The sequence below is a fragment of the Streptomyces sp. NPDC048671 genome, assembly GCF_055587045.1.
On the sequence record NZ_JBVJHB010000010.1, the window covers coordinates 1 to 55,805 of the forward strand.

Genomic DNA, 55,805 nt, shown 5'->3' on the forward strand with positions numbered 1-55,805 from the left:
CAGGGGGGACCCTGTGGGAGAGTAGGACGCCGCCGAACTCCTTTTATAGTTAAGCCCCGTGCCCTTGTGGCACGGGGCTTTTCTGCGTTCCGGACCAGAAAGACGGGCTGTGGCGCGCGGGGTGCCGCCGGAATCTGTTTGCACGGTGCGGGGCGGCGGGTCAGGATCGGTGTATGGACTACGTGATACGCCCGGTACGTGCCGAGGAATGGCAGCTGGTGAAGGAACTCCGCCTGGCCGCGTTGCAGGATCCAGCGGCGCCGGTGGCGTTCCTGGAGACGTACGAGCAGGGCCTGGAGCGGTCCGACGACTTCTGGCGGGAGCGGACTGCCGATGCGTCCGAGGCGGGGGACGGCGGGGTGCGGCAGTTCGTCGCCGAGGCGCCGGACGGAAGCTGGGCCGGCTCGGTGACCGTGCTGATCGAGCGGCCCGACGGGGAGGTCCGTTTCGGCACGGCGGCCGACGTCCACCAGGCCCATGTGGTGGGGGTGTTCGTACGCCCCGAGGTGCGGGGCGGGGGCGTGGCCGAGGAACTGTTCCGGGCCGGCATGGACTGGGCCTGGTCGCTGGGCGAGCCGCGGATCGAGCGCGTACGGCTGTATGTGCACGAGAACAACCCGCGGGCCTCGGCGTTCTACCGCCGGATCGGGTTCGTGCCGACCGGGGAGACAGTGCCGGCCCAGGGGGAGCCCACGGCCCGTGAAGTCGAGTACGCGGTGGCCCGGCCGTAGCGGTCCCGGTGAGGCGCAGGGGATCAGGAGATCAGAGGGCGATCAGGGGATCCGGGGGCGGGCGATCAGAGGGTGCTCGGCGTGCGGAGCTGCTGGGTCCAGCGGGCGCGGCCCTGTTCGGGGGAGCGGAGCAGGGCGACGGTGGGCAGGCCCTGATTCCTGCCGGTCGCCAGCAGCTCGGGCAGCCGGGGCAGGGGTGCCACGGCTGCGACGTCGTCGAGGACGAGCGTCATTGGTGGGTCGAGCCGACCGTCGGATGACCGTGCGGCCATGCGGCGGCCGTGCTCGACCACGTCTGAGGCGAGCGCCGTGAGCAGGGGCATGGCTCCGGGGCCCGACCGGGGGTTCTCGATGGGCTCGCCCACCACATAAAGGGTGCCCCCCTCGTCCGCAAAGGAATCCAGCGCGAGCGCGTCGGCCCGGTTGGGGGTGCAGGCGTCGCGGATGTGGACGGAGGAGAGCGCGCCGAAGGCCCGAACGGTGAGCTCCTGGGCCATCTCGCGGCGTTCGGGGTGGGCGGTGAGCGCGGACTCCAGCAGCCCGGCGAGTCCGGACGCGGCCTTGGGGTGGGTACGGAGCAGCCGCACCGGTTCGTGGGCGGTGCCGCCCTGTGCCCAGCGGTGGACCTGGCGGAAGGGGCGGCCGTCGATGGCGGCGGCGTGCAGCCAGCACTGGAGGAGCGTCTCGGCGGTGTCGGCCGTCGCCGCGTCGATGCGGGCCTGCGGCCGGACGGGGGCGAGGAGGGCCGCGGCGCGGGTGGCCGCTCGGTCGGGCAGCTCACAGCCGGCGGTGGGGGCCCAGTGGAGCCGGGCCGGGGTGTCGCAGAGGTGGCCCGGATCGTAGATGAGGACCGGGCCCAGCTTGGCGCGGGCGTCCTTGGTCTCGGCCCAGACGCTGGGGTCGGAGGTGACGACGAGCACGGGTCCGTCGGCCTCGCTGATGGCCTGGACGACGGTGGGCCGACGGGTGGCGGCGGGCCCGTAGACGACGAGGGGGGCGCGGGGAGAGGGCACGGTGAGCGGCGGTGCGGTCGCGAGGAGCTCGGTGGCCGCCGCGGCGGCTGTGGTGGCTGTGGTGGCGTCTGAGGTGGCAGGTGGGGGTGTGGCCTGTGGGGTTGGCTGTGGTTTGGCGAAGGGCTCGGCGAGGGGCTCGGTGAGGGGTTCCGTGGGCTGGTGGGCCGGGGCCTCGTGCGCGTACTCCTGTCGCTTCCTCAGGTCGGGCCGCCGCTGGGGGTGTTCCGGCTGGTGGTGCTCCAGCTGTTCCAGCCGTTGGGTGCGCTGCCGGGACCGTACGCCGCGCCAGCGCGCGACCACGCCCATGACGAAGATGGCCAGCACCACCAGCACCATCAGTTCGCCGATGAACAGGCCCCAGAACAGGCCGTACCCGGAGAACTCCCCCGCGGGTGTGGTCGGCCAGGCGGCCGGCAGGTCGTGCGGGGCCTCCACCAGCCGGCGCATGGCCAGCGGGGTCTCCGCGAGGGTGACGCCGTGCGGCCAGGCGCCGTGCGCGAGGAGTCCGGACAGACCGGTGGCCGTCCAGGCCAGCAGGGTCAGCCCGAGCAGGAACGCCAGCAGGCCGATCAGCAGCCCGTCGGGGATGCCGCCGCTGCCGTTCCCGTTGTCACCGGGCCGTGCCTCGCCGCGCCGTGCCATGTCATGCCACCGTTGACTCGGACGACTCGTTGAGCCGCTGCTGGTTCTCGATCCGGGCCGCGCGCTGTTCCGCCTCCAGTTCGGCGGCGCGTACGTCCTCCGGGAGCAGGTCGACGGGGGAGGACTCGGTCATCGCGCGGTCGGTGAAGACGAGGGGGCGTTCGGCCTCGGTGATCAGGTGTTTGACGACCTGGACGTTGCCGTTGACGTCCCAGACGGCGATGCCCGGGGTGAGCGTGGGGATGATCTCGACCGCCCATCGGGGCAGCCCGAGCACCCGGCCGGTCGCTCTGGCCTCGTCGGCTTTCTGGGCGTAGATCGTGCGGGTCGACGCCATCTTGAGGATGGCCGCCGCTTCCCGTGCCGCGGCTCCGTCGACCACATCGCTGAGGTGGTGGACGACGGCGACGAAGGACAGCCCGAGCCGTCGGCCGAACTTCAGCAGACGTTGGAAGAGCTGGGCCACGAACGGGGAGTTGATGATGTGCCAGGCCTCCTCCACCAGGAAGATGCGTTTCTTCCGGTCGGGCCTGATCCAGGTGTGCTCCAGCCAGACACCGACGATCGCCATCAGGATCGGCATGGCGATCGAGTTGCGGTCGATGTGCGAGAGGTCGAAGACGATCAGCGGGGCGTCGAGGTCGATGTCGGCGGACGTCGGCCCGTCGAACATGCCGCGCAGGTCGCCGTCGACGAGCCGGTCCAGGACGAGGGCGACGTCCAGGCCCCAGGCCCGTACGTCGTCTATGTCGACGTTCATCGCCTCGGCCGACTCGGGTTTCGGGTGGCGGAGCTGCTCGACGATGTCCATCAGGACGGGCTGGCGTTCGTCCTTTGTCTCGTTCACGAAGGCGTGCGCGACCTTGAGCGCGAAGCCGGACCGTTCGTCGAGGCCGTGGCCCATGGCGACTTCGATGATCGTGCGGAGCAGGGCGAGCTGTCCGGTGGTGGTGATCGCGGGGTCGAGCGGGTTGAGCCGGATGCCGCCGTTGAGCGCGGAGGTGGGGTCGAGGCGGATGGGGGTGAGGCCCAGCTCCTGGGCGATGAGGTTCCATTCGCCGACGCCGTCCTCGCCCTGGGCGTCCAGGACGACGACCTGGCGGTCGCGGAAGCGCAGCTGGCGGAGCACGTACGTCTTCTCCAGCGCGGACTTGCCGTTCCCGGACTCGCCGAGCACCAGCCAGTGCGGGGCGGGGAGCTGCTGTCCGTACAGCTGGAAGGGGTCGTAGATGTAGCCCTTGCCGGAGTACACCTCGCGGCCGATGATCACGCCGGAGTCACCGAGGCCGGGGGCGGCGGTGGGCAGGTAGACCGCCTGGGCCTGTCCGGTCGAGGTGCGGACGGGCAGCCGGGTCGTCTCCACCTTCCCGAAGAGGAAGGCGGTAAAGGCGTCCGACATCGCGGACAGCGGATCTCGCATGGCGTGACCGACCTCCCTCTCGTCTCTCTCGGTTCTCTCGGTCGTGTGCGGCTAGCGGCGGATGCCGGTGGCGAACGGCAGGGTGTTGACGAACGCGCGGTGGTGCTCGCGGTCGCACCACTCCAGCTTCAGGTACGACTTGCCGGCCGAGGCCCGGATCGTCCGCTTGTCTCGGGCGAGGGACTCGGGCGAACGCGACGACACGGTGATGTACCCCACCAGGTTCACCCCGGCCGCGCCGCTCGCGAGATCTTCACCCCGCTGGTCGAGCCTGCCGTGGGCGGCGATGTCGCGGGGGTCGACGGTGCGGTTCATCTTGGCCTGGCGGCTGGCCTCGGCCTCGTCGTTGGTCTTCTCGGTGAGCATCCGCTCGATGGCGATCTCGGTGGGTTCGAGGTCCATGCAGACCGCGACCGTACGGATCACATCGGGGGTGTGGACGAGGAGTGGGGCCAGGAAGTTGACGCCGACGGGTGTCATCGGCCACTCCTTCACCCAGGCCGTGGAGTGGCACCAGGGCGCGCGGGTGGACGACTCACGGGTCTTGGCCTGGAGGAACGTCGGCTCGACCGCGTCCAGTTCGGCCGGCCAGGCGTTGCGCTTCGTCATGGCCTGGATGTGGTCGATGGGGTGGTCGGGGTCGTACATCGAGTGGACGAGGGAGGCCAGGCGGCTCTGGCCGAGCGGCTGGCGTACCCGGATGTCGGCCTCGGCGAGGCGGGCGCAGATGTCGGTGAGCTCGCGGGCCATGACGACCGCGAGTCCGGCGTCCCGGTCGAGCTTGCGGCCGCCGTGCGGGCGGGCGGCGCGGGCCATGACGTTGGCCTCGGCGGCGAGCTCACGGTCGAACTCCATGCAGGCGACGAGGTAGGCGCGGTGCTGCTCGCTGGAGGTGGAGACCATGGACTGGAGCTGGTCGTAGGACTCCTGGAGCCAGCCCGGGGAGGCCTTGTCGCCGCGCTGGGCGACGTCCTTGGCGTGTGCGTCGGGGTCGGCGGGGAGGGTGCGGGCCAGCATCTGGATGCGGGTCACGAAGCCGTCGCCGTTGGCGACGTGCTTGAGCAGCGTGCCGAACCGGTCGACGAGTGCTTCCTGGTCCTCGCTGTCGCGCAGCCCGACGCCGGGCCCCTCGATCTCGATCGCGGCGGTGACGGTGCGGCGGTCGGCGTGCAGGAGTACGGCGATCTCGTCCGGCCCGAAGGGTGCGGCCAGCCAGTTGATCCGGCCGATGCCGGGGGGCGGCCCGATCTCGACCTCACGCCCGTCGGCGCTCACGCCCGCTTCCATGGCGGCGGACTTGTACGTGGTGCCGCGGCGCAGGGAGCGCTTGTAGCTGCGGTTGATCTCGAACCACTTGTAGAAGGTCCGGTGCTTGTACGGGACGTAGACGATCGCCAGGGCGAGCAGCGGGAAGCCGGTGAGCAGCACGATCCGCATGGACAGGACCGGGACGAGCAGCCCGCTCATCATGCCGAGGAACGCGCCGCCGATGATCAGGGCGATCTCGCCGGTCTCGCGGTTCTTGCCGACCATCGCATTGGGCCTGGCCCGGCCGATGAGATACGTACGGCGGGGCGCGATCGGTTGGGACTGCGTGCTCAACGCCCGCCACCTCCTGTGCTGCTGTTACCTGAACCGCCTGATCCGCGGCGTGGGCCGCGGCTGCTGTGCGGGGTGCCGGAGGTGGGACCCGATCCGCTGCGGGGCGGAGGTGCGGCGGAGGGGACAGATCCGCCGCCGACCCCGCTCCCGGAGTTGCGGGAGCTGTGGGCGGCGACTCCGCCGCTGACCGGATTGGCGGGGCGTCCGCCGCCGCTGTTGTTGCCTCCGCCGCCGCCCTGGCCGCCGCCGCGGCTGCTGTGGGTCTTGATGCCCTGGGAGACGAGAGCCGCGGGCGAGCTGATCATCGCGGCGGCCTGGGAGCCGTCGGTGGCCTGCTTGCGGTTGGTACGGGCGCCCTGGATCTCGTCGCCGAAGCCGGGGACGAAGCGGTAGATCATGCCGGAGGCGAAGATCGCGAGCAGGATGATGGCCAGCCCGGAGACGACGGCGGAGAACGCGTTGGGCCCGTCGTCCGATGACAGTGCGCCGGCGAGGCCGAGCACGATGACGATGACCGGTTTCACCATGATCACCGCGATCATGATGCCTGCCCAGCGGCGCACGTGTCCCCACATGTTCTTGTCGACGAGCCCCGCGTACACGGCGGTTCCGAGCAGGGCGCCGACGTAGAGCAGGGCGGCCCGGATCACGAGCTCCAGCCAGAGGATGCCCGCGGCGAGGATCGACACCAGCGAGACGACGATCAGCATGATCGGCCCGCCGCCGATGTCGGAGTCCTTCTTGAGAGCCTCGGCGAACGACCCGAAGAAGACGTCCGTCTGCCCGCCGGAGGACGAGGCGATGACCTCGGTGACGGCGTCGGTCGCGGAGACGATCGTGTACAGGATCAGCGGTGTGAACGCGGAGGCGAGGACCGTCAGCCACAGGAAGCCGATGGCCTCGGAGATGGCGGTGGTGAGCGGCACACCGCGGATGGCGCGCTTGGCGACGGCGAGCAGCCACAGGATGAGCGTGAGCACGGTGGAGGCGGCGAAGACGATCGCGTACTGCTGGAGGAACCGGGTGTTCGTGAAGTCGACGTTCGCGGTGCTTTTGACGGCGTCGCTGAGCTTGCCGACGATCCAGGCGGCGGCGTCGGCACAGCCGCGGCCGAGGGAGGTGAGGGGGTCCAGGGCGGGGTCGGTGCTTTTGGGGGCGTTGGACTTACTGGTGCCTGCGCCGCCTTCGCAGTAGTCCTTGGCGGGGCCGCGGATCAGATCACACGCGTTGCTGCCCTTGCTGGGCGTTGGGCTCGGCGAGGGCTCGGCGAATGCGCGGCTGGCCAGCAGCACCAGAGAGACCTGCACAGTGCCCACAAGGGCTGTCAACGAGAGGGCGCGCCTCTGTCGTTTACCGGGCATACGTGAACCCTCCGAACTGTTCCACGGCATCGGCCATCTCTCCGGCGGGGGAGGCAGCCTGGTCACGGCCGACCGGAGCGGGGCCGTCCTTCTGCGTGAAGTCGGTGACCTTCCAGTCCCCGTCGATCCATGTGAGATCGAAGGTGTTGGTGAACCAGCTCTCGGAAACAGGGTTCTTTGAACCTTCGCCGGCCAGACCGAACAACGCTGAATACCAGACAGAGACGCTGGCGGCGTCGCCGTTGAACTTCACTACCTTGGTTCCGACAGGATTGGAACGTGAGATGAAGGTCTGACCAGCAGGGGCGGTGCCGTCGGCGTTCAGGCCGATGTTCGCCAGGAAGGCTTCGCCGGAGTACACCTTGTCGAGGGCATCCTGGCGGGCGATAGCGACTGCCGGCGCGTATACCGCGGTTGCGATCGCACGTCGACGGTCTTTGTCGAACATCTCCGCAGACCCGAGCGCCACGGAATAGTTCGCCGCCGCACTCTGCGCCCCCTGCTCGTCATGCGCGAACCCCGAGGGAATCGAGCCGTTCTTCCCCGCCACCGGCTTCGTCCCCGTGGCCGCGGTGGGCGCCGAGCCGGCCTTCTTGCCCTCGCTTCCCGGTGTGCCGTCGCCGCCGTCACCACCGCCGCCGCCTCCGCCCATGTTCGCGAAGGTGATAGCGGCCAGCAGCAGGACCACCACGCCGAGGACCGTGAGGAGGGAGCGGGACTTACGGGCCGGACGGCGGGGGCCGTAGCCGTCGCCGCCTTGGCCGTCGGGGAGGCGGGTACGGGTCTGGCGCGTACCGCCGAGGGTGCTGTAGCCGTCGTTCGAACGGCCGGAGTCGTTGCCGTAGCCGTCATCGTCGCCGGGACTCATGCCGCGTACGCCCCCTCAACCGTTGCCTGAACCGCCTCGTGGTACGACGGTAGCCGTGCTGGTTCCCGCGCGGGCGCGGTGTGGTGACTCGACATCAGGGAGACGCAACCTCTGCCGGTGGGCACGACGGACGGATGGTGGGGACGGGGCGGGATCGCCCCCGGACGCGGGCTGACGGCTGGTTAGACGGCCATCCCGTAGACGATGGTGAACAAGGTTCCCAGCGATCCGATGATGAACACACCGGTCAGACCGGCAACGATCAGCCCCTTGCCCTGCTCAGCGCTGAACGTGTCGCGCAGAGCCGTCGCGCCGATCCGCTGTTTCGCCGCTCCCCAGATCGCGATGCCGAGGCAGAGCAGGATGGCGATCGCCATCACCACCTCGATCATTACGCGGGCCTCGTTGCCCAAGGTCCCGAACGGCCCCCAGTTCGGGGCGATTCCGCCGATGATGGTGGTGATGTCGCCTTTTTCAGCTGCCAGGATCATGTAAGTCACCGCCCCTGCTGGGTAGTTCGATGCCCGTGCCGCTCGGCACGAGTCACCCTCTATCTTCGCTGATGAAACTGCCTTCGTACGACGACTTGGCGGCTCTCTTTACCCGGATCTCGCACATTTGACCGGTCTGACCGCCCTGACCTGCGGATCGAATCGGTGTGTGAGTGAATTACGTATCGTTACTCTATGTATCACGGAGGGTGACGCCGGGCAATGATTGCCATCACGCCACCCTGGCCGAGACCTGCATCGAGGCCCGAACCGCACCCATCGGGGCAGGCGGGGCGAGGTGGTGGGCGCATCGTTCAGAGGAGCGAGCGGCGGGGGTTCGGTGGGCGGGGTGGTGTCGTCCAGGTCGGCGGTGGCCGGAAATCGCACCAGGAGCCGTCGAAGGGAAACGTTCCGGCCTCGGCGAGCCGTGCCACCGTGTCGCCCTCGGTCCGGATGGCGGCGGCTTCTTCGGCCGTCCAGTACGCGGGGTGGCCGGTCTTCTCGGCGAAGGACTGCTCGTCCTTCCACTGCCAGGTGCGGTCCGGCGCCACGTTGAGGTCGAGTTCGTGGTCGGCGATGTCGATGTCGTCACCGTGGTGGACCCGGCGTTCCAGATTGACGTACCAGCCGCGGAACTTCTGTCTGCGCCCGAAGAGCCACAGGACGGAGTGGGCCGCGGCGGTTGGCTGGTAGAAGAGGGCGTTGCCCATCGGCCACCGGTCGGGGACCACGGGGTAGCCCTCGGCGGGGCGGTCGTGCGGGGGGATGTCCCGCAGGTGTGTGGCGCCGCGCGGGAGGACGGTCCGCCACATCGGTGTGCCGGTCTCCATCCACACCAGCTGACCCGCGGTCGTACGTTCGACGAGGCGCACGGGTACGGAGGCGCTCAGGTGGCCGCCTATGAAGAAGTTCCAGCGCAGGATCTGCCCCGGCTTGTCGCTCGCGTCCTCGCCCGTGCCCGCGTTCATGCAGATGATCATGCCCGCGGCGGGGCGTCGGGACACGTGGCCGGGGGTATCTGTCGACAACCGGCCACGACCCGTACCCGGCCGTCGCTCACCGCCGCCGCCCTTCTGGCTCGGCCGGCCCGGCGACCGGCGCCGTCACCCGTACCGGACGGCTGTTCCGTACGCCTGGTAGAGCACTGTGGTCTCGACCGTCGGGTCAGCCATGAAGTGCGTTTTCGTGCACGTGTCCGAGACCGTGGTGACGCGCACCGCCATCACCGTGTCCGCCCGGTGGCTCGCGGCTGTTGTCTGGAGTTCGGACATCGCCTGGCCGAAGGAGCGGGCCTGGGCGCCCCAGATCAGCCAGCTGTGGGACACCTCGCGTCCGGGCAGGGGCGTCTCGGTGGTGGTCATGTGAACCGCACGGTTCTGATTCGCCATCGGGTCAGTGTGGCGGCCGCCGCGGGGCAGCGGAAGCAGCCCATCGCCTACTTCCGGCCACCTTCGGCGGCACCGCGTCGCTCTTTGATGTGGTCAGGCCTCTGATGCCGGGGTGGCCTCGGCCGCTCCGCGCGGCGATCCGGCGCGGAGCCTTGCGTGTTGAGCGATTCCGTCTGATGGTGATGGTTCTTGTTGTCTTCCGTTCGGAGTCGCTTCATGAGCGCATACCGTCCGAGCCGTCGTTCCGTCCTTTCGACCGGTGCTGCCCTCGCGGGCTGGGCCGTCTTCTCAGCGCAGAGACAGGCCTTCGCCGCGGACGGTCCCGGCCCCGAGTGGGACGCGGAGCCGAGAGTGTTCCAGGTCGGCAGAGAGGCGGCGCGGTCCCGGCTCGTGCCGTACGCGAGCGGCTCCGAGGCGCTGCGCGGAGACGTGGAGAAGTCGCCCTACTTCCGTTCCCTGAACGGGACCTGGCGCTTCAAGTGGTCCAGGAACCCCGACGCCCGGCCGGCCGGCTTCGAGGCACCCGGCTACGACGACGCCGGCTGGGACCGGATCCCCGTACCGTCGAACTGGGAGATCGAGGGCTACCCGGAACCGATCTATCTCAACATCCGCTACCCGTGGATCGGCTACGAGACCCCCGAGCCGCCCGCGGTCCCGCACGACTTCAACCCGGTCGGCTCCTACCGCCGCACCTTCACCGTGCCGCGCGACTGGTCGGGCCGGCGCACCCTGATCTCCTTCCAGGGCGTGAAGTCGGCGTTCTTCCTCTGGGTCAACGGCGAGCGGGTCGGCTACAGCGAGGACAGCTACACCCCCGCCGAGTTCGACATCACCGACCATGTACGGCCGGGCGACAACACCCTGGCCGTCGAGGTCTACCGCTGGTCCGACGGCAGTTGGCTGGAGGACCAGGACATGATCGACCTGTCCGGGATCTTCCGGGACGTCTATCTGTACGCGGTCGCGCCGGTCCATGTGCAGGACCTGTTCGTGCGGACCGCGCTGGACGACGCGTACCGCGACGCGGTCCTCACGGTCACCGCGACCGTACGCAACCGGGGCGACGCCGACGCGGGCGGCCACCGGATCGAAGCGGTGCTGTACGACGGCCGGGGGCGGCGGGTCGGCCGTCCCCTCACCGGAGACGTCGACCCGAAGGGATCGGGGCAGGGCGAGGGGGACGCGGAGGTGACGCTGAAGGCGGAGGTCGCCGCACCCGCGCTGTGGTCGGCCGAGGACCCGAACCTCTACACCGTGGTCGTCACGCTCACCGACGGCTCGGGGCGGACGGTCGACGTCCAGCGGACCCGCACCGGCTTCCGCGAGGTCGAGTACGGGCCCGGGAAGTTCACCGTGAACGGCAAGCCCGTCATGTTCCGCGGCACCAACCGTCACGAGTCCGACCCCGACCACGGCCAGGCGATCCGCGAGCCCCGGATGCTCCAGGACATCCGGCTGATGAAGCAGCACAACATCAACGCCGTGCGCACCTCGCACTACCCCAACAGTCCGCGCTGGCTGGAACTGTGCGACGAGTACGGGCTGTACGTCGTCGACGAGACGAACCTGGAGACGCACGGGGTGCGCGACACCGTGCCCGCCTCCCTGCCGGAGTGGACCGACGCCTGCGTCGACCGGATCCGTTCCATGGTCGAGCGCGACAAGAACCACCCGAGCGTCGTGGTCTGGTCGCTGGGCAACGAGGCCGGCGGGGGCTCCAACTTCCGGGCGATGGCCGACTGGGTGCACGCCCGGGACGCCTCCCGGCCCGTGCACTACGAGGGCATGAACGAGGTCGCCGACCTGCACAGCGAGATGTACACCAAGCCCGCGGACGTGGAGGCGTACGGAAAGTCGGGCAAGGAGACGCCCTTCATGCTCTGCGAGTACGCGCACGCCATGGGCAACAGCAGCGGCAACCTCAAGGAGTACTGGGACATCTTCGACCGCTACCCGAATCTGCACGGTGCGTTCGTGTGGGACTGGGTGGACCAGGCGATCCGGCTCCCGGTGCCGGGCGACGCGAAGCACACCTATCTGTCGTACGGCGGGGACTGGCACGACGGATACCCCACCGACGCCAACTTCTGCTGCAACGGCCTGGTCGCGGCCGACCGTACGCCGCACCCCGGTCTGCTGGAGCTCAAGAAGGTCTACCAGCCGGTCGCCGTCGACGCCGCGGACCTCGCGGCCGGGACGGTCACGGTGCGGAACAAGCACCTGTTCAGCGGCCTGGACGCGTACGAGCTGCGCTGGGAGGTGACCTGCGACGGCCACAGCGTGCAGCACGGCAGGCTCGCGGCACCGAAGGTGGCCCCGGGCGACGAGGGGACCGTGCGCATCCCCTGCCGGAAGCCGCGGAAGCCCGAGCCGGGTGCCGAGTACTGGCTGAACGTCTCCTTCGTACTGAAGGCAGCGGCCAGTTGGGCGGATGCCGGGCACACCGTGGCCGCCGAACAGCTCGGCCTCGACTGGCACACCCCGGCCCCCGCCGGCCCGGCCCCCGGCACGCTGCCCGCCCTCGACCTCGACGAGACCGACGCGCGGGTGCGGATCAGCGGGCGCGACATGGACGTGGTCCTGGACAAGTCCACCGGAACGCTGGCGTCGTACCGGGTGAAGGGACGGCTGCTGCTGGCCGGCGGCCCGGTGCCGAACTTCTGGCGCGGGCCCACCGACAACGACATCGGCCGCGGCGCCCAGAACTCCCTGCGGACCTGGCGGGACGCCGGCACCGACCGCGAGGTCACCTCCGTCACGACCGGCCGGCCCTCCCCCGGAGTGGTCACCGTCGAGGTGGAGTGCACCCTGCCCACCGCTCCCACGGCCTCCACCTGGACCACGGTGTTCACCGTGCGCGGAGACGGCGAGATCCGGGTCCGGCACACCCTGGAGGCTGCCGACGGGCTGCCCGATCTGCCCATGGTGGGCGCGCTGCTGACGGTCCCGAAGGGCTTCGAGCAGATCGACTGGTACGGGCGTGGCCCGCAGGAGAACTACTGGGACCGGCACACCGGCGCGTTCGTGGGCCGCTACCGCTCCACGGTCGACCAGCAGGTCGCGCCGTACGTCCGGCCCGAGCAGACCGGCAACATGACCGACGTGCGCCATCTGTCGGTCACGGACCGGTCGGGGACCGGACTTCTGGTGCGGGCCGATCCGGACGAGGGCGGTCCCATGCTGGAGACGAGCGTGCTGCACCACTCGCCGTTCGACCTGGACGGGCCCAGGCACCCCTACGAGGTGAAGCGGCGCGACGAGACGATCCTGGGCGTCAACCACCGGCAGATGGGGGTCGGCGGCAACGACTCCTGGGGAGCCCCGCCGCTCGCGGAGTACCTGCTGCACGCGGGGCGCACCTATACGTACGCCTACCGGCTGCGGTCCGCGTAACCGGGCGGGGGCCCGAGCTCCCGTCAGGAACGCCTGTCCCGCCCTACCCGGCACCGGGGAGGGCGGGACACGTACAACGCCGGGACAGGACTCAGGCGATTGCTCCGCCCGTACCCGTCGCTCCGCCGATGTAGTCGGTCATGGCCTTCCCGTCGTACACCGCGATGTCCACGTAAGCGCCTTCGGGCATGTCGAAGTCCCAGACGCCGCGGTCCACCACGGCCGACGTGCCCGGAGCCGCGTGCGTGCCGAGGCTGTGCGTACTGCCCTTGTACGAGTACTGGATGTGTACGTAGAACGTGTCGCCGTCGTTCTTGGTGTCATAGACGTAGAGCTTCTCGTCGTACGGATGGAACTCCACCTTGCCGATGAAATCACCGCCGGCCGAGAGCTCCATCTTGACGGCGTAACCTCCGGGGTCGCGCTGGAAGTACGTACCGTCGAACGGGTCGCTGAGCGTGCCGCCGCTGCACGGGCAGCTGCCCGTGTCGCGGTAGTACGTCTTGACCGTCGGGTTCGGGCTGTAGGCCTGGGCCGGCGCGGCCGTGCCGGCCAACGCCCCTGCCACCAGAGCCGTTCCGGTGAGCAGCCCGGCAATGCGTTGTTTGATCCTCATCCCGTTTCTTCCCCCGTTCGGACAGGTGCCGTTCGGCACTTGTCGGTCAACCCATGTCACTGTGGCAGACGGGGAAGAGGCGGGATAGCCCACGAATGGGTATAAGAATGAACCGAGTTGAGGAAGAGGAACTTCCGGGTCGGGATATTCCGTAAGGATGTGCGATTCGATATCGGTACCGGTACGGGTGTCGGTATCCGTATCGGTATCCGTGTCAGGAAGGATTCGGGAACGTCCTTCTCCTGGCCGGCTCTCTGCCGGGTATATCGCGGCTGGTGACCATGGCATCCACGGGGCACCACGCGACCGGGACCCCGCCGACCCGGCCGGTGGCTGCCCGCCCGGCCGTTGACCGCCCTCGCGTCTCACTAAGGTTGTCAGGTGCGGAATTTCGTCCGGGTGCGACATTGCCCGTGACCTCGACGGCCGAACCGCGTTAGGAGAGATGTGCCCAAGACTGTCATCTCGCAAGAGACCGCCGCCTCGCCGCCCGTGAAGCCCGTCCCCCCGCCTTTCCTGCTGACCACACGGCAAGGGGAGGCGGCGCGCGCGCTCCTCTCCTACGTGGCCGAACTGCCGCTCGCGTCCGTCGATGCGCAGTTCCTCGCCGTCGTCGTGGCCATCCGGGCCGCGCGGGGCGGCGTGGGCAACGTCACCGGAACCGACGTGCGCTCGTTGAAGCTGGAAGACCCGCGCCGGGCCGTGGCCGACCTGGAGGCCGTCGGATGGCAGGTGCCCGGTCCGCTGGTCGACGGTGACCAGGACGTCCCGGTGGGGATCCGGGTGCCGGACATGAGCAGTGAGACGGACCACCCGCTGCCCCTGGGCAAGGGAACACGGTCGCGGGTGTCGGGATGGGCCATGCGCGCGCGGATCGCGAAACCCGTCAAGAAGGCGTCGCCGGCCACCCGGCTGGCCGCCCTGTTCCTGGCGGCCCACAGCACCTCCGAGCTCCACGGGCAGATCCCCGCCCAGCTGCCGGAGGCCTGCCGCGCCGCCGTGCCCGAACTCGCGGTCAAGGGATTCCTCGCCGACCTCTCCGGCGACGCGTACCGGCTCGACCCGGTGGTGCGCCACCTCGCGGGCCTGTTCCGTACCCCCGCCGAGATCGCGGAGGAGGCGCGCGCCGAGGCGAGCCGGACGCCATCCGCCCCCGAACCGGAGCCGATCGGCCCGGCCGAGTGGGACGCGTGGAAGTCCGGTGTCAGTCCCGCTCTGCGGCGGCACGTCGAGGCGGTCGAACACTGCGCGCTGTGCCGGTTCTCCACCGGACGGGTCGCGAAGGCGTTCATGTACCCCCCCGCCGACATCCCCGCCCCCCGGTCCGTGCTCACCGCCTACGACGTCTGGGAGGACGGGCATCCCGACCGCGGTCCGCAGGCCGCGGGTTTCGCCGCGGCCTTCCGCGCCGAACACGGACACGGCCCCTCCTACGGCCAGCTGTGCAAGGGCCTGGGCTGGAAGCTGCCGCGGTCGCTGCGAGGCTTCGTCGTGCACCGGATCGTCGCCGAGGACTGGCTGACCGACACCTCACCGGTGCCGTGGACCCTGCGTCCGGGGAGGGTCGCCCAGGCCCATGGCATCGCCTTGCCGGGGCAGGCGGCCCGCAGCACCCGCTGACCGCGCCGCGGGGCTGTTCAGCGATCGAGCGGGGGCAGGCCGGCCAGGCCGGTCTCGGTCATGACGCGGGCCGTCGTGGCGGTCAGGCTGCTGTCCGGGCCGATCACGGATTCCGTGCCGCCGGGGAGCAGGTCACGGGGCCGGTACCAGTCGCGCAGCTCCGCCTCCCCGTACTCGTCCGCCTGCGGCTTCGTGGCGTGCCGTCGCACCGTCTCGGCGAAGTCGATGTCCAGGTAGTAGCAGTGGGTGCGGCCGCGGTGGTCCTCGCGCAGCCGCATGAGCATCGGCCCGTAGTGGCCGGCGTACAGGATGCCTTCGAGGACTACGTGGTACCCGGCGTCGAGCGAGTAGCGGACGACGGCGTCGATCAGGCCGATGTTCGCGGCGCCGGGGCGGTCGCGCTCGCGCAGGACCGTCCGGCGCAGGTTGTCCTGGCCGACCAGCGCCAGGCCGCGGCCGAACCGTTCCCGGAGGCCGGCGGCGATGCTCGACTTGCCCGAGGCGGAGTTGCCCCGCAGCAGGACGAGCCGGGTCTCGGCGGTTCCCACCTTCACCCGGGCCACGCTACCGCCGGGGGCGGGGGCCGGGCCGGGGCGAGGCCGGCGCGAGGGCGGGGCCGGGGGCTGGGCGGGGGTTCGTCAGATGGCTGACGCCTTCGTGGCGCCGCGTGCGGCGAGGGTCAGCTTCGCGGCGATGAGGAGCGCGGCGATGATGCCCGTGACGAGGACCGGCGAGGGCGTGAACGTCGCGGCGAGAACGGCGACGACCGCGACCGGATGCACGAGGTCGGCGGCCTCGCGCCGCACCGGGGTGGGGTGGTGCAGCAGCCACACGAGGGTGACGAAGACCGCGACCGGAACGGTGTAGGCCGCTGCCGCCGCGTGGTCGGAGAGGTGGCCGTGCCCCGCGGTGTGGGCCACGTTGAGCGCGAGGCCGGCGCCGACGGCGGCCGCCGAGGCGAAGACGAAGTAGTGCCCGTAGCCCCAGAGGAGCGCGATGCGGAGGGTGGTGAGCCGTCGGGGCGCACTCTGCGCGAAGTACAGCCACCACAGGGCGAAGACGGTCAGGATCCCCCCGACGACGAGCGCCGCGAGGTCACCGAGAGCCGCGTGGGTGTCGAGGGACGTGCGTACGGCACCGGTGGCGGCGGTGATCGACTCGCCGAGCACGATCAGCGTGAACAGGCCGTACCGCTCCGCGATGTGATGCGGGTGCCAGGTGGTGACGGCCGCCCGCTCGGCCCGGATGGGGACGGCGATCTCGGCGACCACGAGGACCGCGAACGTCGCGAGTCCGCTTCCTTCGGGCAGGGCGAGGCGGGCGACCCAGCCGACCTGCACCACGAGGATCCCCACGGCGTAGCGCAGACAGCTGCGGCGCCGTTCGGGGTCGGCACGGGCGGCGCGCAGCCACTGGGCGACCATGGCGAGCCGCATGATGACGTAGCCCCAGGTGATGACCGTGAAGTCCTCGTGCTGAACCGCCTCGGTCGCGCCGGCGGCCAGGACGAGCGCGCCGGTGATCTGTACGAGGGTGAGCAGCCGGTAGGGCACGTCGTCGGTGTCGTACGCGGAGGCGAACCAGGTGAAGTTCATCCAGGCCCACCAGATCGCGAAGAACACCATCGCGTAGCCGAGCACCCCGTGGCCGATGCGCCCCTCGGCGAGTTCGTGCTCGAACGCCGCCGCCGCTTGTGCCACGGCGGTGACGAAGCAGAGGTCGAAGAAGAGTTCCAGCATGGTCGCGGTGCGGTGCTGCTCGTCGGCCGGGCGGGCGACCATCGGCCGGTGCCACGCGGACTTGTCGCGGGCGGGCTGTGAATGGCTCATGGGCCCGCATTCTTCCCTTCGGGCGGGGCGGGACGCGGTTGATCGCGCCGGACGGTGAAGGGCGCCGCACTGGGTGACCGGCCGGAGCTCCTCTCCCGTTGGAACGTGCGACTGGGCCGGGTCGGCACGGACTTCCGGGACCCGGACCGTACGGCGCGTAGGGCGCGTAGGGCGCGGTGCTGCGGTCCACCGTTCGGGTGATCCATGGAGGATGGCGCTCCGTTGGGGGGCCAGGGGAACAGAGGGACTGCCCGTCCCCTGACGCTGGGCGTGCGGCGTGTCGCGGTTGCCCGGTTTGGCACAGTGCCGCTCCAAGATCAAGGAGCGGGGTGAGCGGGGTGAGCGGTGTGGCCGTTGTGGGGCAGCCCGGGGGGCGGCAGAGGCTGAGCGACCTGGGGGCCGGTGGGGGTGGCGGCGGGGACGAGCTGAGGCACAGCGACGGGGTGTGGGTGCGGGCCGCCGGTGGCGCGGAGGGGATGGCCGTGCACCTCGGGCCGGTGAGGACGGAGCTGGAGGTGGCGCACGAGGGCCTGCTCGCCGGTACGGCGGGGCTGAGCGCGCTTGCGGAGCTGGGGGCCGTACGGGAGTCGTGGGAGCGGCGCTTCGAGTCCGCGCGCCGGGAGTGCGGGTCCCTGGCCGGGAACCTGCGGGCCGTCGCACGGGCCCAGGGCGAGACGAACGAGACCGTGAGGTCGTCCTTCTCCGCCGTGGCGAGTCGCACGCACGGAGTCGAACGTTGACGCCGCAGGCCGCCCCGCTGACCTGGGGCCAGTTACGGGACCTGAAGTGCGCCGAGCTGGAGGGCGCGGCCGACGGCTGGGGGAAGGCGAGCAACCGCGCCGACGCCGGACGCGACCGGATCGAGAAGCAACTGCTGAACGGCTTGCGCGAGACCCAGCAGGGCGCGGCGGCGGACGCTGCGGTGGGCAGGCTGCGGCAGCTGGGCCGGAACCTGCAGTACGTGTACACGGAATGCGGCCTGGTCCGTACGGCCCTGAACAGCCTCGCCCACGAGATGAGGGCCCAGCAACGGGTGTTGCGGGACGCGTTGGACGAGGCGGAGGCGCTGAGGTTCACCGTGCACGCGGACGGCTCGGTGACCTACCCGGCGGCCGGGGAGGGCCTGATCGACGGGAAGCCGTTGGCGGGCGGCACGGCGTCGGTGGGGGCGGCGCCGGGACTGCTGCCGCCGTCGGGGCTGGTGGCCCCGAACCCGAACGCGGCCAAGGCGCAGGACATCGCGGACCGGGTGACGAAGGCCGTGCGGACGGCGGCCGAGATCGACTGGCGGTTCGCCGGAATCCTGCGAAAGCTGAAGGCCGAGGAGGGCCTGAAGGTCCCGGACCGGACGTGGACGGACGCGGCGCGCGACGCCGCATCGGTACGGGACGCGGCGCGCGGCTACCTGAAGGCGGGCATCCCGCTCGACGCGAGTCCGGCGGCGCGCCGGGCGTGGTGGGCGGGCCTGACGGACGAACAGCGCGAGGAGTACCTCGTGGTGTACCCGGACCAGATCGGCAACCTGGACGGCATCCCGGCCCTGGTCCGCGACGCGGCGAACCGCGACAACCTCCAACTGCTGATCGGCAAGCTGGAGGGGCGGGGCGATGCGAGGGCGGAGACGCAGTTGGCGGGGCTGCGGGAGATTGACCGGCAACTCCTGGCAGGCCATAGGCCTGGGGAGCCGCCCATGTATTTGCTTGGCATTGGAGATGAAGGGAATGGTCGCGCGATTGTTTCGTTTGGCAATCCAGATACGGCTAGGAATGTCGCTACGTACGTTCCAGGGTTGAATACTTCCCTTGACAAGGAGTTTGCGGATAGTGACCTAAAGCGGGCGCGTGATACGGCGATTGGTGCTCGATATTACGATCCATCGAGTGCGGCAATTGTGTGGCTTGGTTACGACGCGCCGCAGTCACCAGATGGGTTTAACAGTCTCGACGTGATGGGTGATGAGCGGGCCGAAAGAGGCGGAGTCTCTTTCAATCACTTCATGGCTGGTGTTTCTGTCACGAATGAGAACGAGAACCCCCATATGACGGCGATCGGGCATTCGTACGGTTCACGAACGGTTGGGGCAGCGACGCAGCATGGGGGTGGTATTCCAGGAGTAGATGACATTGTTCTGGTCGGAAGTCCGGGGGTGGGCGTTGACCACGCTGAGGACCTTGGAGTGGGCAAGGACCACGTATTCGTCGGTGCAGCAGAGAACGACATCGTGACCAAACTTCCATCGAAGCAGCAGGCTGCCATCGGCGCCGTCGGCTGGGCTGCCGCTGGCCCTCTTGGTGCACACCTTCTCGGTGAGGCGGCGGATCGGGGAGATGATGATCTTTGGTTCGGTAAAGACCCAGCAAGTAGAGCTTTCGGTGCTCGGCGTTTCCAAGTGGACGACGGGCCCAAGTTGGTAAGTGCCGAAGGTTTTTCGATTGATGCACACTCTCACTATTTCGATCCAAATAGAGATGCGGTGTCCGCGAACAATATTGCCCTTGTGGCAGCGGGGCGGCCGGGTAAGTTGAAGACCGAGGAGTATCGATGATGCGTGGTCTCGCCAGTGTGGTTATCGCGCTGGCGTCGTGTGCGTTAATCTCTTCGTGTGTCAGCGATGTTGGGAAAATGGGTGATGGTGAAAGGGGCGGCATGGATATGCAGGAAGCTGCTGAGCGCGCTGACGGGCTACTTGATGACGTTCTGGAAGAGATTCGCCCAGAAGTCCAGTGGACGCATGGTCCGACCACCACTGGGAGTTGCGATGTCACCCGCAGAAGGGTGATCATGACCACTATCTCCGCTGAGCGTCGCGGAAGCTTCTTGGGTCTGGTTGATCGGTTCTGGAGAAAGAGTGACTACAGGATCAAGGCCGTCAATAAGGATGTTGATGTGCCAGCAATCTTTGCGCAGACGAGGGATGGCTTCGGGGTTAGCCTGATCGTTGGGGGCAAGGGGCAGGTCTTTTTCGAGGTCGACAGCCCGTGTGTCCGAGAGTCAGAGGTTGCTGAGCCCATGGCTGAGCCGAACGGACCGAGCTACGCGGATGCTGAAGTCATTCCCCGCCCCAACGTCCACTCCGACTTCTGGTCCGCCGGAGCGTCCTGAGGGGCCATCAGTGACCCCAATGACTCGTACACACCGTCGAAACCACCCATGAACCCGTCCCGGATGGGGGATGGTTGAGGGGTGCGAAAATTCTGGATGGTGGGTGGGATCGGCGTCGGGGCCGCCATGTGCTTCGTGGCGTTGCTCGTCGTCGGTACGTACTCCGCCGCAGCCGGCCTCGGGGGCGGCGGCGGTGGGGCTGTTGGGCTGGCCAAGGGCGCCGTGCCGGCCAAGTATCAGCCGCTGGTGGAGAAGTGGGGCAACCTCTGTCCCGCCATCAACCCCGCCCTCCTGGCCGCCCAGCTGTACCAGGAGAGCGGCTGGGACCCGCACGCCGAGAGTCCGGCCGCCGCGCAGGGCATCGCGCAGTTCATCCCCGGGACCTGGGCCGGGCACGGGATCGACGGGAACAACGACGGCAACCGGGACGTCTGGGATCCCGCCGACGCGATTCCCTCCGCCGCGTCGTACGACTGCGAACTGGCCGGGTACGTAAAGAAGGTGCCGGGTGACGCGACGGACAACATGCTGGCCGCCTACAACGCCGGTGCGTACCGGGTGATCAAGTCGGGCGGGGTCCCGCACATCGCGGAGACGGAGAACTACGTCAAGATCATCCGCTCCCTGGAGAAGAGCTTCGCCAAGCCCGTGGGCCGCGTGCAGCCCTCGCAGCAGGCCGCGGGCGCGATCTACTTCGCGCAGAAGAAGCTCGGCACGAAGTACCTGTGGGGCGGCAACGGCACGGCCGAGCAGGGCGGGCGGTTCGACTGTTCGGGGCTGACGCAGGCCGCGTACCGGACGGTGGACATCGAGCTGCCGCGGGTGGCGAACGACCAGTACAACGCCGGGCCGCACCCCTCGCGCGACGAGCTGCTCCCCGGTGACCTGGTGTTCTTCTCCGACGACCTGACCAACTCACGGGCCATCCATCACGTCGGCCTGTACGTCGGCGGCGGGTACATGATCAACGCTCCGTACACTGGTGCCGTCATCAGGTTCGACAAGATCGACTCGCCCGACTACTTCGGTGCGACACGCGTCACCAAGGACGGTGCCGCCGCTCTTCCGACCACGCAGCCGGCGGCCTGACCGGTGGGCGGCGGTGGCCGGAACTCTCTGTGAAGCCTGGGCCCTGAGCTGCGACGATGAGTCACTCTTCGATAACGTCATGGTGATCATTCGGTGGAGAGTGGAACGTACGCACGGGACGCGTCGTTCTCTGGTTGGACCGGGGCCGCAGCCACTGACCGAGCGTCGTCCCACGTACGTGATCGAAGCGAACACGGGGGTTCGTCAAAGCGGTGCACATGGGTGTGTGCCGCAGTACCAACAGCAGACAAGGCAAGGGGCCGCGGCAGATGGCTGGACTCGCACTGGATGGGTCGAACCCCGACGTCAGCCTGCTCTACGACATCAACGGGCTCGCCAAGTCCGCTCCCACCTGGTTCGACCGGGTCATGGAGTTCATCGGCGAGTACGGGATCATGCTCGGCATGGTCCTGGTGGTCCTGTGGTGCTGGTGGAGTGTCCGCAGGCGCGGCACCTCCGAGGATTCGGTGACGGCTGTCTCCGGAATCGTCTGGGCGCCGCTCGCCGCGGGGATCGCACTGCTCATCAACATCCCGATCCGTGGATTCGTCGAACGGCCGCGGCCGTTCAAGGACCACCAGGGGCTGGACGTCCTGGTGGACGGGAAGAACGACTTCTCCTTCGTGAGCGACCACGCCACGATGGCGATGGCCCTCGGCGTCGGACTCTTCGTGGCGAACCGCAAGTTCGGCATCGCGGCGATCGGGCTCGCGCTGCTGGAGGGTTTCTGCCGGATCTATATGGGCGTTCACTACCCGACCGACGTCATCGGCGGTTTCGCCCTCGGCACGGCCGCCGCGCTGCTGCTCGCGCCGCTCGCGATGATGCTGCTGACGCCCCTGGTGGGTGCCGTCTCACGGTCTCCCCGGCTGGGCCGGCTCGTGCGGTCGCGCCGGCCGCTGTCGGCGGCAGAGGCCGGGAGCCGGGGCGAGGCCCTCGGGATTCCCGAGCCGCGGCCCGGATCGGGCGGCGGCGGGGACAGTGAGAAAGGACTCGCGGCGTAAGGGTTCAGACGCTTGAGGGCTCAGGTGCTTGACCACGCAGCCCCCGGAGGGCTCAGCCCCCGGAGGGTTCAGCCCCCGGAGGGTTCAGCCCCCGGAGGGTTCAGCCCCCGGAGGGTTCAGCCCCCGGAGGGCTCAGCCCCCGGAGGGCTCAGGTGCCTGCGCCACCGGAGGGCTCAGGTGACCGCGGGCGCTTGGCGGCTGTTCGCACTGGCCGCCCAGCGCTCAGAGCGACTGCGGGAACGTGAAGAAGCCGTCCGGGTCGTACGCCTTCTTCACGTCGCCCAGACGGGCGGCCGCCGTGCCGTAGTAGGCGTTCCGCCAGTCGGTCAGCGCCGGGTCCGCGTAGTTCTGGTACGCCGCTCCGGAGGCGTAACGGCGTAGCGCGGAATGGGTGTCTTTCAGCCAGTTCTGTTGGGTGCTGCCCGAGGTGCCGGGGCGCCAGGCGCCGATGTACTGGGCGAGCATCCGCGAACTCCGGTGGACGAACGCCGTGGCCTGCGGGTCGACCCGGTTGATGGCCCCGCCCAGCGCGGTGAGCGCGATCGAACCCCCGCCGCCCTGCGTCGCGTCGAGCCGGGTGAAGGCCTCCGTCCGGTCGAGGAGGGCCTGGACGCCGGCCGGGGGCAGCGAGTGGTCGTAGAAGTCGGATGCGGCCGCGTACGTCTCGCGCTGGAGGGTGCCCTGCGAGGTGCGGCCGGGTGTGGTGCCCGGCAGGTGGCACTGGGCGTCGGTGATGCCCGAGCAGCCCGCGTACACGAGCATCGCCTCCTGGTAGCTGCGGCGGCGCAGCGAGACGGAGGAGGCCGGGGCGCCGATCCGGTCGGCGAGGCGGTCGACGGCGTTCTGCAGATCGCCGTACGTGCCGAGGCTGAACGCCGCGACGGTCACGGTCGGGTTGCCGCCGCCGGGGCCCGCCGCGAGGTGGGCGGAGGACCAGATCTCGTCCGGCTGGTCCGGGCCCCACTCCTGCCAGGCCGTGATGACGGACCGGGCCCGCGACCACGGCCAGGACATGTACGCGGTGACGGTCCGCGGGGCGGGGCGGGTGCGGAAGCGGAGTTCGGTGACGACGCCGAAGTTGCCGTTGCCGGCGCCGCGCAGCGCCCAGAAGAGGTCCGAGTGGTGTTTGGCGTCTGCGGTGAGGGTCTTGCCGTCGGCGGTGATGATCGTCGCGGCGGTGAGGCTGTCACAGGTGAGGCCGTATGCGCGGGCTGCGACGCCGTGGCCGCCGCCGAGGGTGAGGCCGGAGATGGCGACCGTGGGGCAGGAGCCGCCGGGGATGGTCACGCCGTGCGCGGCGAGGCCCTGGTAGACGTCGAGGAGGCGGGCCCCCGCGCCGATCGTGCCGTTCCCGTCGACGCGGGAGAGTGACGAGACGTCAATGACGAGCCTGCCGTTGCCGCTCGACCAGCCGCCGTAGGAGTGGCCGCCGCTGCGGATGGCGACGGGTGTGGAGCTGCGCCGGGCGAAGGCCAGGCACTCGCGGATGTCGGCCTCGTGCCTGACGTAGGCGACGGCGGCCGGCTTCTGGCCGTCGTACCGGGTGTTGTAGAGCTGACGGGCGGTCCGGTAGGCCGCGTCGTCGGGGCGTACGAGGGATCCGTCGAGGCTCTTGGCCAGCGCGGGCCAGTCCGCCGGGCCGGAGGGTGCGGTCGTCGTCGGGGCGGCGGACGTGCCGGTGGCCGTCGGTGCGGCCGGGGTCGAGCCGCCGGTGGGGGTGCCGGATCCGGTGTCGTCGCAGGCGGCGGCGGTGGCTCCGGTGAGTACGGCTGCGGCGCCCGCGGTCAGGACGGTGCGCCGGTTCGGCAGGGTCATCGGACCTCCGGGGTGGGGGGACGGGTCCTCGTGGGGCATGGTGGGCGGCCCCGGTCAGGGGGCCGCGCGGTGCGCGTCGGCGTCGGCGCGGGCCCGGTCGCGGGATCGGCGGGCCGGTCCGGACCAGCCGCAGCCGCATCGGGCGGTGCAGAACGAGCCGCGTTCGACGGTGGTGGGTTCGTGGGCGGACCGGGCCGGTGGGGCGGCCGGTGGAACCTCGGCGGTGTGTTGGTCATACACGCGTCCACGGTACTGGGCGGGGCCGTCCGGCGGTGAGGGGTGGGCGGGCGGCGTTACGGGGGACAGGGGCGGTCGTTATCCGGAACGGGTGGGGGGCTCGGTAAGCGGCACGGCGTTGGGGGTTGGCAGGCGATGGTGGTGCGGCAGCACAGATCCGGAGGCGGGGCGCGCGCTGTGTGTGCCCTCGCCGCGATGGGCGTGATGGCGGCGGCCGCCGGTTGCTCGGGCGGTGGCGGGGACCGGGCCGCGGCTGACGACCGGGCCGGCGCCGGGGCCGTCGAAGCGGTGCGGCGGGCGGCGGTGGTGCTCGCCGGGACGGGGACCGGCGGCGCGTCCCCCGCGGGGAACTCGCGCACGGAGAACCGGTCCGTGGCCGCAACCGCCAAGGTGAGTACGTCGATGGAGACGGCTGCGGGCGGTACCAGGGTGACGATCAGGGGCAAGGGGACGTACGACTTCCGTACCCGGTCCGGCCGGCTCAGGGTCGTACTGCCGCAGGACGCCGCGGGCGAGGAGGAGCACCTGCCCATCACGGAACTGCTGACCCCCGGCGCGCTCTACATGCTGAACCGCGGCGCCGGGGTGCCCAAGGACAAGTGGGTCAGGATCGACACGACGGCACTGGCGGACGGCAACCTGGTGACCGGTGGGGTGACCGATCCGATGGCGGCGGCGGAGCTGCTGCGCGGGGCGCGCGCGGTGACGTATGTGGGCGAGACCGATCTGGCCGGGGTGACGGTGCGGCACTACCGGGGCACCACGGACATCGCGCGGGCCGCGCGGCAGGCATCGGCCCCCTCGCGGGGTGCGCTGACGGCGGCGGCGGAGGGGTTCCGCACGCAGACGGTGCCGTTCGACGCCTATCTGGACGAGCAGGGGCGGCTGCGCAAGGTGCGCCACCGGTTCAGCTTCGCCAACGAGGGGCCCGCGGTTGAGGTGGTGTCGACGACGTTGCTGTACGGGTTCGGGGTGGCGGTCTCCGTACCGATCCCGGACGGGCGCGACATCTACACCGGTGAGATCGAGACTGGTGAGATCGAGACCGGTGAGATCGAGCAGGGGCGGCAGCCGTGACCGCCCCGGACGGTTCGGGTCCCCGCGAGCCCGGCGTGACCGGGAGGGCGGGCCTCGGGGGCTGTCCGGCGGATCAGGGGCGGGCAGACCCTAGGCATCTGGCTGAGGCGAAATGGTCCGTCCGTGCCATGCGCGGTGCGTGGTGCGCTCCCTACCCTAGGAAGTCGGCGACGGCAGTGAGAGGTGAGTGACGTGGTGACGCTCAGCGCACGGACCGTATCGGACCATGTGGCGCTCGCCGAGATCGAGCTGTGCGGGGAGCTGATGATCGCGGCGTCGGCGGCGATCGGGGAACGGCTCAGCCCGGACCGCATCGACGAGGTGCTCGACGTCAAGGTGATCACCGAACGCACCACCGTCCCCCGGCAGGGAGAGCACCGGGGGTGACGGGGGTGACGGCGGTGACGGGGGCGGGGTGACGGGCCTGGCAGGGCCGACGCCGGCCCGGCCGGCGCGGCAGCGAGGCCGTGTCTCGGGTACGGCGAGTGCCGGTGTCTCAAGTACGGCGAGTGCCGTGTCTCAGGTACGCAGCAGCCGGGCGATGGCCTTGGTGGCCTCCTCGACCTTCGCGTCGATCTCCTCGCCGCCCTTGACCGCCGCATCGGCGACGCAGTGGCGCAGATGCTCCTCCAGCAGCTGGAGTGCGAAGGACTGGAGTGCCTTGGTGGAAGCCGATACCTGGGTGAGTATGTCGATGCAGTAGACGTCCTCGTCGACCATGCGCTGCAGGCCGCGGATCTGGCCCTCGATGCGCCGCAGGCGCTTGAGGTGCTCCGCCTTCTGGTGGTGGTAGCCGTGTATGCCCCGGTCGTGATCGGTGACGATCGCGTCCGCGGGAGCCGTGGCGTCCGCCGGGGTCGTGACGTCCGCGGCGTCCGGCGACTGGGCCGCCCCGGCGGCCTCGGTGGTGGTCATTACTGCCTCCCGTTTTCCCTTTACCCTGCCGTTTATATACCCCTGGTGGGTATATCTTAACGAATTCAGCTGAAACGTGACCGGGGCCCCGTGCTGATCACTCTGCCTGATGCGCGACACTGAAGAATGCCGGTTAGCCGTGGCCGGATGATGCGCCTAGCATCAGCCTGACCGAATCCAAAGCACCCCGAGGACCCCACGTGCGCTTTCGTCTGACCCCCAGGGAGACGAGCTTCTACGACATGTTCTCCGCGTCTGCGGACAACATCGTCACGGGCTCGAAACTCCTGATGGAACTGCTCGGGGCGGATTCTGCCTCCCGAGTCGAGATCGCGGAGCGTATGCGGGCAGCGGAGCACGCGGGGGATGACGCCACCCACGCGATCTTCCACCAGCTGAACTCCTCCTTCATTACGCCGTTCGACCGCGAGGACATTTACAATCTCGCGTCGTCGCTCGACGACATCATGGACTTCATGGAGGAGGCAGTCGACCTCGTCGTGCTGTACCAGGTCGATGAGCTCCCCAAGGGTGTCGAGCAGCAGGTCGAGGTTCTGGCACGGGCGGCGGAACTCACCGCCGCGGCCATGCCGAATCTGCGGACCATGGACAACCTCACCGAGTACTGGATCGAGGTCAACCGCCTTGAGAACCAGGCCGACCAGATCCACCGCAAGCTGCTCGCCCAGCTCTTCAACGGCAAGTACGACGCCATGGAGGTGCTGAAGCTGAAGCAGATCGTGGACGTCCTGGAAGAGGCTGCCGACGCATTCGAGCACGTCGCGAACACGGTGGAGACCATCGCGGTCAAGGAGTCCTGAACCACGTGGACACCTTTGTACTGGTCGTGACCATCGGCGTCGCGCTCGGTTTCACGTATACGAACGGCTTCCACGACTCGGCGAACGCCATCGCCACCTCGGTCTCCACCCGGGCGCTCACCCCGCGTGCGGCACTGGCCATGGCGGCGGTGATGAACCTCGCCGGCGCGTTCCTCGGCAGCGGGGTCGCCAAGACCGTCAGTGAGGGCCTCATCGCGACGCCCGAGGGCGACAAGGGGATGGGAATCCTCTTCGCCGCGCTGGTCGGCGCGATCATCTGGAACCTGGTCACCTGGTACTTCGGCCTGCCGTCGTCGTCCTCCCATGCCCTGTTCGGCGGCATGGTCGGCGCCGCGCTCGCGGGCGGGACGCTGGTGCACTGGAGCGGGGTGCTCGACAAGGTCGTCATCCCGATGTTCATCTCGCCGGTGATCGGCCTGGTGGTCGGCTATCTGGTGATGGTCGCCATCATGTGGATGTTCCGGAAGTCCAACCCGCACAAGGCCAAGCGCGGTTTCCGGATCGCGCAGACGGTCTCGGCCGCGGGCATGGCGCTCGGTCACGGTCTGCAGGACGCGCAGAAGACGATGGGCATCGTGGTGATGGCCCTGGTCATCTCCGGCCACGAGAAGTACAGCGACCCGATCCCGGTCTGGGTGAAGCTCGTCTGCGCGCTGATGCTGTCGCTGGGTACGTACGCGGGCGGCTGGCGCATCATGCGGACGCTCGGCCGCAAGATCATCGAGCTGGACCCGCCGCAGGGTTTCGCCGCGGAGACGACGGGGGCGTCGATCATGTTCGGCTCGGCGTTCCTGTTCCACGCGCCGATCTCGACGACGCATGTCATCACCTCGGCGATCATGGGTGTGGGCGCCACGAAGCGGGTGAACGCGGTGCGGTGGGGTGTCGCGAAGAACATCATCCTGGGGTGGTTCATCACGATGCCGGCCGCGGCGCTGGTCGCCGCGGCGAGCTACGGGATCGTCGTGCTGCTGTTCGGCTGACGCCGACCTGGGTTCGGCTGACGCCGACCCGGGCACCACGGGCTTGATGTGGGTCCGCCCCGCTCTCTCATGGAGAGCGGGGCGGACCCTTCGCCTTGTGGTGGCACCGCCATGCAGCACCCCAAGGCCGTCTGTGGGAGAGGTTCCGGCTCAGCCGAAGCGGCCGGAGATGTAGTCCTCCGTCGCCTGGACCGACGGGTTGGAGAAGATACGTTCCGTCTCGTCTATCTCCACGAGCTTGCCGGGCATACCGACCGCCGCGAGGTTGAAGAACGCCGTGCGGTCCGAGACGCGGGCCGCCTGCTGCATGTTGTGCGTCACGATGACGATCGTGAAGCGTTCCTTCAGCTCGCCGATCAGGTCCTCGATGGCGAGGGTGGAGATCGGGTCGAGGGCGGAGCACGGCTCGTCCATCAGCAGCACGTCCGGCTCGACCGCGATCGCGCGGGCGATGCACAGCCGCTGCTGCTGGCCGCCGGAGAGGCCGGAGCCGGGCTTGTTCAGCCGGTCCTTGACCTCGTTCCAGAGGTTCGCGCCGCGCAGCGACTTCTCCACGACGTCGTTCAGGGCGTTCTTGCGGTACGTGCCGTTCAGCCGCAGGCCCGCCGCGACGTTGTCGAAGATCGACATGGTCGGGAACGGGTTCGGGCGCTGGAAGACCATGCCGACCGTCCGGCGCACGGTGACCGGGTCGACGCCGGAGCCGTACAGGTCCTCGTCGTCCAGCAGCACCTTGCCCTCGACGCGGCCGCCGGGGGTGACCTCGTGCATCCGGTTCAGGGTGCGCAGGAAGGTGGACTTGCCGCAGCCGGACGGGCCGATGAAGGCGGTCACGGAGCGGGGTTCCACGGTCATGGAGATGTCGTCGATCGCCTTGTGGGCACCGTAGTAGGCCGACAGGCCACTGATGTCTATGCGCTTGGCCATCTGAATCACTGCTTTCCGTCGGCCTCAGCGGCCGGTCTTCGGCGCCTTCCAGCGGGCTATGCCGCGGGCCACCAGGTTGAGGATCATGACGAAGGCGATCAGGACCAGGGCGGCGGCCCAGGCGCGGTCGTACGACGCGGTCTCGCCGATCTTGTACTGCTCGTAGATGTAGAACGGCAGTGAGGACTGGGCGCCTTCGAAGGGGTTCGGGTTGATCAGCTGGCTGCCGAAGACCAGCAGGATGATCGGTGCGGTCTCTCCGGCGATGCGCGCGATGGCGAGCATGACGCCGGTGGCGATGCCGCCGATCGCGGTCGGCAGGACCACCTTCAGGATGGTCCGCCACTTCGGGATGCCGAGGGCGAGGGAGGCCTCGCGGAGCTCGTTCGGTACGAGCTTCAGCATCTCCTCGGTGGAGCGGACCACGACCGGGATCATCAGGATCGTCAGGGCCAGCGCGCCCATCAGCCCGGAGGGTTCGAGACCCGCGATCAGCATGATCGAGAGGATGAACAGGCCGGCCACGATGGACGGGATGCCGGTCATCACGTCGACGAAGAAGGTGACGGCCTTGGCGAGCGAGCCCCTGCCGTACTCCACCAGGTAGACCGCGGTGAGCAGGCCGAGCGGGGCGGAGATCACCGTGGCGATGCCGACCTGTTCCAGCGTGCCGATCAGCGCGTGGTAGACACCGCCGCTGTCCTCGGACCCCAGCACGCCGGCCATCGAGTGGGTCAGGAAGTAGAGGTCCAGGCGGCCCGAGCCGCGGCTGACGGTCGTCCACAGGAGGGAGGCCAGCGGGACGATGGCGATCAGGAAGCACACCCACACCAGGCTGGTGGCGAGGCGGTCCTTGGCCTGCCGCCGGTTCTCCACGACGCTGGTCGCGACGTACGAGATCACCAGGAAGAGCAGCGCGGAGACCAGGCCCCACTGGACGCGGCTGTGCCAGCCGGCGGCCGCACCGGTGCCGACGCCGAGGGCGACCGACAGGGCGGCGAAGCCGAGCGGGGCCAGGCGGGGGAGCGTACGGCTGCTGAGGCTGTTGCCCGGTGCGGGCGGTGTGGGCGTCGGGCGGTCCTGGACGCTGGTGGAAGTGTGGCTCATGCGTTGGCCCCCGAGTACTCCTTGCGGCGGGCGATGATGAGCCGCGCGGCGCCGTTGACCAGCAGGGTGAGGACGAAGAGGACCAGGCCGGAGGCGATCAGGGCGTCGCGCCCGAACGCGTCGGCCTCGCCGAACTTCGCGGCGATGTTCTGGGCGAACGTCCCGCCGCCCGGGTTGAGCACATGCAGCGAGATGAGGAAGCTCGGCGACAGGACCGTGGCGACGGCCATCGTCTCGCCGAGCGCGCGGCCCAGGCCCAGCATCGAGGCGGAGATCACGCCGGAGCGGCCGAACGGCAGCACCGAGAGGCGGATGACCTCCCAGCGGGTGGCGCCGAGCGCGAGCGCTGCTTCCTCGTTCATCTTCGGGACCTGGAGGAAGACCTCGCGGCTGACGCTTGTCACGATCGGCAGGATCATGATCGCGAGCAGGATGCCGACGGTGAAGAGCGAGCGGGCGACGCCGACCTCGGTCTTCTCGAAGATGTACGTCCAGCCGAAGAACTGGTCGAGCCAGAGGTTGAGGCCTTCGAGATACGGCACGAGGACGAGCGCGCCCCAGATGCCGTAGACGATGCTGGGCACCGCGGCGAGGAGATCGACGACGTACGCGATCGGGGCGGCCAGTCTGCGCGGCGCGTAGTGCGAGATGAAGAGGGCGATGCCGACAGCGATCGGAACCGCGATGACCATCGCGATGATCGAGCTGACGACGGTCCCGAAGAGCAGGACCGCGATGCCGAAGACGGGGGGGCTGCCGGCCGGGTTCCAGTCGAAGGTGGTGAAGAAGTTGCCTTCGTCCTTCGAGATGGCGATGCCGGCGCGGTAGCTGAGGAACACGGCGATCGACGCCATGAGCACGAGCAGCAGGATGCCGGAGCCCTGTGACAGGCCCAGGAATATCTTGTCGCCGAGGCGACCGGTCGGCCCGGGGCGGGTGCGCCCGCCCGGCCGGGCCGGTGGTGTCTCTGTCTGTGTGGTGGAAGCCATGGTCTTTCCGGTCTGTGTGGGGGAGCGGAGGGCTCCCCTGGCGGCGGTGCACCGGATGGGGGTGGTGGGGGCCGGCCGGTCCGGAGGGGTGTACCGGACCGGCCCGCCTGTTGCGTCTGCGTCTGCGTTGGTACCTGTGGTGCGGTTCGGTTACGAGAGGGAGGCGACCGTCTCGCGGACCTTGGTGTTGATCGCCTCGGGGATCGGGGCGTACCCGGCCTCGGTGAGGAGCTGCTGGCCCTCGGCGGAGGCGGTGTAGCCCAGGAAGGACTTGACGGTGTCGAGGGTGTCGGCCTTGTTGCCGGTGTCGCAGACGACCTCGTACGTCACCAGGACCAGCGGGTAGGCGCCCTCGGCCTTGGTGGTGTAGTCGAGGTCGAGCGCCAGGTCCTTGCCGGTGCCCTTGACCTTGGCGGCGGCGATGGCCTTGGAGGCGTTCTCCGAGGAGGCCTTGACCGGGGTGGCGCCGCCGGTTTCGATGTCGACGGTGGCGATCTTCTGCGACGAGGCGTAGGAGAGCTCGAAGTAACCGATCGAACCGTCGACCGCCTTCACCTGGGAGGCGACACCGGAGGAGCCGGACGCGGCCTGGCCACCGGGGGCCGGCCACTTCTTCTCGGCCTCGTACTTCCAGTCGCCCGGGGCGGTGGCGGCGAGGTACTTGCCCAGGTTCTGGGTGGTGCCGGAGTCCTCGGAGCGGTGGAAGGGCTGGATCGGCTTGTCCGGGAGCTTGGCGCCGGGGTTGAGCTTGGTGATCGCCTCGTCGTTCCACTTCTTGATCTTGGTGTCGAAGATCTTGGCGAGCGTCGGGGCGTCCAGCGTCAGGCTGTCGACACCTTCGAGGTGGAAGCCGACCGCGATGGGGCCGCCGACCATCGGGAGGTTGATGCCCTGGCCGGTCTTGCAGATCTTCTTCGAGTCGGCGACCTCTTCGGGCTTCAGCGCCGAGTCGGAGCCGGCGAAGCCGACGGTGCCCTGGTTGAAGGCGACGATGCCCTCGCCGGACGAGGAAGAGTTGTAGTTGATCTCCACGCCGGAGCAGGCGGCCATGTAGTCCTTGACCCACAGGTCCATGGCGTTCTTCTGGGCGCTGGAGCCGGAGGCGCGCAGCTGGCCCTTGGCGCCGTCGCACTTGACGTTCGAGGCGGCCTTGGTCTTGCTGCCGCTCCCGCCGGTGTCGCCGCCGCTGTTGTTGTCCGAACCGCACGCCGTGAGGACCAGGGCGCCGGAGACGGCGAGGGCACCGAGCGCGGTGGCACGAAGCCGGTTCTTGCGCTGAAGCTTCACTTTCGGGTGTTCCTTCCAGGAGCCGCCGAGGTTGTTTTCGTTCTACGACGGCGTGCGAGGTGATGGGTGGTGCGGAAGTCTTGGCCGGTGCGGGGTTTCCCGGGTGATGCGGTGGTTCGCCGCGCACCGTGTACTGCCGAAATTAGGCAGAGCAGGTGAAGCGGTTTGCGGGGGTGGGTGAACGGAGGGTGAACCGTGTCGGGCGGCCTGGTTCCGGGCGGTGGGGTCCCTCGGACCGGGGTGCGCAGGGTCGGGCCCGAGCGTGGCTTGGTGCGGGCCGGTGCGGGAGTCTGTGCGCAACCCGTGGGAGTAGCGCCGAGGCAAGCCCAAAAGCCGCCAGTACTTGATCTTGACGGGTCTTCTCGGCGCCCGGTGTGAGCGCCGAGGGCGTTGACGCGGTTCTCGTACTCGCGGCGGGCTTTGCGCCGCGCCGGGATGGCCGAGGCCGGCGATGGAATTGCCGCCCAGGTACGCAGCGCGCACGGCGGCCATGGTCTTCTCGTCCTTGGCGGCCGGGCGGCGCCTGCCCTTGTTGCCTGTGGCCTCAGAGGCCCGCAGTCGGTTGTGGATCAGCTCGCGCTGGAGGCCGCGCTGGGTGTCGCCGGCGGCGAGGGTCCGCACCACGAACTTCACGGTGGACAGCAGCTCCCCGGTGCGGGGGTGGCGAGTGGTGAGGTCCGTCGAACTTCGGGCGTTGGAGCGGCTGGGGGCGGCTGGAGGTGCCGGGCTCTTCCTCGAACGTGACCGGGACCTTGATCCAGGCCTCGGCCCGGACGAGGTTCCGACGGCCGGTCGACTACTGGTTTGTCGCCACCCGTTCGTGGACCGGATTGGCCATGCTGTTCGCCGTTCCTGTGGTGCCGGCGGACCGTGTCTGTCAGCAAATCCCGTCATCAGCCGTCATTGGTTCTGATCGGATCCGCGCCGTCGTGAAGCCCCCGAACGTCTGGGTTCGTCGGAAGCTCGCTGCGGCTGCCGTCATCCGATCGCTTCTCGACACTCGAGCAGCTCCTGACGAGCGCCAGCCTTGCACAGCGGATCCCCGCGGCACCGAGGCAGCCGGTGTCGCGGTGTGCGTCTTGCCGGATAGTCAGCACAGAGGGCTATAGTGCTAGGTAACTAGCTAAATGGAGGAACCGGTGATTGAGTTCCACCTGAACGTCCGGTCCGGCCTGTCCCCATACCAGCAGCTGGTCCAGCAGGTGCGGCACGCGCTGCGCCTGGGTCTGCTGAAGGAGGGGGACCGCCTGCCGACGGTCAAGGATGTTGCGAAGCAGACGGCCGTCAACCCGAACACGGTGCTCAAGGCGTACCGCGAGCTGGAACACGACGGCCTTGTAGCTGCCCGCCCCGGCGTCGGGACGTTCGTGACCCGGACGCTGGCCGATGCCTCGCTCGCCGCGCACGGCCCGCTCCGTAAGGACCTGCAGCGCTGGCTGACCAAGGCTCGTCTGGCCGGGCTTGACGAGGAGAGCATCGAGGCGCTGTTCGTCGACACCTTCCACAACGCAGCCGGAGAGGACGTAGCGTGAGCGCCGTCTTGCGGGCCCAATCACTGGGCAAGAAGTACAAACAGCGCTGGGCGCTGCAGAACTGTGACCTGGACGTTCCCGTCGGCCGGGTGGTGGGCCTGGTCGGCCCCAACGGGGCCGGTAAGTCCACCCTGCTGAATCTGGCCTCCGGCATGCTCACCCCGACCGCCGGCACCATCGAGGTGTGCGGCGGCCGTCCCGCCGAGGACGTGGACCAACTGGCCAAGGTCGGCTTCGTCGCCCAGGACACCCCGACCTACGCGTCCCTGAGCGTCGCCGACCACCTCGCCTTCGGCCGGCGCCTCAACCGGAACTGGGACAACGCCGTGGCGCGAGACCGGATCCGTCGGCTCGGCCTGGACCCCAAGCAGCGGGCCGGGAACCTTTCCGGTGGCCAGCGCGCGCAGCTCGCACTCACTCTGGGTATCGCCAAGCGGCCCGAATTACTCATCCTGGACGAGCCGGTCGCCGCTCTCGACCCGCTCGCCCGGCGGGAGTTCATGCAGGATCTGATGGAGGCGGTCGCTGAGCACGAGATGAGCGTCGTGCTCTCCTCCCACCTGGTCTCCGACGTGGAGCGGACCTGTGACTACGTCATCGTCCTGGTCGACTCGCAGGTGCTGGTGGCGGGCGACATCGACGATCTGGTCGCCTCGCACCACCGGCTCACCGGTCCGCGCCGTGATCCCGCCGCGCTTCCGGCGGGCCAGCACGTCATCTCCGCGAGCCACACCGACCGGCAGACCACACTCCTGGTGCGCACCGACACCGCAGTCCACGATCCGTCCTGGACCGTGACCCCGCTCGGGCTGGAGGACATCGTCCTGGCCTATATGGCCCGCCCCGCGGACGCATTCCGCGACTCCCGACCCTGCCTTGAGGTACTGCGATGATCTGGCTGACCTGGCGACAGTTCCGTACCCAAGCCACGGTCGTGTACGCCGCCCTGGCCTTCCTCGCAGCGCTCCTCGCGATCACCGGTCCACAGCTGGCCGACCTCTACGCCAGTGCCGGGAATGGCCTGTTCGGCCGGATCACCAGCGCCGACCAGACCGTCTACTACCTCGGCCTTGCGGTCGTCCTGCTCGTACCGGCCGTCATCGGCATGTTCTGGGGCGCACCGCTGATCACCCGTGAGCTTGAGACCGGCACGTACCGCCTGGCGTGGAACCAGAGCATCACCCGTACCCGCTGGCTCGCCACCAAACTTGTACTCACCGGGGTGGCCACGATGGCCGCTGCCGCTCTGGCCTCCCTCGCGGTGACCTGGTGGAGCGGTCCGATCGACCAGGCCGTCAAAAGTGGCGGCACCGGCGCGGATCCCTTCTACCCACGCATCGACCCCCTGGTCTTCGGCGGGCGCGGCACCGTCCCGATCGGCTATGCCGCCTTCGCTTTCATCCTCGGCGTCACTCTTGGTGTGCTTATCCGTCGCACTGTGCCCGCGATGGCTGTCACCCTCGCCACGTACGCCGCTGTCCAGATCGCCATGCCCCTGTGGGTCCGGCCACACTTGGCCCCGTCCGTAGATGCCACCCTGTCGTTCACCCAGGCCAAGCCGGTGAACATCGGCATCGACGCCGTGCGTGAGGTGGACTTCGGCCAGCCGGGCGCCTGGATCCTGTCCGAACAGACAGTCAACGCCTCCGGACAAAAGTCCGCCGTGCCCGAGTCGCTCACCGACTGCTCCTCCATGTCGGACTGTGCCGCCAACCTCACCAAGGCCGGGTACCGGCAGCAGGTCTCATACCAGCCCGCCGGCAATTTCTGGACCCTTCAATTGGTCGAGACCGGGCTCTACCTTGGCCTCGCCCTCGCCCTGACTGGGTTCTGTGCCTGGTGGATCCGCCGCCGGCTGACCTGACAGGCGCCAGTGCTACTCCAGGAATGATCGTGAGAGGCAACCGAGATCTGCTGCCTCTCACGGTCGCCGGAGTCCTTTCACCATTCAAGATCAATTCCACCGGTAGTGACTGTTCCGTCGGTCCCTGCCCAGAGCCGACCTCGCCCCGTCAGGCCGCGGCTCCGAATCCCTCGGTGCGCAGGTCCTGGTCGCGGAGCTGGGTGAGAACCTCCCCTCCCAGGAGCCGGGCGGCCTCCTCCACCAGGACCTCGATGATTTCCCGCTCGGCGAGCCGGATCTCCTCCAGCTCCTCCCCAGCCCTCTTGATCTCCTGGCGACCCGCTTGCAGAACATCGTCGCCAGACGTCCCGACGCGGGCTCCCGCCGGGTGACCGATCTTCGGGGTCCTCTTGGGGAAGGTCCAGTTGTCGTAACATCACTGATCACGGTGCATTAAGTTTGTTGGGTGATCGACACCCGGAACCCCGCGCGTCCGTCGAGGACGTTCTCCCGGTCGTACGTTGCCCCGATGCTTCAGGCGTGGTTGGACAAGGGCGGTGCGCTCGAAGAGTGGCTCGGCGGCCGTACTCCCGTGATTTCCTACGCCCGGATCTCCGCAGACCGCCTCAACGGTGATGCCATCGGTGTCGGGCGCCAGCACAAGAACAACACCAAAAACGTCGAGGCGTACGGGTGCGCGGTCGTCCTGCACTACGAGGACAACAACCTGACCGCTGCCAAGCGCGAGGTCTTGCGGCCGGCCTTCCGGCAGATGTGCGCCGACATCACGCACGGGCGGGAGCATGAGTCGGGGATCCCGGTACGCGGGTGCGTCGCTGTGGAGAGGGAGCGCGTCTACCGCCTGCCTCGTGACTTCGTCGCCTTCCAGGACGCGCTGGTCCTGGTTGGAGAAGGTGTCTTCATCGAGGACACCGACCTCCTGGATCTGGTCAACGACGACCGGACCACGATCTCCGGCCTGGTCACCTCAAGCACGAACGAGGCCGAGGTCAGGAAGATTCGCAAGCGGACCGCGCGGAACGCCGCCGACAGAGCGGAGGAAGGGAAAACGTACGGTGCGCCGCGCCGCTTCGGCTGGCTCGGAGCATCCAAGGATCCCTATCGGGTCGGCAACAAGCACCGGAACCAAGAGGAGTGGCCGCACCTGACTCATATGGTCAAGCTGCGGTACGCCGGTCGATCCTGGCGAAGCATCACGGGAGAGATGAACAGGCGGCGGATCACGACGGCCAGGGGCGGCGCCTGGACGGAACAGGGCGTCAAGGTCCTCGTCACGAACCCGGCTTGGTGGGGCGGCCGGGTACTGAAAGGCGAGATCTTGATGAACGCCGAGTCCGGTGAGCCCGTCGTCGGCGAGTGGGACCATGCTCGGGAATCCGACGGATGCACCTATGAGATGTGGAAGTCCATCATGGCCGGGGTTCAGGCGAACCGTCTTCACCGGGGCATGAAGAAGAACGAAACAGCCCAGCAGCCCGCAGAGGCAATGCGAACTCGCGGGTACCAGTTCTCTGGCTATCTCCGATGTGGGCGCCTCAACGACTTTGACGAGATCTGCTACTCGAAGCTGAGTGGGAACAAGGCCACGGGGAAGAACGCGAAATACGGCGACTACTACCGGTGCGGTGACCCCAATTGCAAGGGCGTCGGTCGTCGGGTTGCTCCCGTGGACAGCTACCTGGAAGGTCTTGCGCTCGCGTACTTGGACAAGCACTTCGCCGGTACCACAGCCGAGGTGGCCCCCTGGCGGGGGAAGGCCAAGCTCGCCGGCCTCCGTAAGCAGCGGACGGACATCAAGGACTCGGTCGCGACGGGGGAGGTGGAGTGGGGTGACGTGCATGACATCCTCAGGCGCCTGGCGCGCACTATCGAGGCGCTGGAGCAGGAGGAGTGCGATCACCTGAAGTCGGAGAGCAGGCGGAATCTCCTTCGAGACTGGAGCCAGGCGAAGTGGGGAGACATGGACTTGTCGGAACGACGAGAGGTCATCGGGCAAGTCTTCACGTCGATCGTCGTGCTGCCTGTGCCCCAGGGTGTCAGTGATAAGGCACCGTTCGATCCGACCCTGCTCAAGGTGGGATGGCGGAAAGCCGAGAGCAACTCATAAGGATCAGAGTCAAGGCCAAGGAGAGACTCGAGACTTCGTCTCTGTGGAGAACCTGGTGCGGGCCCGTCCTCGTTCTGCCTGTCGTGTCGTCACGGCTGCTCACCAGCCGCGCGAAGGGCGCCGAGAGCGACCTCGACGAGCTTCTTGTCCCTCTCGTGGGTGAGGCGTCCCCGCGCGGCTGTGGGAGGCAACCAGGCCATCCGGTCAACCTCCCTGCTGGGTACGAACGCTCCGTCTGTGGCCTCGGCCGACCAGTACCGCACCTCCTTGGGGCGGCCCTGCGCCAGGTACCGGACTGTGGGTAGGGCGGAGCCCAGGGCGCACGTCATGCCGGTCTCTTCGCGCACCTCACGGATCGCCGCATCCGCGAACGTCTCCCCGCGCTCGAGCTTGCCTTTCGGGTAGGACCAGTCCGCCCATTTGGGTCGATGGACCAGGGCCAGTTCGATCCCTCCGGTAAAGGGGGAGCGTCGCCACAGCACACAGCCCGCCGCGAGAATCACCGTCTGGCCGTCCACGTCGTCACCTCGACTAACTTGTCTGACCTGCCAGAGCACGCACCCCGCCGCCCGCACCGTGGTGCTCATCGCGCGGTCACGGCCGCCGCGTACGGCCAGGTCTCCCGGAACACCGCGCGTGCCGCCCCCACCTCGTGGCGCTGGTCGGCGTGGAGCACCCCCAGGGCGTACGCGGTCGCCGGGGCGATCCGCGGTGTGCGGGCCGCGGACGACGCGGCGGCGGCGGCCTCCGCCGCGTCCCGGTGCAGGTCGAGCGCGTGACCCGGGCCGGCCAGGACCGGGTCGGGGGCGCCGCGCACCACCTCGTGGGCGTACCGGTGCAGCCGCAGCAGCAGCCGGGCCTGGTGCCAGGGCGCGTCCCGCGACTCGTTGTACGGCTCGGCCACCTCGTCCGGCGCGAGGGCCGCCACCGCGCCGAGCAGCCGCTGTTCGGCGTGGTCCGCGGGCTCGCCCAGGAGTTCGGCGGCGGGTGCGGCGGCCGCGGGGGCGAGCGGGACCTCGGAGGCGAGCAGCGCGACCGCGTCGGCCACCGCGTGGAAGCGGGAGGAGCCGAGCGCCTGGAGCGCCGCGGAGTGGGCGCGGGTCCGGGCGAGGGTCAGCCGGCGTTCCAGCAGTGCTCCGGCGCGTGCCGCGCCGACGCCGAGGCCGGCGTGCTCCTTGGTGCGGCTGTCATCGGAAGAGGTGCTGCTGTCACCGGAAGAGGCGCGGGCCGCGGGCAGCGGTGTTCCCGGGAGCCCGTGCAGGGCGTCGAGGAGCCGGTTCAGCCGGTCCGCGTAGGCGTGCTCGCGGGCGAGCGTGCCGGACAGCCAGGCCAGTTCGGTGCGCAGTTGCTCGGCCCAGAGCGGGTCGAGCGCGGTCCGGAAGGTGTGCAGGGTGCCGCTGATCCGGCGGGACGAGCGCCGGAGCGCTCCGGCGGCCTGTTCGGCGGCCTGCGGACCGGCGTCCGTGGGGGTGCTGTTCTCGCGATGCAGGCGCAGACTCCGCAGGAAGTCCGCTGCCTGCGCCCGGAGATACGGGGCGAGCACCGCCGCCGCGGTCACGTCCGTCCGGGTCTGGTGGTCAGGGCGTCGCACGTCGGCGCCTCCGGGCGTCAATGAGCATTTCCTGTACGTGCCGCAGCGGCCGGCCCTCCGCGTCGGTGGCGTGCCGGGTCCAGTTTCCGTCGGGGCCCAGGTGCCAGGAGGAGGTGGTGTCGGCCATGCCCGTCTCCAGGAGGCGGCTGAGCGCGGCCCGGTGGGCGGGGTCGGTGACCCTGACCAGGGCCTCGATCCGGCGGTCGAGGTTGCGGTGCATCATGTCGGCGCTGCCGAACCAGACTTCGGGCTCGCCGCCGTTGCCGAACGAGAAGACCCGGGAGTGTTCGAGGAAGCGGCCGAGTATCGAGCGGACCCGGACGTTCTCGGAGAGCCCGGTGACGCCGGGGCGGATCGCGCAGATGCCGCGCACCCAGATGTCGACCGGAACGCCCGCCTGCGCGGCCCGGTAGCAGGCGTCGATGATCGCTTCGTCGACCATCGAGTTGACCTTGACGCGTACGTAGGCGGTGCGGCCGGCCCGCTGGTGGGCGATCTCCTTGTTGATGCGGGCGATCAGCCCGTCCCGCAGTGACTTCGGGGCGACCAGCAGGCGGCGGTAGGTCTCGCGGCGCGAGTAGCCGGAGAGCCGGTTGAAGAGGTCGGAGAGGTCCGCGCCGACCTGCGGGTCGGCGGTGAGCAGGCCGAGGTCCTCGTAGAGCCGGGCGGTCTTGGGGTGGTAGTTGCCCGTGCCGACGTGCGAGTAGCGGCGCAGGGTGTCGCTCTCCTGGCGGACGACGAGCGAGAGCTTGCAGTGCGTCTTGAGGCCGACGAGCCCGTAGACGACATGGCAGCCCGCCTCCTCCAGCTTGCGCGCCCACTTGATGTTGGCCTGCTCGTCGAAGCGGGCCTTGATCTCGACGAGTACGAGGACCTGCTTGCCGGACTCGGCGGCGTCGATGAGGGCGTCCACTATCGGCGAGTCGCCCGAGGTCCGGTACAGGGTCTGCTTGATGGCGAGGACGTCCGGGTCGCCCGCCGCCTGTTCCAGGAAGGCCTGGACGGAGGTGGAGAAGGAGTCGTACGGGTGGTGCAGCAGCACGTCGCGTTCGCGCAGGGCGGCGAAGATGTCGGGCGCGGAGGCGGACTCGACCTCGGCGAGGTCGCGGTGGGTGCCGGCGATGAACTTGGGGAACTTCAGCTCCGGCCGGTCCAGCGACGCTATGCCGAACAGCCCGGTGAGATCGAGCGGTCCGGGCAGCGGGTAGACCTCGGCGTCGGACACCTTCAGCTCGCGGACCAGCAGGTCCAGCACGTATGGGTCGATGGACTCCTCGACCTCCAGGCGGACCGGCGGGCCGAAGCGGCGCCGCATGAGCTCCTTCTCCAGGGCCTGGAGGAGGTTCTCGGCGTCGTCCTCCTCGACCTCCAGGTCCTCGTTCCTGGTGACCCGGAACATGTGGTGCGCGAGGACCTCCATGCCGGGGAAGAGCTCCTCCAGGTGGGCGGCGATGACGTCCTCGATGGGGACGTAGCGCTGCGGGGAGGCCTCCAGGAAGCGGGTCAGCAGCGGCGGGACCTTGACCCGGGCGAAGTGGCGGTGGCCGCTGACCGGGTTGCGTACGACGACGGCGAGGTTGAGCGAGAGGCCGGAGATGTACGGGAAGGGGTGCGCCGGGTCGACGGCGAGGGGGGTCAGTACGGGGAAGACGCGCTGGCGGAAGAAGGTGAACAGGCGGGCCTGTTCCTTCTCGGTCAGCTCGGGCCAGCGGATCAGCTGGATGCCCTCGTCGGACAGGGCGGGGGCGACGTCCTGCTGGTAGCAGGCGGCGTGCCGGGCCATGAGTTCGCGCGAGCGGGTCCAGATCAGGTCGAGGACCTCGCGGGGCTGGAGTCCGGAGGCGGAACGGGTGGCGACACCGGTCGCGATCCGGCGTTTCAGGCCCGCCACCCGGACCATGAAGAACTCGTCCAGGTTCGAGGCGAAGATGGCGAGGAAATTAGCCCGTTCGAGGAGGGGGGTCGAGGGGTCCTCGGCCAGTTCCAGAACGCGTTCGTTGAACGCGAGCCAACTGCGTTCCCGGTCCAGGAACCGGCCCTGCGGCAGCTCGTCCCCGTCGGCATCGGGTTCGTACGCGTCGGCGTCGGCGTCGATGTCGGGGTCCAGATCGGCGGCGGTGGACAGGGCGGCACTGCCGGAGGAGGGGGCGGCGACGGCGTGCGGCCGGTGTGCGGCGAGGGAGCCGACGGAAGGCTGAGCGGCGGGCTGGACCGGGACCTCGGAGCTGGGCTGCTGGCTCATGGACCCATTCTTCCGCGCGGAGCGCTCCGGGGGCGCGTCGGAGGGGGGCGGGATCGCGGAGATCGCACGCCCGGCGCGTTCTCTGCCGGGAATTCTCCCGTTGCGGGGGGACGGCACAGCTGGCTGCATTGGGAGAGGGTCGCAAGGCCGTCTGAATGGCCGGTAACGGTGACATGACATGCAGGAAGCGGTGTGGCCGTGTCCGGGGGCGGGAACGGCCCGCGCCCGGACACGGCTTCCGGTGGCCGCTCAGCCGTGGCTGCGGCGCAGGACCCGGAAGGCGACGGCGGCAGCGGCCGCCGCGAGGACGAGCAGGATGCCGGTCTCGACGAGCTGGAGCGGCCAGAAGTGCGAGGCCGGGTGGTAGTCGATGTACCACGAGGTGGCGCCGTGGCGGGTCATGCACGCGTCGACATCGGTGGCGTCGATGCAGGTGGTGTCGCCCAGCCGGGTGCCGTCGGCGGTCATCCAGCCGACGGCGACGTCGGAGGCCGCCGACGGGTAGCGGAGCCCGGCCCCGAGCGCCGGGGTGTCGGTCCGCATCGGCCACAGTCCGCTGCGTACGGCGTTCATGACCACGACCACCGCGGCGTAGGCGACCGCGGTGACGGCCATCGCGGGCAGCGTGCGCCGGATCAGTACCGCGGCGAGTGCGCCGAGCGCGAGGCAGAGCAGGGCATAGCCCACGGGGGCGGGGCCCATCGCCCCGTACACCTCCCGCTCGAACCACTGGGCCGGGTAGTTCGTGCCGCGCCCCCGGGACCAGGCCCAGGCGTACACGGCCGACAGGACGGAGACGCCGGCCACGGTGAGGACGGCGGGCACGGCGAGCTTCGCGGCCAGCCAGCGGGTCGGGGTGACGGACTGGCTCCAGGAGAGCCGGTAGGTGCCGTCCTCCAGCTCCCGGCCGATCATGGGCCCGGCGACGAACAGGCCGATGACCGCGGGCAGGATCATCATCGCGACGCCCGCGTACGCGAGCAGGCGGCTGAAGTACAGCTCGACGCTGAGGAAATGGCGGACGGCGATGCCGCAGCCGTGGACGGTGTGCCGTACCGAGCAGCCGGTGCCGGCGAAGGTGGTGGCGGCGGCGGACGTCACCCACCAGGCCACGCCCACCAGGGCGATCCCGACGAGCGCGAGGGCCCCCACGGTCCACAGGACGCGGCGGTGCTGGAGTACGACGACGCGGGCGGGGCCGCGCAGGGCGAGGGCGCTCATGCCGCGTTCACCGCCTCACGGGTCCGGGCGGCCGCGCTCGGCGTGAGCAGCGCGGGTGCGTTGGGGGAGCGGAGGTGGGCGAGGAGCAGCTCCTCCAGGGACGGTTCGGCGGTCTCCCAGTCGGTGTCCACCGGGCCCTCCTTACGGACGAGTGCGGTCAGCAGCCGTCCCGTGGTGCGGGACTCGACGACGGTGTGCGGGGCGAGGTCCCGTACCGGGCCGGTGAGCAGGGTGTGCGCGGTGAGCAGGTCGTCGGTCTCGCCGCCGAGGCGGATGCGGCCGTCGTCGACGAGGAGGAGGTAGTCGCAGGCGTCCTGCAGCTCGGCGAGGATGTGCGAGGACATCACGATGGTGGTGGAGCGCTCGGCGGCCTCGGCCATCAGGGCGCCCATCAGCTGGTGCCGGCCGAGCGGGTCGAGGTCGGCCATCGGCTCGTCCAGCAGCAGGAGTTCGGGCTGCTTGCCGAGGGCGAGGGCGAGGGCGAGCCGGGTGCGCTGGCCGCCGGACAAGGCGCGGACTTTGGCGTCCCGGGGGAGGGGCTCGATGATGCGCTCGGCGGCGTCCTGGTCCCAGGTGTCGGGGTTCAGTTCGGCGCCCGCCCAGAGGGTCTCGGTGACCGTCAACTGGGGGTACAGCGGCTTGTCCTGGGCGACGAAGGCCATGCGGCGGCGGGCGTCGCCCGGCGCGGAGCCCAGCACCCGTACCGTTCCCTCGGCCGGCCGCAGGAATCCCGCGGCCAGGCTCAGGAGGGTGGACTTCCCCGCACCGTTGGGTCCGACGAGGGCGCACACGCGCCCGGCGGGCAGCCGGAACGAGCAGTCGCGCAGCGCCCAGCCCCCGCCCCTGCCCCGGTACCTCATGCCGAGGCCCTCGGCCTCGATCGCAGCGCCTGTCATCCGGCCTGGTCCCCCTCGTACGTCTTGGTCAGTACAGCGGTGAAGAGCGCGCTCACGTCGTCCTTGTCCAGGCCGGCGGTGCGGGCGCGGGCGGCCCAGTCGGCGAGTTCGGCGCGCAGCGGGGCGTCGTCGGCCGCCGCCGCGCCGCCGAGGGTCCGGGTGACGAAGGTGCCGAGGCCGCGCCGGGCCTCTACGAGTCCTTCGCGCTCCAGCTCCCGGTAGGCCTTGAGCACGGTGTTCGGGTTGATGGCGGTGGCCTCCACGACCTCGCGTGCGGTGGGCAGCCGGTCGCCGGGCTCCAGCAGATTCAGCCGCAGGGCCTGTTTGGTCTGCTGGACGATCTGGAGGTACGTGGCGACGCCGCTGCGCCGGTCGATGCGGAACTCGACCGCTGCGGTCCCTGCCATATTCACCCCTTTCACTAATTGAGTAGTGAAAGGGTGGCGCAAAAGAGGGGCGGCGTCAACCGACGCCGCCCCCGGGTGGGTTGGGGCCGCTCAGGACTCCGTGCGGTACATCAGGTCCACCTCGTGGGTGGTGAAGCCCATCCGCTCGTAGACCGCCACGGCCGCGGTGTTGTCCGCGTCGACGTAGAGCATCGCGGTCGGCAGGCCCTCGGCGGCGAGGTGGCGCAGCCCGATCGCGGTGAGCGCCTTGCCCAGGCCGCCGCCCTGCGCGTCGGGCCGGATGCCGACCACGTACACCTCGCCGAGCCGCTCCTCGGCGTGCACCTTCGTCCAGTGGAAGCCGATCAGCTCGGTGCTGCCGTCATCGGCGGAGCGCTCGGCGAGGAAGAAGCCCTTGGGGTCGAACCAGGGCTCGGCCTTGCGGTCGTCGAGGTCGCGCTGGGTCAGCGAGCCCTGCTCGGGGTGGTGGGCGAAGGCGGCGCGGTTCACGGCCAGCCAGGCGGCGTCGTCCTGGCCGGGGACGAACGCACGCACCGTGACGCCCGGCGGCAGCACCGGCTCCGCGATGTTCAGCGGGCTCAACGGCCGCCGCAGCTGGCGCAGTTCGCGGAAGAGCGAGAGGCCGAGCACCTGCGCGAGATGGCGCGCCGCGGACCTGCCGCCGTGCGCCCACACCCGCAGCCGCTTCCCGGTGGCGGCCAGCAGCGCCGCCCCGAGCGCCCGCCCGTGCCCGTGCCCGCGGTGCGAGGGATGCACGACGAGCTCGGCGGCCGGCGCCTCCACGGGGTCGGTGTCCTCCAGCTGCGCGTACCCGACCAGCACGCCCCCGGCGGTCAGCAGGAAATGCCGCACGCCTTCCCGGTGCCCGCCCCGCAACTGCAACCGTCCCTGCTCGGACACGGCCTGCCTGCCGTCGGAGACGGCCGCCTCGGCGAGGAGCCCGGAGACGGCTTCCGCCTGCTCGGGGGAGAGGGCGTCGAGCGTTTGGATCTCGCGTCCGGGGGCGGGGAGGGGTACGTCAGTCGTCATGCCTACGAGCGTACGGGGGCGGAGGCGCGGAACGGAGGGTGGCGCCGGACCCCGGACCGCCCGGAAGCCCGGCTCACCCGGCGTCCGGCGGGGTGTGCAGCACGTTGTCCGCGATGCGGGAGAGATCCTCGGCGCTCGGGAGCAGGGCGCGGACTCCGTCGGGCAGCGCGGCGTACGTACTGACGGCAAGGGGCTGGTTGTGTCCCCGCAGCGCGTACTCGACCATCGCCCGGTCGCGGCTCTCGGCGATGAGGATGCCGAGGGTGGGCCCGTCGTGCTCCTTGTCACGGACCAGGTCGTCGACGACCGAGACGTAGAAGCCGAGCTGTCCGAAGTGCCCGGGACTGGCCTTGCGGGTCTTGAGCTCCAGCACGACGTAGCAGTGCAGCTTGCAGTGGTAGAAGAGCAGGTCGATGCGGTATTCGCTGTCGCCGACCACGATGGGGTACTGGCGTCCGACGAAGGCGAAGCCGACGCCCAGTTCGGTCAGGAAGCGGACCAGGTTGGCGACGAGGGCGTCCTCCAGGTCCCGCTCGGCGGGCCGGCCCTCCAGCTCGGTGAAGTCGAGGCGGTACGGGTCCTTGAAGATCTGCTTCACCGCGTCGGAACCGGTGGGGAGCGTGACGTCGAAGTTGTTGGCCGCGGCGCCCTCGGCGAGGTGCAACTTGGTGTGGATCATCGAGCCCAGGTGGTCGCGGGACCAGCCGTGATGAACGGCGTGCTGGGCGTAGAAGTCCCGCTCGAAGGTGGTCTTGCACTTGTCCATGAGGAGCTGGAGGTGCCCCCACGGCAATTGCGCAGCAGCTTGCTGCGCGAACCGCTCGCCCCAGGTCCGGGCCAGCTGCTGCATGTACTGAAGGTTGCGGGTGCTGAACCCCCGCTGGTTCGGGAACTCCGTCCGCAGCTCGGTGGCGATCCGGTCGACGACCTTCGTGCCCCACTTCTCTCCGCGCTGCCGCTCCAGGATCGTCCGTCCGATCGCCCAGTACATCTGGAGCATTTCGGTGTTGACCTTGAGCTGTGCGCGCACATGTGCGCCCCGCACGATCGCTTTCTGGTCGTCGATCATCTCGTGGAAGCCCGGCGGCAGTTCTGACCCTCCTGATCCCTGCTGAGCAGGGACGACGGCCTGTGGTGTGGTGTTGCTGTCCATGGCGTACAGATTTGCGGCCTTGATGCGAGCGGTGACGTTTCTGCTCGCATATGTACGCCATAAGGGTGAACGGCCCGGTTCCGCTCAGGCGGCAACCAGTTCGTAACCCCGGACACCTGTCGCGCTACGCGCGTTGACTCTAGGCTGCGGCACGCAGTCTCCAGACTCGTCACCACCCTCAAACCTCCCGCTGAACCCACAAGGGGACCGATGTCAGTGAAACCGCAGAAGAACCGCGCGTCCCGGCGGGTGCTCGCCGCCGCAGCCGGTCTTGCCACCGTCGGAGCGCTCGTCGCGGCCATGCCGGCCGGGGCGCAGGAGCGCGGCCACGGACACGGCAAGGACCACGGGCACCACAAGCCGGCCGGCACCGTCGATGTACAACTGCTGTCCTTCAACGACCTGCACGGCAACCTGGAGCCGCCGGCCGGCTCGGCCGGTACGGTCGACGAGACGCAGGCCGACGGCACGACCAAGGCCGTTCCGGCCGGGGGCGTGGAGTACCTCGCCTCCTCGCTGCGCACCGCGCGCAAGGGCCACCCGTACTCGATCACCGCGGCCGGCGGCGACATGGTCGGCGCGAGCCCGCTGCTGTCGGGGCTCTTCCACGACGAGCCGACCATCGAGGCGCTCAACAAGATCGACCTCGACGTGACGAGCGTCGGCAACCACGAGTTCGACGAGGGCGCCACGGAGCTGGCCCGTCTCCAGAACGGTGGCTGCCACCCGGTCGAGGGGTGCTACGAGAAGGGCAAGAAGTTCAAGGGTGCCGACTTCCCGTACCTCGCCGCCAATGTGACGAGCGAGAAGACCGGCAAGCCGATCCTCAAGCCGTACACGGTGTGGAAGAAGAACGGCGTCAAGATCGGCTTCATCGGAGTGACCCTGGAGGGCACGCCGAACATCGTCACGGCCAACGGCGTCAAGGGCCTGAAGTTCCACGACGAGATCGAGACGGTCAACAAGTACGCCAAGGAGCTGGACCGGCAGGGCGTCAAGTCCATCGTCGCCCTGATCCACGAGGGCGGCATGCCCGCCTCGTCGTCGTACGACTACGACTGCGACAGCCCGGGTGCCGGTGACGGCATCTCCGGGCCGATCACCGACATCGCCAAGGGCATCTCGCCGAAGGTCGACGCGCTGGTGACGGGCCACACCCACCAGGCGTACGTGTGCACCATCCCGGACCCGGCGGGCAACCCGCGCCTGGTCACCTCGGCCTCGTCGTTCGGCAAGCTGTACACGGACACGACGCTCACCTACGACCGCCGCACCAAGGACATCGTGCGCACGGCGGTGAAGACGTCGAAGGCGCAGAAGGGGTCGAAGCACCACCCGCAGCCCAAGCCGGCGAACCCGGTCTCGGCGAACCACGTCGTCGACAGGGACCAGGCACCGGCCGCCGACTTGACGGCCCTCATCGCGCGCTGGAACACCCTCGCGGCGCCGATCGCGAACCGGCCGCAGGGCTACATCTCGGCCGACATCAACGGCCGTGGCTCCACGGCCCCGGAGAAGCCGCTCGGCAACCTGATCGCGGACGCGCAGCTGGAGGGCCTCGCGCCGGCGGACAAGGGCGGGGCGGTCGTCGCCTTCATGAACCCGGGCGGCATCCGTGCCGACCTGGTGTACAAGGCGTCGGGCAGTGAGGGCGACGGCGTGGTGACGTACGGCGAGTCGTTCACCGTGCAGCCGTTCACCAACATGATGAACGTCCTCGACCTGACCGGCGCGCAGCTCGTCACCGCGCTCCAGCAGCAGGTCAGCGGCTCGAACGAGGCCAGCCCGAAGATCCTTCAGGTGTCGAAGGGCCTCACGTACACGCTGGACATGACGAAGTCGGGCGCGGACCGGGTGGTCGCCGACACGATTCTGCTGAACGGCGAGGCGATCGACCCCGCCAAGACGTACCGCGTCGCGATGAACGAGTTCCTGGCGGGCGGCGGCGACGGCTTCGCGGCGCTCGGTGAGGGCACCAACAAGCTGGTCGGCGCCTCCGACCTGGACCTGTTCAACGAGTACCTGGCCGCGCACTCCACGGCCGCCGCGCCGCTGACGCCGCCGGCGACTGACCGGATCACGGTCGTTCAGTAGGGCGTACGCACGCGAAGGGGCGGTGGGCCTTCAGGTCCACCGCCCCTTCGCGTACGTGCTCCGGGCCGCCCCCGCCCCGGAACGCGTGGGCCGGCTCCTCACGAGGGCTGCGGGGCCCGGTCGTACCTGCGCATCAGGCCGGGGAGCCGTTCGGCCTCGGAGGCCTTGTGGTCACGGGCCTTCGCCAGCTCCCGCGCGTGTGCGTCGATGGCGGCGTTCTCGTAGCCCGCCTCGACGGCGAAGTTCACCCCCAGCACGTTGGTCCGCAGCTTGCAGGAGATGTCGGCCGTGGCGACGGCGACCTCCGCACGGCTCGGCCCGGTGCTCAGCAGGTCCCAGCGCGCATCCTCGATCGCCGCGTCGGGGTCGCGGTAGGTGAATCCCTTGCCCCGCATGCAGGAGGACCACCTGCGGTTCACCGCCGCGACGCGGGGGTCGGAGCGCGAGCGGTCGAACGCCTCACCGCGCAGCCGGGCGACCAGGTCGTAGCCCCGCTGGACCTCTGCCGTCCGGTCCCCGTGGACGGTGCGATCGGCCAGCCCGGCACATCCGCCGTCGGGAACGTCCTTGTTCCGTACGGGTGTTGTCAGCTTCTGCCCGTTGGGTTCCTGGCCCGACAGCACTTTGCGTTCCGGGACCGAAAGAGTGGTGGCGGCCTGTGGGGCACGGGTTTCGGCGGTCGCTTCGCCGAGGTGGTATCCGCGCCGTGCGGCGATGGCGCGCTCGCTTATTCCGTAGCGGCGCGACTCGTACTCGCGCCAGGTCGCGACCGTGGTGCCGATGTAGTCCGACGACAGGTGGGGCAGGTGACGGAAGCCGTAGCCGCGCATGCAGTGCTGTTCCACACGGTAGATGAGGTACTCGCCGGTGGCCTGCTCCTCGGGTGTCGGCAGGTACGCGTTCAGCGGCAGCCGGAGGTCCACCGTGGTGGTCGGTGTGGGCGTGGCGACGGGCGGTCGGGTGGCCGAGGTGCCCGGCGGTCCGCCGCCGCCGCAGCCGGAGACGAGGAACGAGGCGGCGAGCGCGGCGGCGGACAGTGCGGCGAGCCATGCCGCACGGCGCCGTGACGCGGCCCGTTCCGTGTTCACGCGTGGTGCTGCCACGATCAACTCCTGGATGAGGGGGCTCTTCCGGCCGCCGAGCGGGCTCCGCACGTCCCGTCCCGCGCTGTTCGCGGTGCCCGGAACGGGACGTGCGGAGCGGCTGTGCGCAGTGGGCTCAGGTGCAGCTGTCCACGCGGATCGAGGCGTTGTTGTTGCGCAGATCGCCGTTCAGGTTCCCCGCATACCCGGCGTGCAGCCAGTTGGCGTCGCCTTTCCAGCCGGTGGAGTAGAAGACGGCGACGTGGCAGTTGGTGGTGTTGTTGCCCATCGAAGCGGCGTTGTTGCGCACCACCTGCCCGGCGCCGGCCGTACCGGTGCCGTGGTTGGCGAACTTGTTGCCGGCCAGGTCCTTGTCGGAGGTCCGGGTCGGCGTCCAGCTCGCGTTGGTGAGGTTGGGGCTGTAGTAGAGGCACAGGTAGGTGCCGCAGGGCTGCCAGAACGACGGCCAGGTGTCGATGTTCGTCGAGGTCGCACCGGCCGCGGGCGCGAGCCCGAGCGTGACGGCGCCGACCGCGGCCATGGCGGTGGCGGCCAGGGCCGTCCGCTTGAGGGAGACGGTTCGTAACAGGTTCATCTGTGACTCCTGTGATTCTCGTGTGCGCGGATGGGACTGCCGGGCACTCGGCTCCCGCAGCCGCCTGAACGGCTGCGGGAGCCCACCCCCGTCGGCCCGGCCCCGGCCCGGTGCGAGCGGTCCGCACGAGGCCGAATTGGTGCTTCCCGCCCGAGGAGGGCCGATGCCACCCTCGAATGGCCTGCGTGTCCCATGGTCGGGACCGGGCAGCAGGATGGCGATCTGTTCGGTTCTGGCCGAACCGTGGGGCGCCGCCGGGGGAGGCCCGGCGCTGAGCGAGGGGGACGGATGTTCAGGGTGCGATTCACGCCCGAGGACCTGCTGGGGGTGACGCTCGCGACCGGGCCCGCGCCGCTGATGGAGCTGGTCCTCGTGGCCGCGATGGCTCAGCGGGAGGTCTCACCGGTCTTCGGGCGGTGGCACCGCACGGTCCGGGCGGGCTTTCCGCGCGAGGCGCGCAGGCTGCTGGAGCTGGTGCCGCCGACGGCGACGGGGCCGATGTTCCTGGACCCGTTGAGCCGGGGACTGGAGGACGGCCTGGACACGGTCCTGTCGGCCCCCACGGACGCCGTCCGCGGCGAACTGGACCGGGTGTGCCGGACGAGCCGTCCGGTCACCCCGTGGCTTCGCGGGCTGGCGGACCGGGACGCGGCGGCCTGGCAGGAGCTGGAGCAGTCGCTCAGGTCGGCGTACACGGGCCTCGTGGGACCGTCCTGGAATCGCATCCGGTCGGGCTTCGACGCCGAGCGCGCCTGGCGCACCCGCCAGCTCGCCGAACACGGGATGCGCGCGACGCTGGCCGGTCTCGTCCCCGGTGGCCACTGGCAGGGGACGACCCTGGTCCTCGACTGCGCGAAGGAAGCCGAGGTCAACCTGACCGGGCACGGCCTGGTACTGCTGCCGTCCGCCGTGTGGGACGGCCCGCCCGTGATGGCCGTGCACGACGACGCCCCGAGCGTCTTCATCTACCCGGCGCTGACACCGCTGCCGCTGCTGGGCGCACGCGACGGCGCGGACCAGCCGCTGAGCGCCCTGCTGGGACGGACCAGGGCCGCGGCTCTCGGCCTGCTCACCCAACAGCTCACGACCACGGACATCGCCCGGGAACTGGACATCAGCAAGTCGTCGGCCTCCGAACACGCGAAGGCGCTCCGGGACGCCCGGCTCATCGTCACCCAGCGCGAGGGCAAGGCGGTCTGGCACTCCTGCACCCCACTGGGGCTGGACCTGCTCACGGGGTCGGCCTGAGTCCGTGGCGATGCGCTGTTCCGACAATGACGTGTACCGGACATAATCCGAGGGCTTGCTCCCCCACGGCATCCGGAGGCGTCCCCGCATGAGCCCGTACACAGCCAACCGCCGGAACTTCCTGGCCGGCGCCCTGGCCGTATCCGCCACCGCCCTCCTGGGCGCGGCCCCCGCACATGCCTCGGCCCGCCAGGCCCTCACCACCCAGGACTGGATGAGCGGCATCGCGGACGGCACCGCGTTGCAGCGGCTCACCATCCCCGGCTCGCACGACTCCGGCGCCCGCTACGGCGGACCCTGGACCGAGTGCCAGAACACCACGATCGCGGAGCAGTTGAACAGCGGGCTGCGCTTCCTCGACGTACGGTGCCGGATCACCGGCGGCTCCTTCGCGATCCATCACGGGGCCTCGTACCAGAACCTGATGTTCGGTGATGTCCTGGGCGCCTGCTGGGACTTCCTGGCCGAGCACCCCACCGAAACCGTGCTGATGCGGGTCAAGCAGGAGTACTCGGAGGAGAGCGACGCGGCGTTCCGGGCGGTCTTCGACGACTACCTCGACGTCAGGGGCTGGCGGCCGCTGTTCCACATCGATCCGGCACTGCCCGCGCTGGGCGAGGCGCGCGGCAAGGTGGTGCTGCTCGCGGACAACGGTGGGTTGCCGGGCGTGCGTTACGCCGATCCGGGGCTGTTCGACATCCAGGACGACTACATGGCGGAGCCGTTCGCCAAGTACCCCAAGATCGAGGCCCAGTTCCGCAAGGCGGCTGAGCAGCCGGGCAAGCTCTTCATGAACTACGTCTCGACCGCCGCCCTCCTGCCGCCCCGCGGGAACGCGGACCGGCTCAACCCGCAGGTCCAGTCGTTCCTCGACGGTTCGGGGGCGGCCGGCTGGACCGGTCTCGGCATCGTCCCGCTTGACTTCCCGGCGACCCGGTCCGGGCTGGTGGAGTCGCTGATCCGGCACAACCCGGGGGCCTGAGGCACCGTTCCGGGTCATGACGGGGAGCCGGTGGTGCGCGCGGCCCGTTTGACGGCGTAGGCGCACAGCCGGGTTCCGTAGAGGTCCAGGGCGTCGTCGGGATCGTCGTCGTAGTGGGAAGCCACTTCGTACCACCGGTCCCACGCGTAGAGCCGGGCGTGGCGGCGGTCGGTGTCCGTGCGCGGCTGGGTGTCCGTCTGCCTGCTGTTCAGCCACTGCTGCCACTCCGGGTGGGTGGCGGGGTCGACCGTGAGTTCGGCGTCCGCCGTGGGGGCCGGTGCGGCGGACCGGTCCTGGGCGAGAGCGGCGGCGATGTACGCGGCCGGTCGTGCGGGGCGCCAGGCGACCGCCATCCCGAGAAGTTCGGCGGCGATGTCATGGGCCTCCAGGCCCCGGTCGATCAGCGGGCGCAGAGCGAAGGCCAGACGGCGAAGCCTCTCCGGCTGGGTCCAGCTGACGAGCGGGCGGACCCGCCGCGCGATCTGGATGTCACGGGCCACCTGCCACGGGCTCCGGACCGGCGAAGTTCCACTGTCTCTCGCCCTGTTGCGCGCTGTGGCCCTTGCGCGTCGCGCGCACGTGCGCGAGGTGTAGTTGAAGCCCCCGTCCAGATCAGCAGTCGGTACGTCGTGGTGCCGCCCAGGAGAATGGGGTGCAGGCTGCGGGCAACCAGGCGTTCGGGAAGGTCTGTTGTCCGCAGAGTGTCGCTTCGTCCGGACGGCGGACTTCGCCGCGAGCGCCCGCGCCTTGTCCGTCACTCCGGCCACTCGCGCCCAGTACCCGGCGCCGTCGAGCCGGTGCCCCATCGCCTCGTCGTACGCGGTTGGGATCGTCGCCGCGTAGATCGTCGCCGTAGCGGTGTACGGGCGGCCGGGGATCCGGAGGTTCCTCTTCGAGCCGTGCCGGTGCCAGGCCAGCGCGCCCAGCTCCCGCAGCACCCGGACGTGACGTTTCACGGTGGCCGTTGACACTCCGCATCGGGCGGCCGTGCCTTCGAGGTCGTACAGGACGAAGCCCAGCCGGTAGTCCATCCTGGCCGCCAAGTCCCGGGCCACGGTCAGCGTCGTCTCTGTTGCGCGCGGGTGGAGACGGGCGCCGACCAGCCACGTCACGGCAGTCAGCCATGCCCGTGGCTGACCGTGCCGAGCAGGCGTCGAATCGACCTCTTGCATGGCGCGGGGAACGGGGGCCCATGCCGGAACCGGGCATGGCGAAGGAGCGCGGCGCGAGGCCGCGCCGGTGGTGGGGCGCATGACGGTCCGTCGGGGTAGGCGCAGGCCGGGGCGGTGGGCCGGATGGCCTGCCGCCCCCGCTTGTGGTGGGCGCCGGGGCGTTACGCCCGGCCGTCGTCCGGGACGGGCCGCCCGAGTGTGAACCAGACGACCTTGCGGCCGGGGTGATGCTCGTCTGCGGAGTTCGCTCCCCACGCGAGGGCGAGGCTTTCCACGATCATGAGCCCCCGCCCACGCTCCTGTTCGGGCCCCGCGCGCAGTGCGCGCAGGAGCGGCGGCGCGGCCGGCCCGTCATCCGACACGGCGACGGTGACCCGCTGCTGGTTGACAGCGATGTGGACGCGGATCAGGGGTGTGGGGGTGTGTCGGTGGGCGTTGGTGACCACTTCGGTGACGCAGACCCGTGCGTCGTCGACCAGGTCGTGGTGTCTGCTGACGCCCAGCAGCGAGGTGACAAAGTCACGCGCGAGCTTGGCCGCGCTGGCGGTGTTCGGCAGGGTGAGCCGGTAGGTCTCGCCGCCGAGCGGATTGCTGGGCCGAGGAGTTGTGGTGGCGTGGCTCATGTCGTTCTCCCAACGCGCTGCGGTCTGAACGGGTGTGTCGCTCGTTGAACGGCGGTAGACGCCGTACGGGGCAACGCAGCTCAGTGCGGCCGAACTTCGGCTTTCCCTGCGTGCCGATCGGTGCGGGTACTACCGTAGCGATGTGTATCAAGTGTTGTGGATCTACTCATAACCAAAGTGAGAAATAGACCCCTTCGAGGGATGCGGACACACTGGGATTCGACAAGAGGAGAGGCTGATGCCACCGAGGAAGCCCCCTACCGCGCGGCAGTGCCGGCTGGGTGCGGAGCTGCGCAGGATGCGTGAGCGGGCCGGCTTGTTGCCGACCGAAGCCGCTGCCCTGCTGGGTACGGACCGCACCACGATCAGCAACACCGAGTCGGGGAGGTTCGGAGTGAGCGGCACGCGCGTGCGCACGTGGGCCGCCGCCTACGCCTGCTCCGACGCCGCCTATGTCGACGCGCTGGTCGGCATGGCCGAGGAGCGGATAAAGGGGTGGTGGGAGGACTACCGCGGTGAACTCTCGGTGAGCGCGCTCGACCTGGCGGAACTGGAGCACCATGCGGCCGGGTTCCGGTCCGTGCAGATCATGCATATGCCCGGGTTGCTCCAGACCGAGGACTACGCACGTGCTGTCTACGCGGAAGCGCTGCCCACGCCGACCCCGGCCGGTTTGCGGCGGAGGCTGTCGCACCGGCTCAGGCGGCGGGACGTTCTGGACCGCCCGGACCCGCCCATGTGTGTCTTCCTGATCCATGAAGCGGCCCTGCGGATGCGGTACGGAGGGCGCAAGGTCGCGGCCGGTCAGCTCGACCACCTGTTGAAGGAGTCGGAGCGGGACAATGTCACGGTGCGAGTGATCCCGTTCTCGGCGGGCGGCTTCCCGAACTCCGGGAGTTCCACCCACTATGTCTACGGTCCGGTCGCGCAGCTCGACACGGTGCAGACGGACACGCCGAGTGGTTCCGGCTTCGTGGATGCCGAGGCGCGTCTTCTGACCTTCCGTGCGGTGCTTGACCGGACGGAAGGCCGATCGCTCGATCCGCAGAGTTCAAGAGACTTCATCAAGGAAGTCGCAGAGCAAGTATGAAGGCGTGAGAAGCATGGATATTCAGTGGCGAAAGTCGTCCAAGTCCGCCGATGCCGAGGGCGACAACTGCCTGGAACTCGCGGAGAGCGGAGGGGAGATCCTCATGCGGGAAAGTGACAACCCGGACGTGATCGTCCGTACGACCCGCGTGAAGCTCCAGGCGTTCCTGAGTGGCGCGAAGGCCGGCGAGTTCGATGATCTGGTGTAGCTGACCGCGTTTCGCCTCTTCCGGGTGGCCTCACCGCGCAGGGTTGGGGCCACCCGTCCCGCTCGGTGGGACGCACAACAAGCGTGAAGGCGTGAGAAGCATGGATATCCAGTGGCGCAAGTCCACCAAGTCGTCAAGTGCAGAAGGTAACAACTGCCTGGAGCTCGCGGATGTCGGCGGCGAAATCCTGATGCGTGAGAGCGACAACCCCGACGTGGTCATCCGTACGAGCCGCGCGAAGCTGCGGGCGTTCCTGGGTGGCGCGAAGGCAGGCGAGTTCGATGACCTGACCTAGCTGACCGCGTCTCGTCCGTCTCG

At 69.6% G+C, this 55,805-nt stretch carries 52 protein-coding genes; 22 read left to right on the forward strand and 30 right to left on the reverse strand.

Annotated features, from left to right (window positions below; translation table 11 throughout):
- Positions 1-173 precede the first annotated feature (173 nt).
- Positions 174-731, forward strand: a complete 558-nt coding sequence (locus ACZ6S6_RS20850; RefSeq protein ID WP_469706532.1) for a GNAT family N-acetyltransferase — start codon at positions 174-176, stop codon at positions 729-731.
- A 65-nt stretch (positions 732-796) separates the two neighbouring features.
- Here the strand turns inward: ACZ6S6_RS20850 and ACZ6S6_RS20855 are convergent, their stop codons facing one another.
- From ACZ6S6_RS20855 to ACZ6S6_RS20890, 8 genes are all read right to left on the reverse strand, one after another.
- A complete protein-coding gene (locus ACZ6S6_RS20855) occupies positions 797-2,386 on the reverse strand; it encodes a type IV secretory system conjugative DNA transfer family protein (RefSeq protein ID WP_469706533.1) in 1,590 nt (529 codons plus the stop codon).
- A gap of 1 nt (position 2,387) precedes the next feature.
- Positions 2,388-3,806, reverse strand: a complete 1,419-nt coding sequence (locus ACZ6S6_RS20860) for an ATP-binding protein (RefSeq protein ID WP_362964314.1) — start codon at positions 3,804-3,806, stop codon at positions 2,388-2,390.
- A gap of 51 nt (positions 3,807-3,857) precedes the next feature.
- Positions 3,858-5,408, reverse strand: a complete 1,551-nt coding sequence (locus ACZ6S6_RS20865; RefSeq protein WP_362964316.1) for an SCO6880 family protein — start codon at positions 5,406-5,408, stop codon at positions 3,858-3,860.
- Positions 5,405-6,769: a hypothetical protein gene (locus ACZ6S6_RS20870; protein ID WP_469706535.1), complete on the reverse strand. Its 1,365-nt coding sequence runs from the start codon at positions 6,767-6,769 to the stop codon at positions 5,405-5,407. Before ACZ6S6_RS20870 ends, ACZ6S6_RS20865 begins: the two co-directional genes overlap by 4 nt.
- Complete coding sequence (locus ACZ6S6_RS20875) at positions 6,759-7,637, reverse strand: DUF8175 domain-containg protein (RefSeq protein ID WP_469706536.1); 879 nt, start codon at positions 7,635-7,637, stop codon at positions 6,759-6,761. The genes ACZ6S6_RS20870 and ACZ6S6_RS20875 overlap by 11 nt, the downstream gene beginning before the upstream one ends.
- Before the next feature lie 182 nt (positions 7,638-7,819).
- Positions 7,820-8,128 carry a hypothetical protein gene (locus ACZ6S6_RS20880; protein ID WP_024493027.1) on the reverse strand — a complete coding sequence of 103 codons (309 nt, stop codon included), beginning with the start codon at positions 8,126-8,128 and terminating at the stop codon, positions 7,820-7,822.
- A 314-nt stretch (positions 8,129-8,442) separates the two neighbouring features.
- Positions 8,443-9,096 (reverse strand): ribonuclease FAU-1 family protein, encoded by a 654-nt coding sequence (locus ACZ6S6_RS20885; RefSeq protein WP_469706736.1) that lies wholly within the window; start codon positions 9,094-9,096, stop codon positions 8,443-8,445.
- Between the two features lie 135 nt (positions 9,097-9,231).
- The gene (locus tag ACZ6S6_RS20890) at positions 9,232-9,516 is read right to left on the reverse strand and encodes a hypothetical protein (protein ID WP_469706538.1); all 285 of its coding nucleotides are present in this window, start codon (positions 9,514-9,516) and stop codon (positions 9,232-9,234) included.
- Positions 9,517-9,732: 216 nt separating this feature from the next.
- On the opposite strand from ACZ6S6_RS20890, the gene lacZ reads away from it, so the two are divergent.
- Positions 9,733-12,912, forward strand: a complete 3,180-nt coding sequence (gene lacZ, locus ACZ6S6_RS20895; RefSeq protein WP_469706540.1) for a beta-galactosidase, LacZ type — start codon at positions 9,733-9,735, stop codon at positions 12,910-12,912.
- Between the two features lie 91 nt (positions 12,913-13,003).
- Here lacZ and ACZ6S6_RS20900 read toward each other — a convergent pair whose 3' ends face one another.
- Positions 13,004-13,528: a hypothetical protein gene (locus ACZ6S6_RS20900; protein WP_362964326.1), complete on the reverse strand. Its 525-nt coding sequence runs from the start codon at positions 13,526-13,528 to the stop codon at positions 13,004-13,006.
- Positions 13,529-13,975: 447 nt separating this feature from the next.
- Here ACZ6S6_RS20900 and ACZ6S6_RS20905 point away from each other — a divergent pair, with 447 nt between their 5' ends.
- Entirely contained in the window at positions 13,976-15,148 is a 1,173-nt protein-coding gene (locus ACZ6S6_RS20905) for a hypothetical protein (protein WP_469706541.1), read from the forward strand.
- Between the two features lie 17 nt (positions 15,149-15,165).
- On the opposite strand, the gene ACZ6S6_RS20910 is transcribed toward ACZ6S6_RS20905, so the two are convergent.
- Together ACZ6S6_RS20910 and ACZ6S6_RS20915 are read right to left on the reverse strand one after the other, a co-directional pair.
- Positions 15,166-15,711: an AAA family ATPase gene (locus tag ACZ6S6_RS20910; RefSeq protein WP_362964330.1), complete on the reverse strand. Its 546-nt coding sequence runs from the start codon at positions 15,709-15,711 to the stop codon at positions 15,166-15,168.
- 75 nt (positions 15,712-15,786) lie between these two features.
- Positions 15,787-16,977: a low temperature requirement protein A gene (locus tag ACZ6S6_RS20915; protein ID WP_469706542.1), complete on the reverse strand. Its 1,191-nt coding sequence runs from the start codon at positions 16,975-16,977 to the stop codon at positions 15,787-15,789.
- A 329-nt stretch (positions 16,978-17,306) separates the two neighbouring features.
- Between ACZ6S6_RS20915 and ACZ6S6_RS20920 the strand changes: the two genes are divergently transcribed.
- From ACZ6S6_RS20920 to ACZ6S6_RS20940, 5 genes are all read left to right on the forward strand, one after another.
- The gene (locus ACZ6S6_RS20920) at positions 17,307-17,717 is read left to right on the forward strand and encodes a hypothetical protein (RefSeq protein WP_469706543.1); all 411 of its coding nucleotides are present in this window, start codon (positions 17,307-17,309) and stop codon (positions 17,715-17,717) included.
- Positions 17,714-19,522: an alpha/beta hydrolase gene (locus tag ACZ6S6_RS20925; protein WP_469706544.1), complete on the forward strand. Its 1,809-nt coding sequence runs from the start codon at positions 17,714-17,716 to the stop codon at positions 19,520-19,522. Before ACZ6S6_RS20920 ends, ACZ6S6_RS20925 begins: the two co-directional genes overlap by 4 nt.
- Positions 19,522-20,079: a hypothetical protein gene (locus ACZ6S6_RS20930; RefSeq protein ID WP_469706737.1), complete on the forward strand. Its 558-nt coding sequence runs from the start codon at positions 19,522-19,524 to the stop codon at positions 20,077-20,079. Before ACZ6S6_RS20925 ends, ACZ6S6_RS20930 begins: the two co-directional genes overlap by 1 nt.
- Before the next feature lie 96 nt (positions 20,080-20,175).
- A complete protein-coding gene (locus tag ACZ6S6_RS20935; RefSeq protein ID WP_469706738.1) occupies positions 20,176-21,168 on the forward strand; it encodes a C40 family peptidase in 993 nt (330 codons plus the stop codon).
- Positions 21,169-21,437: 269 nt separating this feature from the next.
- Complete coding sequence (locus ACZ6S6_RS20940) at positions 21,438-22,172, forward strand: phosphatase PAP2 family protein (protein WP_362964338.1); 735 nt, start codon at positions 21,438-21,440, stop codon at positions 22,170-22,172.
- Between the two features lie 222 nt (positions 22,173-22,394).
- Here ACZ6S6_RS20940 and ACZ6S6_RS20945 read toward each other — a convergent pair whose 3' ends face one another.
- Positions 22,395-23,987, reverse strand: coding sequence for an FAD-binding oxidoreductase (locus tag ACZ6S6_RS20945; RefSeq protein ID WP_362964340.1), 1,593 nt, complete (start codon positions 23,985-23,987; stop codon positions 22,395-22,397).
- A gap of 54 nt (positions 23,988-24,041) precedes the next feature.
- Positions 24,042-24,227, reverse strand: coding sequence for a hypothetical protein (locus ACZ6S6_RS20950; RefSeq protein ID WP_362964342.1), 186 nt, complete (start codon positions 24,225-24,227; stop codon positions 24,042-24,044).
- Positions 24,228-24,359: 132 nt separating this feature from the next.
- Between ACZ6S6_RS20950 and ACZ6S6_RS20955 the strand changes: the two genes are divergently transcribed.
- Complete coding sequence (locus ACZ6S6_RS20955; protein ID WP_469706545.1) at positions 24,360-25,301, forward strand: SCO4651 family lipoprotein; 942 nt, start codon at positions 24,360-24,362, stop codon at positions 25,299-25,301.
- Between the two features lie 192 nt (positions 25,302-25,493).
- Complete coding sequence (locus ACZ6S6_RS20960; RefSeq protein ID WP_469706547.1) at positions 25,494-25,688, forward strand: hypothetical protein; 195 nt, start codon at positions 25,494-25,496, stop codon at positions 25,686-25,688.
- 132 nt (positions 25,689-25,820) lie between these two features.
- On the opposite strand, the gene ACZ6S6_RS20965 is transcribed toward ACZ6S6_RS20960, so the two are convergent.
- Entirely contained in the window at positions 25,821-26,216 is a 396-nt protein-coding gene (locus ACZ6S6_RS20965) for a metal-sensitive transcriptional regulator (RefSeq protein WP_362964348.1), read from the reverse strand.
- Between the two features lie 200 nt (positions 26,217-26,416).
- Here ACZ6S6_RS20965 and ACZ6S6_RS20970 point away from each other — a divergent pair, with 200 nt between their 5' ends.
- Positions 26,417-27,037 (forward strand): DUF47 domain-containing protein, encoded by a 621-nt coding sequence (locus ACZ6S6_RS20970; RefSeq protein WP_024493297.1) that lies wholly within the window; start codon positions 26,417-26,419, stop codon positions 27,035-27,037.
- A gap of 5 nt (positions 27,038-27,042) precedes the next feature.
- Entirely contained in the window at positions 27,043-28,041 is a 999-nt protein-coding gene (locus ACZ6S6_RS20975; RefSeq protein WP_362964350.1) for an inorganic phosphate transporter, read from the forward strand.
- 150 nt (positions 28,042-28,191) lie between these two features.
- On the opposite strand, the gene pstB is transcribed toward ACZ6S6_RS20975, so the two are convergent.
- From pstB to pstS, 4 genes are all read right to left on the reverse strand, one after another.
- On the reverse strand, positions 28,192-28,968 hold the full coding sequence (gene pstB / locus ACZ6S6_RS20980) for a phosphate ABC transporter ATP-binding protein PstB (protein ID WP_362964352.1): 777 nt from the start codon (positions 28,966-28,968) through the stop codon (positions 28,192-28,194).
- Between the two features lie 24 nt (positions 28,969-28,992).
- A complete protein-coding gene (gene pstA / locus ACZ6S6_RS20985; protein WP_362964354.1) occupies positions 28,993-30,075 on the reverse strand; it encodes a phosphate ABC transporter permease PstA in 1,083 nt (360 codons plus the stop codon).
- Positions 30,072-31,064, reverse strand: a complete 993-nt coding sequence (gene pstC, locus ACZ6S6_RS20990) for a phosphate ABC transporter permease subunit PstC (RefSeq protein ID WP_362964356.1) — start codon at positions 31,062-31,064, stop codon at positions 30,072-30,074. The genes pstA and pstC overlap by 4 nt, the downstream gene beginning before the upstream one ends.
- 150 nt (positions 31,065-31,214) lie before the next feature.
- The gene (gene pstS, locus ACZ6S6_RS20995) at positions 31,215-32,351 is read right to left on the reverse strand and encodes a phosphate ABC transporter substrate-binding protein PstS (protein ID WP_362964358.1); all 1,137 of its coding nucleotides are present in this window, start codon (positions 32,349-32,351) and stop codon (positions 31,215-31,217) included.
- Between the two features lie 1,127 nt (positions 32,352-33,478).
- On the opposite strand from pstS, the gene ACZ6S6_RS21000 reads away from it, so the two are divergent.
- The 4 genes from ACZ6S6_RS21000 (at position 33,479) to ACZ6S6_RS21015 (ending at position 37,854) form a co-directional block, all read left to right on the forward strand.
- Positions 33,479-33,883, forward strand: a complete 405-nt coding sequence (locus tag ACZ6S6_RS21000; protein WP_362964360.1) for a GntR family transcriptional regulator — start codon at positions 33,479-33,481, stop codon at positions 33,881-33,883.
- Positions 33,880-34,776 (forward strand): ABC transporter ATP-binding protein, encoded by an 897-nt coding sequence (locus ACZ6S6_RS21005; RefSeq protein WP_362964362.1) that lies wholly within the window; start codon positions 33,880-33,882, stop codon positions 34,774-34,776. Before ACZ6S6_RS21000 ends, ACZ6S6_RS21005 begins: the two co-directional genes overlap by 4 nt.
- On the forward strand, positions 34,773-35,747 hold the full coding sequence (locus ACZ6S6_RS21010; protein WP_362964364.1) for a transporter: 975 nt from the start codon (positions 34,773-34,775) through the stop codon (positions 35,745-35,747). Before ACZ6S6_RS21005 ends, ACZ6S6_RS21010 begins: the two co-directional genes overlap by 4 nt.
- A gap of 445 nt (positions 35,748-36,192) precedes the next feature.
- A complete protein-coding gene (locus tag ACZ6S6_RS21015; RefSeq protein ID WP_362964366.1) occupies positions 36,193-37,854 on the forward strand; it encodes a recombinase family protein in 1,662 nt (553 codons plus the stop codon).
- A gap of 89 nt (positions 37,855-37,943) precedes the next feature.
- Here ACZ6S6_RS21015 and ACZ6S6_RS21020 read toward each other — a convergent pair whose 3' ends face one another.
- The 8 genes from ACZ6S6_RS21020 to ACZ6S6_RS21055 form a co-directional block, all read right to left on the reverse strand.
- Positions 37,944-38,372 carry an NUDIX hydrolase gene (locus tag ACZ6S6_RS21020; RefSeq protein WP_362964368.1) on the reverse strand — a complete coding sequence of 143 codons (429 nt, stop codon included), beginning with the start codon at positions 38,370-38,372 and terminating at the stop codon, positions 37,944-37,946.
- Between the two features lie 65 nt (positions 38,373-38,437).
- The gene (locus ACZ6S6_RS21025) at positions 38,438-39,445 is read right to left on the reverse strand and encodes a CHAD domain-containing protein (protein WP_362964370.1); all 1,008 of its coding nucleotides are present in this window, start codon (positions 39,443-39,445) and stop codon (positions 38,438-38,440) included.
- Positions 39,432-41,687, reverse strand: coding sequence for an RNA degradosome polyphosphate kinase (locus tag ACZ6S6_RS21030; RefSeq protein ID WP_362964372.1), 2,256 nt, complete (start codon positions 41,685-41,687; stop codon positions 39,432-39,434). The genes ACZ6S6_RS21025 and ACZ6S6_RS21030 overlap by 14 nt, the downstream gene beginning before the upstream one ends.
- A gap of 249 nt (positions 41,688-41,936) precedes the next feature.
- Positions 41,937-42,908, reverse strand: a complete 972-nt coding sequence (locus tag ACZ6S6_RS21035; protein WP_469706550.1) for a hypothetical protein — start codon at positions 42,906-42,908, stop codon at positions 41,937-41,939.
- Entirely contained in the window at positions 42,905-43,804 is a 900-nt protein-coding gene (locus tag ACZ6S6_RS21040) for an ABC transporter ATP-binding protein (protein ID WP_362964376.1), read from the reverse strand. The genes ACZ6S6_RS21035 and ACZ6S6_RS21040 overlap by 4 nt, the downstream gene beginning before the upstream one ends.
- Complete coding sequence (locus ACZ6S6_RS21045; protein WP_469706551.1) at positions 43,801-44,211, reverse strand: GntR family transcriptional regulator; 411 nt, start codon at positions 44,209-44,211, stop codon at positions 43,801-43,803. The genes ACZ6S6_RS21040 and ACZ6S6_RS21045 overlap by 4 nt, the downstream gene beginning before the upstream one ends.
- A gap of 90 nt (positions 44,212-44,301) precedes the next feature.
- Complete coding sequence (mshD, locus tag ACZ6S6_RS21050; RefSeq protein WP_469706553.1) at positions 44,302-45,240, reverse strand: mycothiol synthase; 939 nt, start codon at positions 45,238-45,240, stop codon at positions 44,302-44,304.
- Positions 45,241-45,313: 73 nt separating this feature from the next.
- Positions 45,314-46,393, reverse strand: a complete 1,080-nt coding sequence (locus ACZ6S6_RS21055; RefSeq protein WP_469706554.1) for a PDDEXK nuclease domain-containing protein — start codon at positions 46,391-46,393, stop codon at positions 45,314-45,316.
- 210 nt (positions 46,394-46,603) lie between these two features.
- Between ACZ6S6_RS21055 and ACZ6S6_RS21060 the strand changes: the two genes are divergently transcribed.
- Positions 46,604-48,487, forward strand: coding sequence for a bifunctional metallophosphatase/5'-nucleotidase (locus tag ACZ6S6_RS21060; RefSeq protein WP_469706555.1), 1,884 nt, complete (start codon positions 46,604-46,606; stop codon positions 48,485-48,487).
- Between the two features lie 98 nt (positions 48,488-48,585).
- On the opposite strand, the gene ACZ6S6_RS21065 is transcribed toward ACZ6S6_RS21060, so the two are convergent.
- A complete protein-coding gene (locus ACZ6S6_RS21065; protein ID WP_469706557.1) occupies positions 48,586-49,590 on the reverse strand; it encodes a hypothetical protein in 1,005 nt (334 codons plus the stop codon).
- Between the two features lie 115 nt (positions 49,591-49,705).
- Positions 49,706-50,164 carry a hypothetical protein gene (locus tag ACZ6S6_RS21070; RefSeq protein WP_362964388.1) on the reverse strand — a complete coding sequence of 153 codons (459 nt, stop codon included), beginning with the start codon at positions 50,162-50,164 and terminating at the stop codon, positions 49,706-49,708.
- 297 nt (positions 50,165-50,461) lie between these two features.
- Here ACZ6S6_RS21070 and ACZ6S6_RS21075 point away from each other — a divergent pair, with 297 nt between their 5' ends.
- Entirely contained in the window at positions 50,462-51,412 is a 951-nt protein-coding gene (locus ACZ6S6_RS21075) for an ArsR/SmtB family transcription factor (protein ID WP_469706559.1), read from the forward strand.
- Between the two features lie 88 nt (positions 51,413-51,500).
- Positions 51,501-52,394 carry a phosphatidylinositol-specific phospholipase C gene (locus ACZ6S6_RS21080; RefSeq protein WP_469706560.1) on the forward strand — a complete coding sequence of 298 codons (894 nt, stop codon included), beginning with the start codon at positions 51,501-51,503 and terminating at the stop codon, positions 52,392-52,394.
- 14 nt (positions 52,395-52,408) lie between these two features.
- Here the strand turns inward: ACZ6S6_RS21080 and ACZ6S6_RS21085 are convergent, their stop codons facing one another.
- Both ACZ6S6_RS21085 and ACZ6S6_RS21090 read right to left on the reverse strand, forming a co-directional pair.
- Positions 52,409-53,506: a cell wall protein gene (locus ACZ6S6_RS21085; RefSeq protein WP_469706561.1), complete on the reverse strand. Its 1,098-nt coding sequence runs from the start codon at positions 53,504-53,506 to the stop codon at positions 52,409-52,411.
- 221 nt (positions 53,507-53,727) lie between these two features.
- Positions 53,728-54,189: an ATP-binding protein gene (locus tag ACZ6S6_RS21090; RefSeq protein ID WP_362964396.1), complete on the reverse strand. Its 462-nt coding sequence runs from the start codon at positions 54,187-54,189 to the stop codon at positions 53,728-53,730.
- A 238-nt stretch (positions 54,190-54,427) separates the two neighbouring features.
- Here ACZ6S6_RS21090 and ACZ6S6_RS21095 point away from each other — a divergent pair, with 238 nt between their 5' ends.
- The 3 genes from ACZ6S6_RS21095 (at position 54,428) to ACZ6S6_RS21105 (ending at position 55,782) form a co-directional block, all read left to right on the forward strand.
- Positions 54,428-55,279 carry a helix-turn-helix domain-containing protein gene (locus ACZ6S6_RS21095; protein ID WP_362964397.1) on the forward strand — a complete coding sequence of 284 codons (852 nt, stop codon included), beginning with the start codon at positions 54,428-54,430 and terminating at the stop codon, positions 55,277-55,279.
- Between the two features lie 13 nt (positions 55,280-55,292).
- On the forward strand, positions 55,293-55,487 hold the full coding sequence (locus ACZ6S6_RS21100) for a DUF397 domain-containing protein (RefSeq protein ID WP_306088653.1): 195 nt from the start codon (positions 55,293-55,295) through the stop codon (positions 55,485-55,487).
- A gap of 100 nt (positions 55,488-55,587) precedes the next feature.
- Entirely contained in the window at positions 55,588-55,782 is a 195-nt protein-coding gene (locus tag ACZ6S6_RS21105; protein ID WP_469706739.1) for a DUF397 domain-containing protein, read from the forward strand.
- The last annotated feature ends 23 nt before the right edge of the window (positions 55,783-55,805 follow it).

Bases quoted from the DNA above. Each gene is read 5' to 3' on its own strand.
- ACZ6S6_RS20850 (WP_469706532.1), top strand. From the start codon at position 174: ATGGACTACGTGATACGCCCGGTACGTGCCGAGGAATGGCAGCTGGTG.
- ACZ6S6_RS20855 (WP_469706533.1), bottom strand. From the start codon at position 2,386: ATGGCACGGCGCGGCGAGGCACGGCCCGGTGACAACGGGAACGGCAGC.
- ACZ6S6_RS20860 (WP_362964314.1), bottom strand. From the start codon at position 3,806: ATGCGAGATCCGCTGTCCGCGATGTCGGACGCCTTTACCGCCTTCCTC.
- ACZ6S6_RS20870 (WP_469706535.1), bottom strand. From the start codon at position 6,769: ATGCCCGGTAAACGACAGAGGCGCGCCCTCTCGTTGACAGCCCTTGTG.
- ACZ6S6_RS20875 (WP_469706536.1), bottom strand. From the start codon at position 7,637: ATGAGTCCCGGCGACGATGACGGCTACGGCAACGACTCCGGCCGTTCG.
- ACZ6S6_RS20880 (WP_024493027.1), bottom strand. From the start codon at position 8,128: ATGATCCTGGCAGCTGAAAAAGGCGACATCACCACCATCATCGGCGGA.
- ACZ6S6_RS20885 (WP_469706736.1), bottom strand. From the start codon at position 9,096: ATGAACGCGGGCACGGGCGAGGACGCGAGCGACAAGCCGGGGCAGATC.
- ACZ6S6_RS20890 (WP_469706538.1), bottom strand. From the start codon at position 9,516: ATGGCGAATCAGAACCGTGCGGTTCACATGACCACCACCGAGACGCCC.
- lacZ (WP_469706540.1), top strand. From the start codon at position 9,733: ATGAGCGCATACCGTCCGAGCCGTCGTTCCGTCCTTTCGACCGGTGCT.
- ACZ6S6_RS20900 (WP_362964326.1), bottom strand. From the start codon at position 13,528: ATGAGGATCAAACAACGCATTGCCGGGCTGCTCACCGGAACGGCTCTG.
- ACZ6S6_RS20915 (WP_469706542.1), bottom strand. From the start codon at position 16,977: ATGAGCCATTCACAGCCCGCCCGCGACAAGTCCGCGTGGCACCGGCCG.
- ACZ6S6_RS20930 (WP_469706737.1), top strand. From the start codon at position 19,522: ATGCGTGGTCTCGCCAGTGTGGTTATCGCGCTGGCGTCGTGTGCGTTA.
- ACZ6S6_RS20935 (WP_469706738.1), top strand. From the start codon at position 20,176: ATGGTGGGTGGGATCGGCGTCGGGGCCGCCATGTGCTTCGTGGCGTTG.
- ACZ6S6_RS20940 (WP_362964338.1), top strand. From the start codon at position 21,438: ATGGCTGGACTCGCACTGGATGGGTCGAACCCCGACGTCAGCCTGCTC.
- ACZ6S6_RS20945 (WP_362964340.1), bottom strand. From the start codon at position 23,987: ATGACCCTGCCGAACCGGCGCACCGTCCTGACCGCGGGCGCCGCAGCC.
- ACZ6S6_RS20955 (WP_469706545.1), top strand. From the start codon at position 24,360: ATGGTGGTGCGGCAGCACAGATCCGGAGGCGGGGCGCGCGCTGTGTGT.
- ACZ6S6_RS20965 (WP_362964348.1), bottom strand. From the start codon at position 26,216: ATGACCACCACCGAGGCCGCCGGGGCGGCCCAGTCGCCGGACGCCGCG.
- pstB (WP_362964352.1), bottom strand. From the start codon at position 28,968: ATGGCCAAGCGCATAGACATCAGTGGCCTGTCGGCCTACTACGGTGCC.
- pstA (WP_362964354.1), bottom strand. From the start codon at position 30,075: ATGAGCCACACTTCCACCAGCGTCCAGGACCGCCCGACGCCCACACCG.
- pstC (WP_362964356.1), bottom strand. From the start codon at position 31,064: ATGGCTTCCACCACACAGACAGAGACACCACCGGCCCGGCCGGGCGGG.
- ACZ6S6_RS21000 (WP_362964360.1), top strand. From the start codon at position 33,479: ATGGAGGAACCGGTGATTGAGTTCCACCTGAACGTCCGGTCCGGCCTG.
- ACZ6S6_RS21010 (WP_362964364.1), top strand. From the start codon at position 34,773: ATGATCTGGCTGACCTGGCGACAGTTCCGTACCCAAGCCACGGTCGTG.
- ACZ6S6_RS21030 (WP_362964372.1), bottom strand. From the start codon at position 41,687: ATGAGCCAGCAGCCCAGCTCCGAGGTCCCGGTCCAGCCCGCCGCTCAG.
- ACZ6S6_RS21035 (WP_469706550.1), bottom strand. From the start codon at position 42,908: ATGAGCGCCCTCGCCCTGCGCGGCCCCGCCCGCGTCGTCGTACTCCAG.
- ACZ6S6_RS21040 (WP_362964376.1), bottom strand. From the start codon at position 43,804: ATGACAGGCGCTGCGATCGAGGCCGAGGGCCTCGGCATGAGGTACCGG.
- ACZ6S6_RS21045 (WP_469706551.1), bottom strand. From the start codon at position 44,211: ATGGCAGGGACCGCAGCGGTCGAGTTCCGCATCGACCGGCGCAGCGGC.
- mshD (WP_469706553.1), bottom strand. From the start codon at position 45,240: ATGACGACTGACGTACCCCTCCCCGCCCCCGGACGCGAGATCCAAACG.
- ACZ6S6_RS21055 (WP_469706554.1), bottom strand. From the start codon at position 46,393: ATGGACAGCAACACCACACCACAGGCCGTCGTCCCTGCTCAGCAGGGA.
- ACZ6S6_RS21060 (WP_469706555.1), top strand. From the start codon at position 46,604: ATGTCAGTGAAACCGCAGAAGAACCGCGCGTCCCGGCGGGTGCTCGCC.
- ACZ6S6_RS21070 (WP_362964388.1), bottom strand. From the start codon at position 50,164: ATGAACCTGTTACGAACCGTCTCCCTCAAGCGGACGGCCCTGGCCGCC.
- ACZ6S6_RS21080 (WP_469706560.1), top strand. From the start codon at position 51,501: ATGAGCCCGTACACAGCCAACCGCCGGAACTTCCTGGCCGGCGCCCTG.
- ACZ6S6_RS21090 (WP_362964396.1), bottom strand. From the start codon at position 54,189: ATGAGCCACGCCACCACAACTCCTCGGCCCAGCAATCCGCTCGGCGGC.
- ACZ6S6_RS21095 (WP_362964397.1), top strand. From the start codon at position 54,428: ATGCCACCGAGGAAGCCCCCTACCGCGCGGCAGTGCCGGCTGGGTGCG.
- ACZ6S6_RS21100 (WP_306088653.1), top strand. From the start codon at position 55,293: ATGGATATTCAGTGGCGAAAGTCGTCCAAGTCCGCCGATGCCGAGGGC.
- ACZ6S6_RS21105 (WP_469706739.1), top strand. From the start codon at position 55,588: ATGGATATCCAGTGGCGCAAGTCCACCAAGTCGTCAAGTGCAGAAGGT.